This window comes from Rhizobium leguminosarum (assembly GCF_001679785.1).
Classification (GTDB): Bacteria; Pseudomonadota; Alphaproteobacteria; order Rhizobiales; family Rhizobiaceae; genus Rhizobium; species Rhizobium leguminosarum_R.
Genome location: NZ_CP016290.1, coordinates 57672 through 113003 on the forward strand (window position 1 = coordinate 57672; position 55332 = coordinate 113003).

Below are 55332 nucleotides of genomic sequence, written 5' to 3' on the forward strand. Positions count from 1 at the left end.
AGGCCCGGATACTTCTTTTCTGAGTTAGGTGTTTTAGCATTTCCGTCGGGATCTGGTCGAATCCTTCAACATCAAACACAACTGGTGCTCCCGCTTGGGCTGTAGGTGCCGCTTGCGACCGGATGACCGGGCATATCGGGAGGAATGGATACTGGCTGCTCGTCCGCTCGCCCGACATGCTTGGCGTAGTCGGAAATCGGGCGGGGGCGGCCCACCAGGTAGCCCTGCACTTGATCGCACAACTCACGGGTCAAGAACGCCAGTTGATCCGTTGTTTCCACGCCTTCGGCGATAATCGGCAGATCCAGTCCGCGCCCAAGTCCGATCACGGCTCGTATGATCGCCGAAGACTGGGAAAGCCCTATGTTGCGTACAAAAGACTGGTCAATCTTGATCTTATCGAACGGAAAGGACTGCAGATAGGATAGCGACGAATAACCGGTTCCGAAATCATCCATGGCGATGCGTACGCCCAGCGCCTTGAGGTGCCCCAACGTGGAAATGGCCCGTTCATGATCATCAATCAGCACGCCTTCGGTGATCTCAAGCTCCAACCGTTCGGGCTCAAGTCCGGTTTCAATCAGCACTGACTTTACAAGCCCGGTCAGATCGCCATGCTTAAATTGCACCGGAGAGAGGTTGACGGCGACCGAAAGCCTTCGCGGCCACGAGGCCGCCTCACGACAAGCCTCCCGCAACACCCACGCGCCAATCTCGATCATCAGACTGCTCTCTTCTGCAATCGGAATAAAGACGGACGGCGGGATATTGCCTTGGCTCGGATGATTCCACCGCAGCAAGGCTTCAAAACCAGTGACGTCCCCGCCGATGTTAGCCTGTGGTTGATAAAAGACCGACAATTGTCGCTGCGAAATTGCAGCCTGCAGGTCACGCTGCAATGCTCTCCGTTCTCGCAGCCACTTATCCATTTGCGGTTCGAAAAACCGGGCGACGCCTCGTGCGTCAGCTTTCGCGCGATAGAGAGCGGCGTCGGCGTTGCCCATGAGGTCGGCGGCACTGTCCCCATCGGCTGGATAGACTGCTACGCCAAGGCTCGTCCCCATTCGGATCCGGGTCCCGTCGATTTCGGCGTCCTCGCTCAGCGCGGAGATAATCAGGTCGGCGAGCTGCGCTATGGAATTGGCATCGGCTTCAACCAAGACCATGAACTCGTCACCGCCCAAGCGTGCGACGAAGGCACCCTGCGCGACCGCGCTCAGACGTTTGGCTGCCAGGCATAAAACCAGGTCTCCGACATTGTGGCCGAAGACGTCGTTGACCTCCTTGAAACGATCCAGGTCGAGGCACAGCACCGCAAACGGCGATCCTTGCGTCCGGTGCTGTTCGAGCATCGCGTCGAGTTTCTGCTTCAGTGCGGCACGGTTGGGCAGATCGGTTAGCGGATCATGCAGCGCCAGATGCGCTATTTTGCGTTCGGCGGTTCGGTGCTCGGTGATATCCTCGTGGGTAGAAACCCATCCACCATCGGATGTTCTTTCGTGGTGAACGCGAATGACCTTGCCCGACTTCAGCTCCATCGACCAGTCCTGGGACGATGAACTGGAATTGATCGAGTCGCACCAGGCCAGATACTCGTCGGACGCCACGGCGGGACAAGCGCCGACGGAATAGCGCAGCTCGGTTATATCGCTTAAAGTCATTCCAGGCCGGATTATCTCCGGAGCAAGGCCATACACCTTGGCATAACGGCGATTGGACAGTACCAACCGCTGGTCAGCGTCGAACAAGCAGGCACCCTGACCTATACTTTCCAGTATGGTGGTGAATTGCATATTGCACTGGTCAAGCTGTTTCTGGGTCCGCAGCAACTCGATACGGACCTTTATACGCGCGACTAGTTCTTCCAAGAGGATAGGTTTGACGACACAGTCCACCGCGCCGGCGGCGAATGCCGGTGCCCTGTCGGCGGCTGCCGAGACGAGATGAATCGCTGGAATGCCTTCAATCGCCTTGCGACGCTTTCCATCTCCCAGGAATGCGTCGGAGACGCCGCTATCTAGCAATAGGAGGTCCGGCTTGAGCAATCGCGCCTGTTGCTCGAAGGTCCGGTAATCTGGCGAGCAAACGCATGACCATCCTAATTCTCGAAGTCTGACGGCGACGGGCGCCGCCTCCTCAAAGTTGCCGGCGAGAATAATCAGGGGTTGCGAGGAACGAATAGGGCTGGCGGACTTAATCAAGGCGATGCTCCTCTTGCACTTATCGAATGACGCCGAGTCGCCGGACCATCTGCCCATTCCACGATACAACGCACGATCTGGTTGCGAAACAGTATACACTAAAAAATTGTCGCGCTTCGACCCTTAGTCGAGTTTTGATAAAATTTTCGACTGATGCGATAGTAAAAATGGTGCCGCTCGGGCTCACCGAGTCGTCCGAACCCTCAGCATCTCTGCTTGCGGGCAATGATTTGGCCACCTTCTTGCCGAACCCAGCTATGCGGGCACAATTGGGCCAGGTGTCCTTTCTGGATGTCGGTTGCGCCTTCGAGGAGCTCCTCTGGCATCATTAGCTATAGGCAAATCCCTGCTGAACGGTGGGCCTTGTTACGCGCAGGCGTGCGGGGGCACATGCCGTCGGGCTCGTTGGGGACCGGAGACAAGCCGGAGGCGTCCTATGACGTCTATGCGATCCCCTCGGGGACCGGCGCGCCATACGTGTTCATGGTCCTGACCTTCGGTGCCACAGAGAGCAGCCGCGCCGCCCGGCGATCGATCTCGGCCGCAGAGCGCAACGCGGCGTCGACGGCATCGACCAGCGCCAAGCAGATTGCTTTAGGATACGCCGGCTCGCCCGATCGTGCCGTCCAGCGGTCCAGGTACATGACCCTTTGAGACCATGGCGCAAATGAGCGATGATCCGCAAATCAGTCTACCCGCTGTGGCACGCTGATATCCCTTCGGCTCCAAGTCGGAAAAGCACGGCCATCAGCCGAGACCTACACCACTTCCATGGACACGATCCATGACGGACCAGTCCATTTTCATAACAATCCATCGAGGGGTCTGCCGCAATAATGCGGAAGGACACGGCCTATGCCGATGCAACAACGGTTGGCTGGCTGCCGGATGAAATACCGGAACGCCTTGCTTCCGTCCGCAACCTGCGGGAATGGAGCTTCGCTATCAATGCCGCGATAAAATGGCCGGCTGGTCACATTGTTCTGGTCTGCGCTCCAGGAAACGAGACACTGGTCGCATTTGTTTTGCCAAATCAGATCACGAATGTTTCCAGCCGCACTCGACGCGGCGCAGAGAAAAGACTTGTCTCTTACCGTTTCGCAGTTCTGCCATATATTTCAAAATATGAGAGTCCGGCGGACGATTGTGTGGCGTTTGGAGCTTTGGCGGTGGATGCCGTCAATCCTTGCTTTGCTGCTGACGTTGTTCTCGGCTTTGGGCCTGGCGACGCCCGCATCCGAAGCTGAGCGTGTCGCTATAGTCCTGAAGATGAACGGGGCGATTGGCCCGGCGACGGCCGACTATGTAAGACGCGGCCTTCAACGGGCCAACGAACGTGGCGCCAGCCTGGTTGTCCTGCAGATCGACACGCCCGGCGGTCTCGACACGTCGATGCGCGACATCATTCGTGCGATCCTTGCCTCCTCGATACCGGTCGCGAGTTTCGTTGCACCCAGCGGAGCACGAGCCGCCAGCGCCGGCACCTATATTCTTTACGCAAGCCATATCGCGGCAATGGCACCGGGCACCAATCTGGGTGCGGCGACGCCGATCGCACTTGGCGGCCGACCATCCGATGGTGACCGGAACGACAGCCCTGATACGACCGGCAAGCAGCGGCAAGTACCGCGCGATGCCGGCGAGGCGAAGGCGATCAACGATGCGGTGGCCTATATCCGCGGACTTGCGGAACTGCGCAATCGCAACGCCGACTGGGCGGAGCGCGCCGTGCGCGAGGCCGCGAGCCTTTCCTCCGCCGCAGCTCTGCGTGAGAAGGTCATAGATTTCGTGGCGACCGATATAAACGATCTGCTGGCACAGGCGCAGGGCCGGGTCGTGCGGGTCGGTCAAACGGATGTCCGGCTCGAAACATCGGGCCTCATCGTCCAGGAACTTGAACCGGACTGGCGAACCCGCCTGCTTTCGGTGATCACCGATCCGAACATCGCGCTGATCTTGATGATGGTCGGTATCTACGGCCTGATCTTTGAATTTCTGACGCCCGGGACGCTGGTGCCGGGAACGATCGGCGGCATCTGCCTGCTGCTTGGTCTCTATGCTCTGGCCTTGCTGCCGGTGAGTTTTGCGGGCCTCGGGCTGATCATTCTCGGCGTGGGTCTGACGGTGGCCGAGGCGCATTCGCCGTCCTTCGGCGCACTCGGCGTCGGCGGCGGCATCGCACTGGTGCTCGGCGCTACCATCTTGTTCGACACGGACATACCCGGGCTTAAGGTTTCCTGGTCGGTGCTTGGCGCAATCGCCGTCGCCTGCCTTGCTCTTAGCCTTGTCATTGCCCGTCTCGCCTTCATCTCGCGCTGGCACGATGTCGTCACCGGCGGCGAGCAGATGATCGGAATTTCAGGCAAGGTCGACAGCTGGACGGGCATCTCGGGCTACGTCATCGCCCATGGCGAGCGCTGGAAGGCCGTTTCAACTGAGCCGCTTGCCGCTGGCGACCGCGTGAAAGTGACCGGCCGGGATGGGTTGACGCTCGAAGTGGTCCGCAGTTCGCAGGAGGCCTAACGGCCTTCAGAATGCAGGAGGAAAAGTCATGGGCATGTTTGCAGATCTCGCCTTCTATCTTGTGATCATCTTTATTCTGCTCGTCGTCGTAGCATCTGCGATCAAGATCCTGCGGGAATACGAACGCGGCGTGGTTTTCACGCTTGGCCGTTTCACCGGTGTCAAGGGGCCCGGCTTGATCCTGCTCATCCCCTATGTCCAGCAGATGATGCGGGTCGACCTGCGCACGCGGCTACTCGACGTGCCCGGCCAGGATGTCATTTCGCATGACAATGTTTCGGTCCGCGTCAGCGCGGTGATCTATTTCAGGGTCGTCGATCCCGAGAGGTCGACGATCCAGGTCGAGGACTTCATGATGGCGACGAGCCAGCTCGCCCAGACGACACTGCGCTCGGTGCTCGGCAAGCATGACCTCGACGAGATGCTGGCGGAACGCGACAGGCTCAACATCGACATTCAGGAAATCCTCGACGCCCAAACCGATGCCTGGGGGATCAAGGTCGCCAATGTGGAGATCAAACATGTCGATATCAACGAATCGATGATCCGCGCAATTGCCCGTCAGGCGGAAGCCGAGCGCGAGCGGCGCGCCAAGATCATCAATGCCGAAGGCGAGCAGCAGGCTGCAGCCAAACTGCTTGAAGCAGCCGAAATCCTCGCCAGGCAACCCGAGGCCATGCAACTTCGTTATTTGAGTACATTGAACGTCATCGCCGGCGAAAAGACCTCGACGATCATATTTCCTTTTCCGATGGAGTTCGGCAATTTGATGCCGCTCAAACCGGACCGATGACGACGCCTTGAATGCGTTGTTTTTGCCGATGTAGCGATGGTCCTGCGGTCAGGGTGTCAGCTAGGAAGTGCGTTTGAGATCTTCATCGGCAACGCCATAACCTGCGAAGCGGTGGGCGATCATCGAGCCGTGCAAAATGCCCGCCTTGAACGATGTGAGAGGCCTACACCTGATAACTAAGTAACGAGATCCCGCGCTCCGAGCATCACTTGAACGCAATACCAAGCGCGCTTAAAAACTCGAGCATGACGTCATTGACGGCACGCTGGCGCAAAATCCGGGCTTCTCTGATTTCCGTGTCGTCTGCAGCACCTTCAATTTCGAACTGCGCCACGGCAACGTTGCCTTCGCGCAGGTAGCCTTCGTCTGGCTCCGGATCACAAAAACGGGTGAGCAATAGCGTCAGGGCACGTTCGATGACCTCCCGATCGTTGCCTTTCAGAGCCTCTTGGAATTTGGCGATTGCACCGGCGAGCCCGCCTTCTCCGTGTTCGAGGCAGTAGACGAGATCGTGCGCATCTTTGCGCTCACGCCGGTGATCAAAGGCAAACGCCTTGAGGCATGTGAATGCCACGATATCGGCGTAGGGGATGGATTCTGTCGAGCGGCCTTTTTCACCCAACAGATCAGCGGTGACTTCCATCCGATCGTGGTGCCCGAACACCAGCGACGCGTGAGGGATATTCACCGCAGAAACATTTCCTTCCGTCGGCAGTTCCTGCAATGCGCCACCCCGGAGCTTCGGATCGTCTGCCAAGAACTCCAGAATGACGAGAATGCCGTGCTCGGTCATGGACTGCCAACGCCAGTTGACCTTATTGCCCTTGTCATTTTGCGCACGCTCGAAACCCATTTTTTTGAGGTTCTGCTCGAGCGTCCGGTATGCCTCTGTGTCGGCGAGGATCGACAGATCGACGACGACATCGATATCGCCGGTTCCTGCATGAGGCGGGACGTCAGGCGGCCTCTTGGTGACGATGTAGCGCGGTGCAAGCCCACCGACCAGAAAGACGGAATCACGCCAGGGGCCGAGGCCGCTGAAGAGCGTAACCAGGACGCGCTCGCAGTCGCGGGTAACATCGGCACTGTATTCAGTCAGTATCTGGGGCTTTGTCATTCGGGTACCGCGAGTTTTGTCAGCCGAAGATGGTCGGCCAGTTCCTTCGAGCGACCGCTGTCAAGCTGCAGGAGGTCGAGGTAAGTTTGAAGTGGATCTGTGACCCAGACATGACCGACCCGTTGGCGAAACAGAAAGTCATGCCGTGGATTAGAGTCTATAACTCCCAGATTCCAGCCCTCTTTGACGGCCTTTGCTCCCAGTTTTCGAAGAAGGCTTTCGCCGCCGTGATCGATGCGGCAATGGATTTGAGATATTTTCGAGAGGTGCGGTGCATGGATCTGCCCGGCCATCAGCCCGGAGATTTCGTAGCGAACTCCCGTCTCATCGCAGATGCGGTCAATCTCATGGATCGCCTCATCGATATTGGTCATCCGCATATAGTAAGAGCGGAGCGGCTTCGGCTTGATCGAAGCGACATAGGAAGACCACGCGTCAAGCAGCGCGCGGGGGTTGGAGAGTATCCTTTCCTTCGATGGACCGGCACCCTTGGAGTTCATCCATTCGCGGCGCTCTAGTTCGATAAGAACCTGGGATGCTGTTGTCGGAGATACGGAGGCCCGCTCGGCCAGTTCATGCACACCGAACCATTGGTCCTTAAATGTCCAGACGGCATGGAGGGCCTGTGCGCGACTCCCAACGAACAGATTGTTGAGCGATCGAGCCTGCTGCTTCGAGGCTGGCTTTTCGACGAGAACAAAGAGATTGTCGGCCGAAAGATAGAGACTGCCGCTACGATCGAAATAACCGATCTTCTCCTCGCGCAGGAGTGCACGTGCACCTGGGGAAATGGTATCGGCCATCAATAGGGGGAGAACTCTGGAATTGCCCAGCGGCATCGCTGCAATGTATCTTTTTAGCTGCCAGATTGCTTCCCTGACGTCTCTTGGAAAAGCCGATCTCTTGGCTTCGATAACAAGCCTGAAGGGTGCGTCGGAAAATCGCGCATCTATAAGGAAATCTGCGCGAGAGTTTCCCATCTGCGGCTCAAACATGGGCTCGGACGTGATTTCCCCGCCTGCCTCCGTAAGGCTGGTCGTCAACTCACTCAACATATCGACAGCTATAAGCTCTTCCATAGATATTCTCTGCGCAGCAAATATGCCCGTTATGCCGCATATGCGCGAATTTGTCTATATGTACAGGACAGCAAACAAGCGAAAACGGCTGTGCAAAAATCCGGCCGGCGGGGCACAAGAGTTCCCGGTATGCCGACCTGTCCTTGAACCTGTCGTCTTGGTCGCGACGCACATAAGGCTTGCCAGCGCCGATATCCATCAGTTCACGCTTGTTCATGGCAGCTTCGAGAAGTCAAAATCTCGGTGTTAGCTATATACACGCTTGCGATGAGATATGGCGAACGACATCCATCAGTACGTTGGCACCTGCGATCAAGTCGGCCTTTGATGTATATTCGGCAGGGTTGTGACTGATGCCGCCGCAGCTGGGAACAAAAATCATCGCGGTTGGCGCGATTGGCGCGATCATCTGCGCGTCATGCCCAGCGCCGGAGGTCATGCGGCGGCAGGTAAGACCGCGCTTTTCCGCAGCACCTTCGATCATTTGCACGATCTCCTGGTTAAAGGCGACAGGACTGGACTGAGCCAGCTCCTCAGCTGATATCAGCAACTGTTCCTCCCGTGCCAGCATTTCCAAAAATGCCCCCAATGCTTTGCTCTCCTCTCTGAGCCTATGCTCGAATGGGTCGCGGAGATCGACGGTCAACGTAGCGCGAGACGGAATGACGTTGATCGCATTGGGTTCGAGATCGAGGCAGCCGACCGTCGCAACCGTGGGGGTAGCTGAAGAACGGGCACGTTCGCGAAGATAGGCAATGATACGGGCGGCTCCGTAGCCCGCATCCGACCGCATGTTAATTGGGGTTGTCCCTGCGTGGTTGGCGGTGCCCTCAACCGTAATCCTTTGCCAGGAGATGCCTTGCAGGTTCTCCACCGCTCCCAGGGCGATACCCTCCCTTTCCAGGACAGGGCCCTGTTCAATGTGAAGCTCCACGTAGGCAAAGGGCTTCAGGAACCCGGGCGCTTCCGCTCCAGCGTAACCGATGCGTTTGAGTTCCTCGCCGAGGATCGCTCCATCGGTGCCGACCGTCGAGAGCGCAGCATCCACGTCCAAGCCCCGGGCATAGACCAGCGACCCCATCATGTCAGGTGCGAACCGCACACCCTCCTCATTGGTGAAGGCTGCAACCGCTATTGGACGTATCGGCCGAAAATTTGCCGCTTTGAGTGCCTGTATTACTTCAAGCCCGGCGACAACGCCGTAGCATCCATCGTAAATACCGGCATTGATGACGGTGTCGATATGTGAACCAAGCATGAGGGGCAGGCAGTCTTCAGTTCCGGCCGGGCGCCATATACCAAAGATATTGCCGATACGGTCGACTGCAACGTCGAGACCTGCTTGGCTGAGCCAGCAAACGAAGAGGTCTCTCCCAAGTTTGTCGCCGTCAGATCCGGCAAGCCGGACAAGTCGCCCACCAGCGTCACGTCCGATATTTCCAAGCTCCTTGAGACGCCCTAGGAGACGGTCCCCATCAACCGAGATATCGCTCATATTTGACCTTTGGTATCGGCGTGAAGCGTTGTTGCCTCAGCCAGCTTTTGTTCATCTGAAATCGCCCGCGCTGCCATCATTACTCCCTTAGATGCGGACAAATTCCGCCAGTCGACCGTCCTCTCTCCTTCGCTCGGCCAGTAGCGCCGGAGATCCGTCAAACACGATCCGTCCTTTCTCCATAAAGACGACCCGGTCGGAGACCTCCATTGCAAACTTCATCTCGTGTGTGACGATCACCATAGTTCGACCCGATCGCGCCAGCGCGGCCATGATCCGGAGCACTTCGCCGACGGTTTCAGGATCAAGCGCGGATGTGGGTTCGTCGAACAAGAGAATCGACGGGTGCATTGCGAGCGCGCGCGCTATGGCGACGCGCTGCTGCTGGCCTCCGGAAAGTTGATGCGGATACTTGTTCTCGTGGACAAGCATTCCGACATCGTTGAGCATGGTCCGCGCTTCCTGCCGAAGCTCCGAAGCACTTGCGCGCTTGTGATACAGGGGGCCGATCATGACGTTCTCAAGCGCTGTGCGGTGCGGGAAGAGATTGAAGTTCTGGAAAACCATTCCGATCCGGAGTGCGTCGCTGCTGACATGACGGAGTGATTTGGCGAGCTTCTCTTTCGACCCCGCAAGGAAGGGTTTCTCTTCGAGATAGACCACGCCGTGCTCAAGCGTTTCGAGTCCGTTCAGTGAGCGAATGAGTGTGGTTTTCCCAGATCCGGACGGTCCGATAATGGAGACAACTTCACCGGGTTTCACGGCAAGGTTCAGATCCTGGAAGACCGGATAAATACCGAATGACTTGCCACCGCGCTCTAGCCGGATGGCAGGCTGCCTGGACGCTGGCGGACTGTCGGTGCCGATTTCTTCTGCAATCTCGCCGTTCGATGCCACATCCTCCGTGGTTAGCTCGGCCAAGCGTCTGGAAAAGTCCAGCCGCCGTTCGAGCGCCTTCAGTCCGGTATCAAAAACGGTGACGATCAGGATATAGTAGAAGGCGACGGCCACCATCGTTTCGATGACCTTGAAGTTTTGGGTGTAGTAGCGTTGGCCGACCAGGAGGATTTCAGCGAGCGAAATGACCGACACGAGTGATGTCAGCTTTACGATCGATACGAACTCGTTACCAAGCGAGGGGAGAGCAATACGCAGTGCCTGTGGGATCACAATCAGGCGCTGGATTCCAGCCCGTGAGAGGCCAAGGACGCGACCCGCCTCGTACTGGCCCTTTCCCACCGAAACAAGAGCGCCGCGGTGAATTTCCGCGATGTACGCCGTCTCACTCAGCACCATGGCCAAGAGTCCCGCAACGAAAGGAATTGAGAGGAGAGCCGATGTCGAAGGGAAGGCCTGGGGGAGGTTGTAGACAAAGATTAGCAGCACGAGAAGCGGAAGGCTCCTAAAGAACCAGACGTATAGTGCAGCAGCGCGCCTCACAACCATGAGGCCGGAGCGGTCGGCAAGGGCGACGAAAAAGCCAAGGACTACGGCTAGCACCCATGTCGCAACGCTGAGCTCGACGACCAGCAAGGTCGCATTCCAAAAGTCGCGGCTCCACAGGAGCCCGACTGTGTAAGACCAATCGAAAGCCATATCTTCAGTTTCCAACAGAGGATGCCCGAGCCGCCAAGGCGACCCGGGACGGAGTGAGGTTACTTGGCCTCGGTCAACGCAGAGGCGATTTCGGCATCGGTCGGGAGATCAAGGTTGTATTTGGCGAGAATCGCCTTGTATTCCTCACTCGATTTCAGCGGCTCGAATGCCTCTTTGAGTCCGGCAAGCAACTGATCATTGCCTTTCTTCACCGCCAGTCCCATGATGACCGGAAAGAGAATTTCAGAGGACGTGATCTTCAGTCGGTTACCCGATGCAACCAATGCCGCTTTTGATACACCGGCATCGTCGAACACGACATCGGCGCCGCGCGACAGGAGTGCTTGCGCTGCTTCGGCCGACGTTACGAACTCCTTGACGTCGATTGGGTTGGAACCGCATCTCTCTTGCGAAACCTTCTGCAGTTCGGGCACCCAGGCCGCGCCCTTGAGGTTAGCCACCCGCTTGCCGCAAAGGTCTTCCGGTGTCTTTGGTTCGAAGGTGTCGTCGGCGCGCACCATCAACGAGCCGCCCGTTTTGGCATAAGCGATGTAATCAACCACTTTGGCGCGCGCAGGCGTGACATAGAGCGCAGACGCGATCATATCAAAGCGGTTTGCCTGAAGACCCGGGATGAGACTGGCAAAGCGCGTATCCATAAACGTCACTTCCACACCTAGCTTCGGCGCTATGATAGCCATGACATCGGCGTCAAAGCCCTTCGTCACACCATCCTCAAGATAGTCGTAAGGCGGGTACACCTGGTCCGAGCCGACCAGCAAAGTCCCCTCGGTAATCGTCTTGAGGTTTCCCGCTGCCGCAGACGATCCACTTGCGGTCATTGTGGCCAATGCGGTGAATGCCACTACGACGGCCGAAATAATTTTCTTGTGCATTTTATTCCCCATTTTTGTGTTTCCCGTGCGGACCATCCGCGCGGTGTTGAAGCAGTCCTCCTCCGTTTTCCCTCCCGAAACTCTTAGCGGATTGTTGGCATCTCCCGCGGCGCCCGCTTGGTCAGGAGCCGCGATCCGTCCTTGGTGATGGCGATGTTCTCTTCGTGGACGATCATTTTCCCTGGCGCGTATTCCATTCCGGGTTCGATGGTCAGCACCATATTCTCGACGATCAAGGTGTCATCACCGAGCCTGTGGGAAGGCGGTTCGGTCAACTGCAATCCCAACCCGTGGCCAAGGCGGCCGACATTGTTGCCAATGGCACCGGCATCGTCGATGATCTTCGCCATGGCGCGGAACACGTCGTCGGTCTTCGCGCCAGGCACAGCCGCAGCGATTCCGACCTCCGTCGCCAGCCAAAGGGCGTCATGAACGCGTTTTGCTTCGTCGGAGATGCTGCCGATCGCGTAGTTCCGATCGAAGTCACAGAAGTACCCGTCAAATGTTGAACCTGTATCGATAAAAAGAACATCACCCGCCTGGATCAGACGGTCGTGAGGCCCACACACGATCTGCGACACGCCGCCCGGTCCGGAGATCGCCGGCATGAATGGGGTGGCGTCCGCCCCGCGGCGGGCAATGTCAATCCGTAGCTTTCGGGCGATCTCGCGTTCGCTCTCGCCGATTGAAATACTCGCGGGGAGCGCCTCGTAAGCATCGCTTGCAATTTGGCAAATGTAATGGATGTGGTCGATTTCCGCCGGGGTCTTGACCATGCGGATTTCCCAAATGCAGGGCGATCCATCGGCGATCTCAAGCGCGAGGGTATCGCGCAATCTAAGCAGATCCGACACAGGCATGCGTAACGCCATCTCGCGGCCAAGCTCCGCACCAATGCGACCATAGCGCCGTGGGAAGCTTTCGATCGTCGACTTGAGCAGCGAGATGCCGTCATCCTCGGGATTTGGAGCCTGCCAGGTGCGAATGTCCTTCATCCAGGTCAGCGCCATTTCCGGCGCTCCGATTTCGGGGATGACGGCTACCGGATCCCCTTCGAGCGGAACGACGACGAACCACGGCCTGGTCGGGCTTTCCCAGAATTGGGAGTCAAATCCCGTAAAATAGCGGACATTCGGCGGCGAAGAGACCAGCAGCGCATCGAACTTGTGCCTGTGCATGATCTGTCTTGCGCGCTCAACGCGGGTTTCGAATTCTTTTGGCGAAAAGCCGCGCTGGGGAATGTTGATGGCGCTCACTTTTTGTTCCCTTTCTATAGAGTTGGGTTGATTGCGATTTGGCATATCAACTTGAATGGTTGGCGACGTTCCGAAGCACGTCATCAGCGGTTGAACCGACGATGTTTTTGTAAGAAGCTGGATCGGTTGCACCTTCCGTGTTGATGAGGAGGACGCGGCTACTATCGTTAAGGCCAAGTCTCCTACGCACCGCTGGATCACCGGCAACGGTCAGCAGCCCCGCCAGCCCGGCGCAACCACTCTCACCCGCGACAATGGGATGTTCTCGGAAAGCCAGCTTGCGCATGGCGTCCTTCGCCTCCTCTTCCGAAACTGTGGCGAATGCGGTCGCGGTTGCGTTCAGGATCCGCCAGGCGACCAGAGACGGCGTGTAGCACTCAAGCATGGCCATAATGGTTGGTTCGGTGGGTGAAAACGAAGAGAGCCGTCCGGCCTTTGCAGACATGAACAGGCAGGCTGCACGGTCAGGCTCGACGACAATCGTCTTTATGTTCTCGTGTCCAAGCGCCTCATTGAGGTGGAGCGAAATGCTGCTTGCAAAGCCACCGACGCCTGCCTGTAGAAACACGTGGGTCGGCGGATCGATGTTAAGTTCTTCGATCTGATCCAAGGCCTCTTCAGCGAGAATTGTATACCCCTGTGCCACCAACGATGGGATTTCCTCGTAGCCCTCCCATGATGTATCTGAAACGAGCAGCCAACCGCGCTCCTTGCTGACCCGTTCGGCTTCATCGACAGACATGTCGTAGTTGCCCTTGACCCGCACGATTTCATCCGCGCCGATCGCCGCAGCGCGGGCGGTTGTCACCCCCTCATGGACAAAGATGACCGAACGGCAACCAAGAATGCGCGCGCCGGCGGCCACCGACTTCCCATGGTTTCCGTCGGTGGCGCAGCAGAACGTAATCGATGCCGCGAATCCACGAGCTGCTGGAGAGATGAGCTGCGCGATGGAGATGTTGTCTTCGAGGTGCGCCTCCAGCATGCGCTTAAAAAGGGTCATCACCGCATATGCCCCGCCAAGCGCCTTGAAGCTGCCGAGACCTAGCCGCTGTCCCTCGTCCTTCATTACGACCGTCGCCACTTCAGTTGCCTGCGCGATCTCTGGCAGCAAGATCAGCGGCGTTGAACGTTCGATTCGCCAGAGGCTGAGGTAGGGGCGTACAAGGTTCGGCGCCGCAGCGCCGAGAAGCACCTTGTCGGACTCGGTTAGAAGGTCGTGGTCGGGAGAATGGAAATGGATCATGGCCGCCTCGTTCGTTGATTGCGAGACAATATTGCGGAACGACCTTTATTTGGGCTCTGATTTCACATAGTCTTTGCAAGAAGTTTGCGCGAACGAGGGGAAATATGGTTCGATCTATCGCAGTTGAGCTCGATGACTTCGATGTGAAAATCCTGCGCATGGTGCAGCAGGACAACCATGCGTCTCAACGCGTCATCGCAGAGAAAATTGGGCTGTCGCCTCCCGCGGTCGCACGCCGACTTCAGCATCTGCGCGAAACAAAAGTCATCCGACAAGATATTGCGGTGCTGGACGAGACTGCCGTCGGGCGGCCGCTGACGATCATCGTCCATGTCACCACCGAGAATGAACGGTTGGACCTGCTGGATGCAATGAAGGATCGCTTCAACCGGTGTCCACAGGTTCAGCAGTGCTATTACGTCACTGGCGAGATGGACTTCATCCTGATCCTCAACGTGAAGGACATGGCAGAGTACAACGAGGTCACGCGGAGGTTGTTTTTTGACGCGGGCAACGTCAAAAGTTTCCGCACCTGCGTGTCCATGGAAAACGTCAAGACCTACGGCCCAATTCCGGTGTGAGACCCGTTTGAACCAAAGATTGAGCGTTGCGGGTCAACAGCGTTCGAATATCGTTCGTTTATGGTCAGGCACCAACTGCCTTACCGATCGCTATGGTGGTGCGACGATCAAGGAGCGGTCACGGTTCGCAAGCGAGGTCGTCGCTGCCATTCGGGGGGCGGTTGGCCCGGACTTTCCGATCATCCTGGGTCGGTTGGTGTGTGAAGAAATTCAATGCCACAGACGCAAACTCAAACCGCTCGCGCTCCTCGCCCGCTGACCGCGCCCGGATGGGAGGTAGCTAACGCTATCTCCATCGCGAGTGCCCTCCGCGGGTGCCCTTGAGCATCGCGAATAGGTGCTGCTTGCGATGGCTTCGACGATGTCTGAAAACGGCTCCTGTAGTCATTCGGACTTACGCCGATGGTTTTGGCGAAGACCCGGCGCATAGCATTCACGTCCGCGAAGCCGCAAGTGGTAGCGATCCTCAGAAGTGGCTGCGTGGTATCCTGCAGCAGTCGTCTCGCGGCGTCTGTGCGGGCGGCTGCAACGAATTCCGCCGGCGTGAAGCCGAGCTCCTTACGGAAGACCCGAGCGAAGTTCCGGGTGCTCATGCCGACCTCGTGGGCAAGACTCTCCACGTCGAGGTCGCGGTTCAAATTCGACAAGACGTACTCCTGGGCCTTCTGGATCAGGGTCGTTTCCGACATCTGGCCGACGAGATACGCACTGAACTGCGACTGTCCGCCAGGTCTCTTCATGAACATGACCATGTAGCGCGCAACGATCATTGCGGTGTCCTTGCCATGGTCTTCCTCGACGAGCGACAATGCGAGATCGATACCTGCCGTGACACCGGCAGCCGTTATCAGAGAACCGTCGCGCACGTAGATGGCGTCGGCATCCAGATCGATATCGGGATATTCGTCGCTGAACTTCGCGGCACATTCCCAATGCGTGGTGACCCTTTTTCCGTCGAGAAGACCGGCGGCGGCGAGCAGGAACACTCCAGTGCAGATCGATCCGAACCGTCTGGCCGTCGGTACTCGACGCTGGAGCCAGGCGATGACGGCTGGGTCGATTTCGAAGAAGGCCGGGTCGCCTGCTACGAGTAGGGTGTCGATATCCTCGTCCTCATCGAAGATTGTCCGATCGGCCATGAACCGCAACTGGCCCGTTCCCGCCACGGAAGGGGCGCCAGTCGACATGATTTGGATATCGTAAGCGTCCATGTCGCCCAATCGTCTTGCCGCCTCCCAGAAGACCTCGGCGGGACCAACGATGTCGAGTGACTGCACGCCGGGTGGCGCGAGGATGACGATTCGCATGGACTTTAGTCTCCTGGTTTGTCATTCGCCAAATTGGTCATGCAAGATCGCTGCCAGTCCCCGCGCGTCAGGATGTTTCGGATCTGCCTGCTGTTGAGGTGGAAGTTACATCCCTCATGCACATCTCCATTGTCGATCTTCGCCTTGGCTGCCGCCTCAAACGCGACGCTGTTCTTTTCGTAGAACTCGATGCAGTCGTGCCGCTTTGGGGGTTTGAGCAACATTGCGCGGAATGCTCGGCGATGCACGATGCAATTGCCACCATTTCCGGCGGCAAACTGCAGCGCATCGAGGTCGTCCCTCCAGATCATATCGTTTCGTCGCTCACGTCGTGCGTTCGAAGCGGTTGAAGAGTGTCCCGCTCAACGAGCCCAGGAGCGCCCAGAACAAGAGGCTGGTCATGACCGCCGCGGCAACGAATTGATGCTCGAGAGCTTCCGGTGCCAGCGCGTGCATTCCTTGCGGGGCCGCAGGCGCGCCGATCAGATGAGGCGCGGCGATCAGCGCGATGGCAACCAGGGCCGCCCATGGCTTACGCTTGAATGAAATCAGTCCGATACCTGCAGCAGTTGCAAGGGCGGTTCCGATCCACCAGAGTTGCCGGTCACCAAGCGGAGCGGAAGGTGTCCCTGGCAGCTCCGGCGGCAGACCCAGCATGGGAGCGATCATGACACATGCGAACCCAGCCAATCCCCAAAGCAGGCCTTCGCGCCACGTCACCGGTTTTCCGCGCATCGCGATAAGGCCACAAAGCGCCAGCGCATATCCAATCGCGGTCAGCATGTTGGCGGCCACCGTGAACGCCATTCGTTCAAACCCGTCTGCGGGTTCCCAGGCGCCTTCTTCGTGATCGTGACCAGCGTCATGGACGTGGGCATCCACCATGGGGGACGTGGTGATCGCCTGGGGCTCCACTTCGCCCGCTTTTTCGTAGACCTCCGCCTTGGCGATCAACTGGCTTGTGCCGGCAAACTGAACCGCGCTTACGGACACACCAACGATGACGCCGGTAAGGGCAGCGGTAAAAACGATGGAGCGAAACAAAGACATTTTAGAGGCCCTCAGTGGCAAGGAAACGCATTGGCATGACGGGTGTCATGCGCTGCGTTGTGAACGATCTCGATATGGGAAAACCCTACAAAGCCGACGATGATCGCGCCAAAGCACAAGGCCATAGCCGCCTGAAGAATTCTGGCTGCGGAGTTCGCTATGATGGGCGTCGAGATGGTTGATGTTGCGGATACTGACATTTTTCGTACCTTTCGAGACGGGCGGCGTGCCCTTTGCGACGTATCTGTTGATGTTTTTGATCAGGCCGCGAGCACGGCCCGGATCTCTTCGGGGTCGATGATGCCAGCCTTGACGACTGCCTTCTCAAGCGCCGCCAGGAACTGGTCGTAGTAGTTCCATGTCGAGCGATCGACAGGATGGGCATCCTCCCAGGCCTTGATCGTCGAGATGAGTTCGTCGCGAAAATCATCCCATTCAAAAATGCCGTTCTTGGCGAGCGCCAGGGCCATTCCGAACGAGGACCGCTCCCATTGCGAACCGAAGCAGAGAGACCCGTTGGCGCGAGGCGGATTGTCGGTCTTCCCCATCATCTCGGTGATTGCGAAGTGCTCGAACTGAGTCAGCATCGTCGACGGCCTCACGCGGCCTTTGCGATGGCGACGCCCATCATAGCCTCGGGAGTAACGAGCGCCTCAAGCTCCGCTTCCGTCATTCCTTCTGTGCCAACGGGACGTTCAGGAACGACGAACCAGCGGATCTGCGCACTGGAATCCCACACCTTGATTTCGATGGCCTCGGGGACCGGGAGTCCGAACTCGCCCAGAACAGCGCGTGGTTCGCGGGCGGCGCGGCTGCGAAAGGTGGGATCCTTGTACCAGTAGGGAGGCAGCCCCAGGACCGGCCAGGGATAGCAGGAGCAAAGTGTGCATATGATAAGGTTGTGCACATCCGGCGAGTTCGCGACGGCACGCATATGCTCACCCTCGGCGCCTGCCATGCCCTCGGGCAGATTGAGTTCGGCGATCGCCGCAGGTGTGTCTGTCACGAGCCGATCTTTGAAGGACGGGTCAACCCAGGCTCGGGCGACGATCTTTGCACCGTTGAAAGGTCCCATCTTCGTTTCGAAGAAGTCGAGGACCGTGTCGACGGTCTTGTCCGTTATAATACCCTTTTTGATCAGCAGGGCTTCGAGAGCCTTGACCCGCGCGGCGCTGTAGGCTTCGCGATCCTCGCGATATTGAAAGCGGTCGATCATGTGATGTGTGCTCCTATTGGATGGCGGGTCAAGCAGCCTGTTTGGCAGATGCTGCCGCAGGCGCTTCGACGTAGTGCGAATACAGATCGGCGTAGAGACTGAAGTTTTTCTCAGTGTTGCCGGGCCAGAGGTCTTCCGGTTCAAACCGAATGCAGTAGACGGGCATTGCAGCGCCGATTCCGTCTGTCCCCGTATCGCAAAGGTAGACGTAGGCTCCGTCATAAACCGTCTCGACGGTACCGCTCTTGTTGCGAAGAAAGCCTGGAAGCCTGGTGTGCTCGATGGAGGGAACGTTCTTGATTGAAACCAAGTCGCCGACCGCGAAATCAAAAGACACATTGGTGTCGCGCTTCGGGCTGTCGCCTTCGACGAGATATTGCACCACCCGGTTGTCGATGGCCGCGTCGCCGGCGGCCGGAACCGACTTCGACGGATCGCTATAATATTCTTCCGTCAACGCGTCGAGTTCGTCCGCGGTGATATATTCGTTGTCGATGAAGTAGCCGGAGATGCCGCCGAGCCATTTTTCGTAATAGCGGAATTTGAAATAATCGAACGGGTTCAGGGATTCGGCACCCTTTCGAAGGTCCGCCCATGTCCAAACAGTCGTGAATTTGGACGGTGTCGGGGGAAGTGGCAGTTGCGAGGAAAGCGCCATCATCGCCGTATGGATGCCGAAGATGCGGGTTTCCCAGGTCTCGACGAAAACGCGAGTCTCGGTGCTCACAGGGCCTAGACCCTCAAGCCCGCCCAGATAGTGTTGCAGTTTCATGACGTTGTCCTTTCTGCGTTACGGATTAGGCGGTGACCGGCTTCTTGGCCGCCAGGAGATTGGTGCCCGTTTCGGAGAGCAACCCGAACACGCCCCCAAGCAGCATGGCGGCCATCGCAACGAGTGTTGGATGATTGATGCCGGAGGTCACAACGGTGGTGTTGGTGGCGGCCGTCGTGCCAACAAAGGAGGCGAAGCCAAAGACGATTGCTGGTGTGAAGCTCAGTATCGGAATGGAGGAAGCCAGGACCATTGCCGACGTGCCGAGACCGACCAGGACGGCAGCGAAGATTGGATAGGCTGGTCCGAACTGGATGATCAGGAGCGTGATCGTGGCGATGATGATGCCCGTCCCGTTCGAAACAATGCTTTTGATCAGTCCGCGCTGGCCACCGCCGCAAGCGAAGAAGGAAGCCCAGGCGATGAAAGTCACCCAGACGGGAACGGGAAATACGGTTGCAGTAATGTAGGTATCGATCGCGCCCAGGACGCCAAGGCTGATCATTGAGGCAACGAGAGGGGGCATGGTTGGTCTCCTTGAGGGACAAGTGGCATTTCCGGAATGAAGGGGTCAGGAAGCGAGCGCATGAGGCTTGGCAAGGCAGCTTCTGAAGCCCTCGCGCAAGCCACCTTCGTCCAGATTGCGACCGATAAAGACCATGTCGCTAACGCGAGCCTCCGAGGGAGGCCAGATCTTGCCGGGGCGTCCTTCCAGGGTCATATGGACGCCATGGAAGACGTATCGCCGCGCCTCGCCTGCGAAGTTCAATACGCCCTTCATGCGGAAAAGATCGGTGCCGATCTCCTGGACAAGCCGCGTTAGCCAACCGTTGAGGGCGACCGGGTCGAGAGCCTCGTAGTCGCGGATGGCGACGCAGCCGATCGTCTGGTCGTGCTCGTGGACATGTTCGTCCAGAATGTTCGGATCGATCGCCAGAATGTTCTTGAGGTCGAAGGCGCCGATCCCCAGAACGTCGGCCAGTTCCACGTCGCACGAATTTGTGCGGATGATCCGGGCCAGCGGGTTGCGCCTCGTAAGGTCGCGTTCGATTTCGAGCAAACGATATTCGCCTTCAAGATCGATCTTGTTGAGCAAGAGGACGTCGGCGAAACTGATCTGCTCGACCGCCTCCTCCTGCGAGAGCTGGCGCGATATGTGACGCGCATCGACGACGGTGACGATCGCATCGAGCTCAAGCCTTGCCGATAGAACCTCGTCGAGAATGAACGACTGTATGACCGGGGCGGGGTCGGCGAGCCCCGACGTCTCGATTATGAAACGGTCGATTGGTCGTCCAGATGCGAGCAGGCTGCGGATGGCGGCGATAAGATCGTCACGGACCGTGCAGCAAATGCAACCATTGTTGAGTTCGACGATTTCATCCTTGGTCTGAACGACGAGCTGTCCATCTATCCCGACCTCCCCATACTCGTTGACGATGACGGCGACACGCTCGGCGCTTCCCAAGCTCAAGATCCGGTTCAGCAGGGTTGTCTTCCCCGCGCCCAGAAACCCCGTCAGGATTGTCGTTTTCAACTTCGACATTGCCGCTTGCTCCGTGTTTGCATAGCTTCGCCGTCTCGCTTAAAGCGGGTTCGATCTCAGCCAATTCTCAATTTTGAGGTACTATTACTTGCGAGCCGCTACGCTTGCTTGAGCCGCATTACAGGTAAAACCCGCCAATTGCGCAATAGGGCCAAGGCATGCATTTCCGGCCAAAATAGCAGCAGAAACCGCCAAAATTTCGCACTTTACCGCGGCTGCTGCTTAAATAAACCGCATGCTTAAAACGTAGGCAGTGCATGATTTTATTGTAGTCAATTTCAATGAGCTCCCGTTTTTATCCAGGAATGGTCCCCAGATTTCAAAATTCCATCTACCCGCTTTAGCAGACCGTTGGCGCAACAGGCGGGGTCCTGGTGTGGCGCGTGTGGCCAAGCCTACACGTGTCGCCCGATCATCGGCCCGTAGATCTCGGGCGCACTTGCGATGCACGGGGGCGATCTCAGCGGTTCAGCTTGTCCTGATGATGATAATCTGCAAGCTACGATTTCTTCGGGTTGTCATGCCCGTCCAGTGACAGAAAAGTCCGGACAAGTGCCCGGACTTTCGATGCGGTTTTCAAGGCAGTGGGGCGGAAGCCATATTCACCGAAGTCCCCTGCGCGGGGCGCCCCTCGTTGTAAAGATTATGTGTTCAGATCGCGCCCCCGCGTTTCCGGAAGGAGAAGTGCACCAATCACTGCCGTCAAACCGGCAAAGGCTACCGTGTACCAGAGACCGCCGAAGATGTTTCCTGTCGTGAGCACAACTGCCGTTGCCACGAAAGGCGCAAATCCACCAATCCATCCATTGCCGAGTTGCAGGGCAACCGAAACACCGCTGTACCGTATCCGAACGGGAAAGAGTTCGACCAGAAGCGCCCCGAGCGGTCCGTAGACCATTGTCGCCAGGAAGACCAAGGCAAAGAGCACGAGGACGACCATGGGACCATTCGGCTGGACCGGGGCATTTGCCGCCGGCATCCCCACTCCCGTCAGGGCGGCAACGAGTTCGCCCTCATTCAGGGTTTTAGCCTCGCCACCGTTGATCTGGATTCGGAGAGGTTCTGGGTCGACCTTCACGGTGTAAGGAACGGCACGCCCAGTCAGCAGCGCCTTCACCTTCTGGCATTCCGTCGTTGCCTGCGGCCGGAACAATTGTCCGATAAAGGATTGGTCGTGGTTGCAGTCATTGCCCACCAGTACCACTGACGTTTTGGCGCGGAACTCTGTCAGCACAGGATTGCCATAGGTCGCCAGTGCTTGGAAAAGCGGCATGATCAGCAGCGCCGACAAAGCGCATCCCGTCACGACGATCCACTTGCGTCCGATCCTGTCGGAAAGCCAACCGAAGAACAGGAAGAACGGGGTGCCGAGCGTAAGGGCAACGAGCATGTAGAAGTTTGCCTGATCCTGGGTCAGCTTTAGTATGGTCGTCATGAAATACAGGCTGTAGAAATGGCCCGTGTACCAGATGACCGCCTGCCCCGCGACGACGCCGAAGATCGCTACCAGCACAAGGCGCAGGTTCTTGCGGTCACCCAAGGTCTCGGCGATCGGGTTCTTCGAGCCTTTTCCCTGCGCCTTCATTTCCTGGAAGACCGGCGACTCGTGCAGCTTCAGGCGGATATAGAGCGACAGGATCAAAAGCAGGATTGAACCAATGAAGGGTATCCGCCATCCCCAACTCGCAAAATCCTCCGCCGACAACGAGGACCGGCAAAGAACGATCACGATCAGCGACAAGAATAAACCAAGCGTTGCGGTGATCTGAATCCAGCTTGTCGTGAGCCCCCGCCGATCGCGGTCGGAATGCTCCGCAACGTAGGTCACCGCGCCCCCAAACTCGCCGCCAACCGCCAACCCCTGCAGCAGGCGCAGCCCGACCAGCAAAGCCGGCGCCGCCCAGCCGATGGAATCGTATGTCGGCAGCAGACCGATGGCCGCCGTGGCAAGACCCATGACCAGCATGGTTACAAGGAAGGTTTTCTTCCGGCCAACAAGGTCACCGAGCCTTCCAAAGACGATTGCACCAAAAGGCCGAAGGACGAAGCCCGCGCCGAAGGTCGCCAGCGCTGCGAGCAAGGCGGCCGTCTCGTTGCCCTTCGGGAAGAACAGCGTACTGAAGAAGGCGGCAAGGGAGCAGTAGATAAAGAAGTCGTACCATTCGAAAACGGTTCCGAGCGCGGCCGCAAAAACGGTCCGTTTCGTGTTGCGGTCCAGATCGTGCGCTTTTGGCTTGATCTGTGAAGTCATCTCTTGAACAGACATGTGAGCCTCCCACTCAAACGGTTTGACGCGAGAGGCCGGTGCCGCTCGACCGAGAAAAACGACTATCGCAGTCCTTGAGAAAGCTCTCGAGGACATGGTTGAAGACCTGCGGCTGCTCGAGCATCGGGAAATGACCCGCGTCCGCTATAACCTCAAGCCGGCTTTCCGGAATACCCTCTGCGAGAACAACGGATTCTCCGGGTGGCGTGATGATGTCCTCAGTGCCGACCACGACCAGCGTGGGGACGCCGATATCGTGAAGATTGGCCCGGCTGTCCGACGCATTGAGTGAGGCGATCGCCTCCCGTGCAACAAAAGCCGGCGTTTGGGCAACCTCTTGTCTGGCAAATTCGACAAGGTCTCTGCCGGCTGTACGGCCGAACGAACGCTCGATGACATTCTGGCTCGCCTGGACAACGCCGAGGTCATCGATGGCCTTGAGAACATTGTCGACATTGACATCCGCGCCAAGTCCGTGGGGCGTTGCCCCGACAAGCACAAGCGCGAGGACACGCTCGGGGTGGGACAGGGTAAAGGTCTGCGCCACCGTTCCTCCCATTGAGAGGCCGACGAGAATGGCTTCGTCGATTTCGAGTGCACGATAGACCGCCAGGATATCATTTGCGAAGGCCGCGATTGTGTAGCTGCGTCCCTCCGGTCGTGGCGATACACCGTGTCCTGGAAGATCGATGCGGATGACCCTGTAACGGGACGAGAACGCCTCAATTTGCTCCCGCCAGAATTGGGCTGTGGTCGTGAACCCGTGCACGAACACAAGCGGCAAACCGGCGCCCGACACGTGCACAACCGTATCGCCGATTGTCATGGTTTCGATATGCATTATTTCTGCTCCCCTTTAGGTTTTTACACCGTAAGCATCGCAAGGGGCGGGCCAGTTGGCGGTTTTGGAGGGTCGCCGTTGCTCAACGAGCTGGAAACATGAGCAAATTTCGAAGGTTCCTCGCCGCTCGACAAACACTTGCCCGTCAGTCTCTCGCATATACCGTCACCTCATAGAGACACATATTGTCTCGCTTTAGAGACGATTAGTCGGTAGAGTGATCGTGACGTAATTTCATCGGGGTTCCAACCAGGTCAGGCTGAGATGACGCTTCCGGAGTGGTTCGCAGGTTCATCGGAAGAAGCCGGGTTTCTCCGTCTCGTGCTCGATCATGTCTCAGACTGCCTCGTCGCCGTCGATACAGCCGGGACAATCGTCCTGATCAATGAGCCCTACTGCAAGCTGCTCGGGGGTGAGGCCGATGACTTCCTCGGGCGCCACATAACCGATGTGGTTGGGCCACAGACCAAGCTTCATTTCGTTGCACGTGGGATCGGCACCCATGTCGGTTATCCGCTCGAGGTTCGTGGCCATAAACTGGTAACGAAGCAAGTTCCCGTGCACCGGGACGGCAAGATCATCGGCGCGGTCGGGCTTGCCCTCTTCTCTGACTATGATGCCTTGAAGAAGACCTACAGCCGCATATCGAAAGCAGAACTCGCCATTCCGCAACGTCCCAGAGCGTGGCAATCGAAGTTCAGGCTGAATGACATCATCGGCATGGGCGGGTTGATGGATTCCTATCGTGACACCATCAAGGTTGCCGCGGCGTATGATTTGCCTGTGATGATTTGTGGCGAGACCGGCGCGGGCAAGGAACTGGCCGCGCATGCCCTTCATGCACTGTCGGACAGGCGTAGTGGACCCTTTGTGTGGGTCAACTGCGCGTCCATTCCCAGCGAGCTGATTGAAGCCGAGCTCTTTGGATACGAAGGCGGTGCTTTCACGGGCGCTCGCAGCCAGGGCAAACCGGGCAAGTTTGAACTTGCCACAGGCGGCGTGCTTTTCCTGGACGAGATCGGCGACATGCCGCTTGCCCTTCAGGGCAGTTTGCTGCGCGTTCTGCAGATGAACGAAATCGTACGTGTCGGCGGTACCAATCCGGTCAGTATCAACTTGGGCATCATCTGTGCGACCAATAAAGCTCTTCTTGACCTGGTGAAGGTGGGCCGCTTTCGCGAGGACCTGTATCACCGGCTGAATGTTTTGCCGATCAACGTCCCTCCCCTGCGGCATAGGGGCGATATCCCACACCTTGCCGAGTGCTTGCTTGCGCGCATCGCAGGGCGGCTGGGTAAGTCCACACCAAACCTGACCGATCACGATCGCAATCTGTTGATCGGATACGCGTGGCCGGGAAACGTGCGCGAGCTCGAAAACGCGCTGACGCGAATGATCATTACCGGGACACTCGCCATTTCTGTCCAGGAGGTTTCCTCAACCCCGGCTGAGCCAGACGCGACGCAGCCACTCAAAGACAGGATACGATCCCAAACGGACGCGGAGATCCGTGCCGCTCTCAAACAAACGCGCGGTAACAGGAGCCGTGCGGCTGAATTGCTCGGTATCAGCCGCGCCCACCTCTATCGCCTTCTCAAGGAGCCGGACGTAAAATAGCTTGCCTTCAAGGAAGTCGCCCCGTTTTCAGCTGCAAACAATTCCCCCCGCTTTGGCTCGCGTGGTCGGGCAAGACAAACGCTCAGCCGAAATCCAGAGCCTCCAGGATGTCTTCGATAAGATCCTCGGCATCCTCCAGGCCGACGGAGCAGCGGATGACGTCATCTCCAAGCGCGTCGCAAAGGCCGCCTCCTGAAAGGGACAGGTGGCGGGTGCTGGTGAGGCGGGCCGAATGGCATATGAGGCTGCCGACCTCTGCCAGATTGACGCCCGACTGTATAAGCCGCAGTCTGCTGATCATCGCAGTGGCACCATCCCTGCCTGCACGAAGGCCGAAAGCCAACATTCCCGAGCCACCTGACATCTGCCTGCGAGCGATGGAATGGTTCGGATGAGATGGAAGAAAGGGATATCTCACCCACGCCACCGCCGGATGGGTTTCCAATGTCAGCGCGATCGCATGGGCGGCGGAACTGTGCCGGTCCATCCTGAGAGCAAGTGTTTTCACGCCACGAAGGATGAGGAACGAAGCCTGCGGTGAGATCACGGTCGCCTCAGGAAAACGAAGGTTGGTTTCCCGCAGTTTGTGAATGATTGCGGTGTCTCCCAGCAGGGCACCGCCGAGTGTGTCGCCATGACCGTTGATGTATTTGGTAAGCGATTGCAGGACAATATCGGCGCCGTGCTCAATCGGGCGCTGCAAGGCTGGCGAAGCGAATGTGCTGTCAACGACGATCTTGAGGCCGCAGGAACGACCGCATTCTGCGATTGCAGCAATGTCGAGAATGTCGCCAAGAGGATTTGTCGGCGTATCAAAATAAATGAGACGCGTTCGAGGCGTCACCGCATGGCAGATGTTTGCGGGAAGCGACAGGTCAACCGGGACCATTGTGATGCCGGCCCGCGTTAGCGTCTTCTCCATCAGAGCGGCCGTATCGGTACAAACTTGCCTGTGGACGATCATCTCGTCGCCTTCGGAGAGAAGCGCCAGTGCGAGCATATTGAAGGCGGCCAACCCTGATGAAAGCACCAAGCCGGCCTCGGCTCCTTCGAGGCGAGCCAACGTCTTCTCGAGCATGTCCGTCGCTGAGTGGGCGTTGTTGTCCGCACCGCTGATTTTTCTGACCGATTGAGCGGGATGGTTCAATGACAGGTCGACTGGTTGGTGGATAGCACGCGTCGAGAATCCGAGTTCGTCGAACTCCGGATCGGCCGCATCTAACTCATCGCGATCTCGCATGAACTTGTACCTCATCGGTGGACTAGACCAATCGATCTCTGTTCCAAACAGTATTCGAATATCAGCTGCTGCGGCCATCGAGTCGGCGCTCATTGAGGTGCGCCAGTGGAGATGAGCGTGACCATCCATGTGGTGTTAGGCTCACGGTGTTCGACTTCAGGAGACGGCCGGTGCATGCGGCAACGTTTTTGCTCCGCCAACCCAAAAGTGCTTCGGTCCGACCTCAAGCAGCAGCAGTTGTCTTTACAGGCCCGTTCTCACGCGCGGACGCTGCAGCTCCGCGACAGTCATTACAAAGCGGAGCTCCTCCTTGCCACAATTCATGTAAGCATGTTTGTCCTCCGTCCGTGCCAAAACCGAAGAGCCCGCTTTAACGAGGTGCTCGCTATCAGCCAGTTTCAAGGTAAGCGCGCCGGTTTCCACATTCAGCAGTTCGAGTGTTCCGGCCGAATGGCCGGGCGATTCGAAAACCTCACCGGGAAACAGCGTCCAGCGCCAAAGCTCGATTTCATCCGGCCCGTGGGTTCCAACCAGAAGAGTGGCACTCCCGCCCTTCGGACCACGCCAGAGGATCGAGGCATCCTCGGGTGGAACGATGCGCACAGGCACGTTAACTGCGACCCCGACGAAATCGGCGACAGAAACGCCCAATGCGGTCGCTGCCCGGCAGAGCGTCGCAATGCTCGGGTTTGCGCTGCCCTTTTCGATTTCGACCAGCATGCCTTTGCTGACACCGGATTTGCGCGACAATTCATCGAGTGTCAGGCCATTCTGTTTCCTGAACAATTTGAGGTTCTGGGACACGGTTGCACTGACACGCTCGACGTCGGTGACCGCTTCGGTCGATATATTGACTTTCTTTTCCATGGTCGGTATTATAGACTAAATTGGTCAATGGGAGCTAGAGGGCATGTTGGAATTTCCGGTCATCGACAAAGAAATCGCAAACATCGCACCAGACTTTCGCGCGATCAGCGTCTTCGTTGATATCAAGGATGACACGCGTGGCACCATAGCCAGAAATGTGCTGGAAGAGGCTTGTGATTTTGTCCGAGCTGGAGGGCCAGCCTGGAGTGAAGCACATCTGGCAAGTTGGGCCGAGGCATATAGCCGGTTTGGAGCAAAACCAAATCGCACACCCTGTTCTGCACAGGCGCTGAAGAAGCGGGTGGAGAAAGACGGCCGTATCCCTTCGATCAACCAGATCGTCGATCTCTACAACGCAGTCAGCTTGCGTTTTGCAATACCGGTGGGTGGAGAAAACTTCGACGCCTATGTCGGCAAGCCACGGCTGTCTGTTGCAGACGGAACCGAAGTGTTCGACACGGTTATGAACGGAGAGGCGGTCATCGAAAACCCTACCAAGGGTGAAGTCATCTGGCGCGACGATATCGGTGTCACGTGCCGGCGCTGGAACTGGCGGCAAGGTACCCGGACCCGACTGGAGACGCTGGGTGGCCGGATGTGGTTCATTTTGGAAAGTTTGGCGACAATGCCTGAGGAGGCGCTAGAGGAGGCGGCCAACATGCTGGTGAACGGTTTAAGGCAGCTGGCACCGGGCTGTGAGGTCTACAGACACAAGATTATAGCCGGCTAACGCGCCGGCGGTAAATCCGAGACAATGGGCACGTGAGGAACGTGCGCCGTTTAGGCGGCGCGTGCGGACGTTCGCGTCCATTTTTTACACTCGCAACCACGAATGATGGCGCTGTCAGATACGGCGATGGCGAAGCTTTGCCCGCGGAGGAGTGGGCCAACGCTCGCAAGTCAATGGAGGTGAAATGTACATCGAAACAGTCAAGCCAGCTTTGCTAGTGAGCGACGTTCACAAGAGCTACGGCGCACACAAGGTGCTGAAGGGGATCTCCCTTTCAGCGGAGAAGGGCGACGTGGTCTCGATCATCGGATCTTCGGGCTCAGGAAAGAGCACGTTCCTGCGCTGCATCAACTTCCTCGAAATTCCGGACCAAGGAACCTTCCAGATCAACGGCGAAGACGTGATCTTCCGCAAGGGCCGTGACGGCAAATGCCACCCCGCCAACTGGCGGCAGATCGAGAGGCTGAGGAGTGGCCTCGGCATGGTCTTCCAGAGCTTCAATCTCTGGCCGCACATGACCATTCTCCAGAACGTCATCGAGGCCCCGATCCACATCCTGCGTATCGAGCGTAAAGCGGCGATCGAAAAGGCCGAGGCGCTACTGGCCAAAGTCGGTCTTTACGACAAGAAGGACACCTACCCCGCCTTCCTTTCCGGCGGCCAGCAGCAACGTGCGTCGATTGCCCGCGCGCTCTGCGTCGATCCGGCGGTGATGCTGTTTGATGAACCGACCTCGGCACTCGATCCGGAACTCGTCGGCGAAGTGCTCAAGGTCATCCGTGGGCTGGCCGAGGAAGGTCGCACCATGGTGATGGTCACCCACGAGATGAAGTTCGCACGCGACGTTTCCACCCGCGTCATGTTTTTGCACCAGGGCCAGGTCGAGGAACTCGGCCCTCCGGCCCAGGTCTTTGGTGCACCCACCAGCGCACGCTGCAAGGAGTTTGTTGCAGCCGGTTCGCACTAACCACCACCATCCCAACAGAAAAAGGGGAACCCTAAGATGAAGCATTTGGGAAAAGCTCTAGCTGTCGCAGCATTCATGCTGGCGACGAGCGCCCAAGCGGAAATCCGCTTCGGCGTCGTCAATGAGGCCTATGCGCCCTACACGACAAAGGACGCTTCGGGAAAAGCGATTGGCTGGGAGATCGATCTGATGGATGCGATCTGCAAAGAGCTTAAGGAGAAGTGCACGATCGTCGACGTTGCCTGGGACGGCCTCATTCCGGCTCTGGAGAGCAAGAAGATCGACGTAATCTGGTCTTCGATGTCGATCACCGACGAGCGCAAGAAGCGCATCGATTTCACGGACAAATATTACTCGGCTCTCGCTGGCATGATTGGCGCCAAGGATGGCGTCATGGGCGCGACCACCGAGCAGCTGAAAGGAAAGACCGTCGGCATCGCCGTGTCGACGACCCAGTCGGCTTACTTCAAGAAGCATTTCGCCGAAATTGCGACCGAGAAAAGTTATGCGACCGTCGATGAATCATTCCAGGACCTCGCGTCGGGCCGCGTCGACTACATCTTTGCCGACACGGGACCGCTGAAGGAACTCCTGAAAGCCGACCTCGGCAAGGAATGCTGCGAATACAAGGGCAGTGTCGAGGCAGACGACTCGGTTCTTGGGGCTGGCGTCGGCGGCGGTATCCGCAAGGGCGACGACGAGCTGCGCGAAAAGCTGAATGGCGCGATCAAAGCTGTCAGGGCGAACGGCACCTATGCCGAGTTCAGCAAGAAGTACTTCGACTACGACCCCTATTGAGTCCACGGGCGAGGCGGATTTGTCACCAGCCGTTGGTGGCAAATCTGCCGGTCCTGTTCTGGAAGGCTTCCCATGAGTTCCTCAAGTTCCATTCTGGACATGCTGTCGATTTCCCCTCCCGGCTGGGGCGGCGTATTGATCACCGGCGCGTTCGCGACCCTGTTTATCTCGTTTGGTGCCTATCTGTTTGGAATGGTGCTGGGCTTGTTCGGCGCACTCGGCAAGTTGAGTGGGTTTGCCCCACTGCAATATGCTCTCAATGTCTATACGACGATCGTCCGTGCCGTGCCGGAGCTCATCCTGATCGTCTCGCTCTACTATGTGGGAACGGATGGGCTGAACCGGATTCTTGCGATGGCGGACCTTGGCCCAGTCGAGGTCAATGGCCTGGTCGCGGCAATCGCGGTGCTGGGCTTTGTTCAGGGGGCCTACATGACCGAGGTTTTGCGGGGCGCGATCCTCGCCATTCCTGTTGGACGGCGATGTCACGTTGTTTGATCAAGGTCGGAACAGGGCGCTTGTCTGAGACGTCAGGCGGTTGCGCCGGTCACGGCTTTCCACTGCGCCATTGCGCGGATCCGATGGATGTGGATGGCGAGGGCTGAGTTTTTCGGGTGCGGGGGGACGAAGAGATTTCGGAGTGCCGAAAAGATCGATATGAACCGTTGCAAGCCGCCGACCGATCGAAATCCCTGCATCATCCGCTCCCGTTTTCGAAGCGGCACGTGAGAATTCTCGGCCCGATTGTTCAGGCCCTTGTGCGATCGATGTTCGACGGCGGGCATCACCTCCCGTCTTGCAGCACCATATGAGCGCAATTTGTCGGTGACGATCCGCTTCGGCGTCAGGCTTTGCTTCTTCAGCAGCCTGACCAGCAATCGCCTGGCGGCTTGGGTATCGCGGCGGGCTTGAACGATCTCGTCGAGAACGTAACCGTCCTGGTCAACGGCACGCCAGAGCCAATGTTTGCGGCCGCCGATGGAAATCACCACCTCGTCCAGATGCCAGATATCCTTTCGCGAAGGCCTCTTTCTGCACAACTGCCTGGCATAAGCCGTTCCGAATTTGCGACCCCATCTCCGGATCGTCTCATGGGAGACGACGATACCGCGCTCCAGCAGCATCTCCTCGACCATCCTTAGGCTCAAAGGGAACCGAAAATACAGCCAGACCGCACGGGCGATGATCTGCGGTGGAAAGCGGTGGTTCTTGTAGCTTACGGTCGGACTGTTCATCCCAACCCGTTATCCCACAATCGTTAAGCCGCAGACAACGTGACATCGCCCGGCATACACTTCCGATCCCGCATACCGCCCAGAAGCATTCAAGCGGGAGCAGCAGGCCAATTTGAGCCGCCTCGATCAGTATCAGGCGACCCCCGGCGGCGTTGTCAGTCGTGATGTCGAAGGTCTCGTGCATTCCGGCGATCCGCGCTGGACCATCCCTGATCGCGCTGAGTTGTCCGCCGCCAAGCCGGAAGATTTCGAGATGCTGTTCCGGCCTATGGTTTCCAACGGCCCGATCGATATCACCATCGTCGGCGACGTCACGGTGGATGACGCAATCCGGATGACAGCTGAAACCTTCGGCGCTTTACCGCCGCGGCCGGAGGCAGCGCCGAGCAATGATTGGGGTGACGTGCGTTTTCCGGCGGCGAACAAGGCGCCCGTTTTGCTGACCCATAGCGGCAGGGCGGATATTGCAGCCGCGGCCTTCGCAGTTCCGATCGGCGATTTGCTCTCCGATCTGCCGCGGTCGTTCACTGCCAAAATCGCCACCCAGATTTTCCAGAACAGGCTGATTGACCAGTTTCGTATTGCCGAAGGCGCAAGTTATGACCCGCGGGGCCACCTCGACCTGTCAGACGAAGTTCCCGGCTACGGCTACGTCTATTTCTCCGTCGAGACAGACCCGGCAAAGATCGCGCGCTTCTACGCACTTGTCGACGAGATCGCCAACGACCTGCGGTCACGTGATGTTTCCCCGGATGAGCTCGCCCGCGCCAGGGAACCCATCATCGAGACACTGAAGCATCAGCAGCAGGGTAACGAATATTGGATTGAATATCTGCGCGGCGTTCAGACAGATTCGCGCCGTCTAGACCGCATACGCGACAATCTCAGCGGTTACGGCAAGGTCACCGCCGGAGATATCCGCGTGTTTGCCGCGACCTATTTCAGTCCGGAAAAATTCTGGAAATTCGAAGTGCTGCCGGCGACGGTAAGATAGCGGGCGAGGCGGTTGCGATCAGGAGCGGCGTTTAACTGCGCGCATGTTCATTTCCGAGCGAACAGCCTCGCCGTCTCCAGCACGCAACTGAGCAGGCCAAAGGAGATTGGCAGCCCCTGATGTCCGATCATCTGCATCACCAGTTCAGCCGCCGGCAATTAGGATCTAGCCTGCTTGCCGAGCCGGGGGCCGAATCCTCCGAGCAGCCCGACGTTCACCGTTCGTTCGACCTTAGCGCATGATTTTGAACAGATCTTGTTCCGACCCCTAGGTGGCAGTGTCCATCTCGCCACATGAAAAGCTTGGCCGGATTGCCCATAGCTCGGTTCCAGACAGTGAGCGCGTAACCGGCCTCGCGCGGCTGAGCACCTGCATCGCAGACGCTGGAATCATCGCCGCACTTCAACAAGTGATCGCATCCCCTGCCCTGTTCGAACTCACTGATGCTGAGATTGCCTACAAGCTGCAAAACATCAAAAGAGCGATGTCGATCCCCGACGATGCCATTCAGACCTTGAACACCCCTGGAAATCGCATTGGGGAGATTAACGCCCGAAGAATGAGAAACGTCCCGGCGCTGACGCACCGGGGCATTGTCACTGACGGCCCTCCGGCTCTCTACCGCCCAACTGAAAGAGCGTTCACCTCCGGGCCGGACGCGACTATCGTCGCGCAATCAGGCGATCGCCTGTAATCCCTTGTTCCGTATAACAGTCAGCAAACGCAGAGCAGGACCGCTTGGCCTTTTAACGCCGCGTTCCCAATCTGACACCAGCCCCTTGCTAACATTGAGATATCGGGCAAACACCGGCTGAGAGATGCTCTCGCGCTCACGGATCGTGCGAATTTCCTCCGGTGTCAGCGGCTCCACGGTTGTCAGGCAACCTTCATCAAATTCACGCATCGTCTGTTTTTCGATTGCGCCGGACTCGTAGAATCCCTCCATCATTTCATGGACGGCTGCCAGTGCCTCACTCTTGTAAGTCTTTGTCATCGCATTTCACCTCTAGCATTCGACCCGCATCGACTTCCGCTTTCATTTGCGCGTCAGTAAATCCCACGACGAGTTTCGCGGCCTTTTTCATGTAAGCTTCATCCCCAGCATCGAGATTGGCCATATCACTCTTCGCAAACCCGAATGCAAAGACCGCTCTCGTTTGCGCTCGAAAGAAAACCAGTGTCCGGAATCCGCCAGACTTCCCAGCGCCGGGCCGAGCAACGCGCTGCTTGATAAGGCCAGCTCCTAGATCGGCATCAATCTGGCCGCGTTCGGCGCGCGCAACAGCCTCACAAAGCATCGCGTCAGAGATTTTCTGAAACTTGGCTTGACCAATATGCCAATGCGTTTCGTTTCCTGGTCGTCCATCCCCTGCCCTCTACTTGCAAACTGTATACCCAGAAAAACTGCGGAGCGCTACGCGCTTACCCCTGGGGGAGTCCCCCAGACCCCCCGTGCCCCAACCCTAATTTACGCGGGTTAACCAGGGGGCTGTCTGCCCCCCTGGACCCCCGAGGATATTTGAAAAAGGGTTAGGATGAAGGTCCAGAGACGATGTCGAGGATCAGGGCCGCGAGCGGCGCCTCGGAGCCTGCAAAGCTTTCGATCATGGCATCGAGAACGCGCTCGCGGTCAAGGACATCCTCGTCGAACGGCAGGCCGACGTGGTCTGCCAGGACCGCGAGAAACGTCAGCTGCGTGCGGCCGTTGCCTTCGCGGAACGGATGAACGGCGTTTATTTCGGCGAGGAGATGGGCGGCCTGCGTTGCAAACTCCGCCGGCGCCAAGCCCTCGAAATAGTTGGCGTTCGCAAGGAACTGGAACGCCTGGTGGAGCTGGGCGGGGATGTGCTCGGGATAGCAAAACCAGTTACCCCCTTTCCCGATCCGGATGCTCCGGATCTCGCCAGCCCATTCATACACGTCTTGGAACAGATGGTGATGCAGGGCCAGGTAGTGGGTCACGTCGAGGCTGCCGGCCGGCCAGGGTTCGTCAGAGCGTACGACAAACATGGCGGTCTCGAATTCGTCCAGTTCATCCTGGTCAGTCAGGTCCAGCTTGTTGCGGAGCACGGTTGTGCCCGGATAACAGAGGGGATCGGATTCGGCAGTATAGACCAATCTTTAGGCGGACTTGCGAGCGAACTGCGCGCGGATCGCCTGGCGGCGCTCCTCGGCTGGCTGGTCCTTGGTCTGGGCGAGGATTTTGCGCATGCGCGGGCTGAGCACCATACCTTCGACAGCACTGATCTTTTCGGCACGCACCTGGGTAAGGCGGCCGGTCTTTGCGTCGCGGGTCAGCTGGGGTGTTTTGCTCGTGCTCATGAATCATGAACCTATCACGACCTTATGGCGGCCGGCAAAAGGATTCCGCTTGGCAATACCTGACTGGCGTGATTGAACGAAGCCGCTATCGCGGCATTTGGAGTGCGGGATTGTATGATGCGCTTCTGATTTGAAGGATTTGGCTGGCTTAGCCCAACCTTTGAACAGGAGATGACGATGACAGAGATAAGCCCGCTACGCCGGGGCATGATCGATGACATGACGATCCGCAATCTTTCGCCAGCGACGCAACGATCGTATTTGCATGCGGTGACGAAGTTCTCGCGCTATTTCGGGTGTTCGCCAGACCGTCTTGGACTGGAAGACGTGCGCGCGTTTCAGGTGCATCTGGTCTCCTCGGGCCTATCGTGGCCGGCCTTGAACCAGACAGTTTGTGCCCTGCGGTTCTTCTTTGGCGTCACGCTCGGTCATGCCGAGATACCGGAACGGGCGATGTCACGTTGTTTGATCAACGGCCGAAAAGTCGCTTGTCGGTAAACTCAGGCAATTGCAGCGGTCACGGCTTTCCACTGCGCCATGGCGCGGATCCGATGAATATGGGTGGCTAGGGCTGAGTGTCTCTGGTGCGGCGCGACGAAAAGATTTCGGACTGCTGAAAAGAGCGAGATGAAACGTTGCAAACCTCCGACGGATCGAAAGCCCTGCATCATCCGCTCTCGTTTTCGAAGCGGCACGTGAGAATTCTCTGCGCGATTGTTAAGGCCCTTGTGCGATCGATGTTCGACGCCGGGCATTACATCCCGTTTTGCCGCGCCGTATGAGCGCAGTTTGTCGGTGACGATGCGCTTCGGCGACAGACCTTGCTTCTTCAGCAGCCTGACCAGCAATCGCTTGGCAGCCTTGGTATCGCGGCGGGTCTGGACGATCTCGTCGAGAACGTAGCCGTCTTGGTCGACAGCACGCCACAGCCAATGTTTTCGGCCGCCTATGGAAATCACGACCTCGTCCAGATGCCAGATATCTTTCCGCGACGGCTTCTTTCTAGGCAGCTGCTTGACGTAGGCTGCCCCGAATTTGCGGCCCCATCGCCGTATCGTTTCGTAAGAGACGACGATACCGCGCTCCAGCAACCTCGACCAGCCGCAGGCTCAACGGGAACCGGAAATACAGCCAGACCGCACGGGCGATAATCTGCGGTGGAAATCGGTGGTTCTTGTAGCTGATGGTCGATGAGGTCATCTCAACCGTATTATCCGCCACCCGTTAAGTTGCCGACAACGTGACATCGCCGATCACCTATCTTCGTGCAAATGCGCCATAAACACCTCGGTCGGCGTCTTGTATCCGAGGCGCCGCGGAGATTGGCTTGCGGCGTGGCCGCCAGTTGATCTGCATCAACGCCGCAACGGCAAATCAGACATAAGATCTCGCCGTCGCAACGGAGGAAGAGTCTATGCCCGCAAACACCGTCATTCCTATCAGCGACGACGCCCTTTCCACAGCAGTTAGAATGCGCTTGGAACTGGAACTCGGACTGACGTACGATGTCGTGAAGGTGACGGTTCTCAATGGCGAGGTGACCTTGCGCGGAAGGATGGCGTGTCCGTCGAAAAGGGAAGCAGCGAAGGTCACTGCGGAGAGCGTGCGCGGCGTGCGCAGAGTACTCAGCGACATTTCGACGGCATATTACATGGCCGGAAGCCCAGCCGATCGTTCGAAGGAAGGCTGCGCATGGGCCTGTCGCAAATTTTGGCGCTTAACGGTATGTTGACCATGGGAAGAGAGATGCCGCTCCGAAAGTTGTGGAGCGAGCCTATGATTCTGAAGGCGTTGTCACGTTGTTTGAATGTGGCCAGGTGAGGCCGAGCCTGCGCTCCTCAGGCAGGCCGTGCACTCACGGCTTCCCACGCGGCCATTGCCTGGCGTCGATGGGTTCGAATTTGTGCTGCGGAGCGGCATTGGTCATGGACCGTTTAGCGTTCTGAGTTAGGCAGGAGGGAACCGCAACAGCTCTTGTCGTTTAGTCATGCCTTTCAAACACAATGCCAGCCGTCGTCATCACATTGAGAAGACGAAGTTCAGGGTGACGAACTGGCCGGAGTATGAAGCAGGACTTCGTCGGCGTGGCCGCCTGACCTTGTGGCTGACACCGGAAGCCTGTCCAAATGGTATGCTCTAAGACGCAAGACCCGCGGCGGTCAGCACCGGCCTGCAGGTTTACGGCGCGGGCCAGTGGCTGGAGGAGAAGCATGGCGCCAGATCCCGCCGAGGTTGGCGAAAGCTGCATCTGGCACTGGATGCCGATAGCGGCGAGATCGTTGCCCATACCCTGACGGATCAGGATGCTGGCGATGGGCGATGTCACGTTGTCGGCAACTTAACGGGTGGCGGATAATACGGTTGAGATGACCTCATCGACCATCAGCTACAAGAACCACCGATTTCCACCGCAGATTATCGCCCGTGCGGTCTGGCTGTATTTCCGGTTCCCGTTGAGCCTGCGGCTGGTCGAGGAAATGTTGCTGGAGCGCGGTATCGTCGTCTCTTACGAAACGATACGGCGATGGGGCCGCAAATTCGGGGCAGCCTACGTCAAGCAGCTGCCTAGAAAGAAGCCGTCGCGGAAAGATATCTGGCATCTGGACGAGGTCGTGATTTCCATAGGCGGCCGAAAACATTGGCTGTGGCGTGCTGTCGACCAAGACGGCTACGTTCTCGACGAGATCGTCCAGACCCGCCGCGATACCAAGGCTGCCAAGCGATTGCTGGTCAGGCTGCTGAAGAAGCAAGGTCTGTCGCCGAAGCGCATCGTCACCGACAAACTGCGCTCATACGGCGCGGCAAAACGGGATGTAATGCCCGGCGTCGAACATCGATCGCACAAGGGCCTTAACAATCGCGCAGAGAATTCTCACGTGCCGCTTCGAAAACGAGAGCGGATGATGCAGGGCTTTCGATCCGTCGGAGGTTTGCAACGTTTCATCTCGCTCTTTTCAGCAGTCCGAAATCTTTTCGTCGCGCCGCACCAGAGACACTCAGCCCTAGCCACCCATATTCATCGGATCCGCGCCATGGCGCAGTGGAAAGCCGTGACCGCTGCAATTGCCTGAGTTTACCGACAAGCGACTTTTCGGCCGTTGATCAAACAACGTGACATCGCCGGCGATGTCTCTCAAGTTGCGCCACTCCTCGACCAGATTGGCGGTCTGATCGGACAGTTCACAGCCGAGGTTGCCTATGATGGAAAACCTACATACGACGCAGTCATCGATCATAGCGCGGCGGCGGCTATCGTCATTCCGCCTCGCGCCAACGCGGTCGAGCCAAGCGACGATAGACCTCCCGGCCAACGGAACCGGCATATCGCCGCAATCAACAGTGACGGCCCGATGAAATGGCAGGTCTCTAACGGCTACGGCAAACGCTCACTGGTTGAGACGGCAATCGGGCGATACAAGTCCATCATCGGGCGGCGTCTGCGGGCCAGGTCGCTGCCTGGTCAGCAGACCGAGTCCGCCATCGGCTGCGCCGTCCTCAACCGCATGCTTGCTTGCGCACGCCCGAAAGCCGTCCGCCGCAAGGCAGCCACGCCATAGTCAGCCGTTTCAAAGATCCCCATCCGTTCAGTTCCACATCCGTGCACCAACGCCGCGGCGCACCGGTTCGAAGATAGCTGAATATGCATTCGAGGAATTCAATCCCAGAACGTGCCCACAGCCTAACGGTGGTCCTTGACGTACGAAGCCGTCAAGAGCTGACGAGACGCGATCGACATTTGGCCTCGCCGACCGTCTCAAATGCAGGCGATGGGCGTGCCGTCAGCTCACTGTAATCTGCGGATCCCATTGGAAATAGCCATAAAGCTTTTGCGTTTGGCCATCCTCGGCCAACTTATAAAGGGCGAACCTGACGTAGAGTTTCGCCGTCCCGGAGCATCTCACCCCAGCGTCATAGGTCGAAAAAGTCAGACGCTTGTGAAGTGCCGGAAGGCCGTTTCCGGAATTGGGGTCAGGGAACGCCGCCCTGTCTCGGGCGGCGTAATTCGCGTGGAACCGGTTAAATACCTGGTCACCACTTGCATGCGTAATGCCGCAGAGAATAACAGCGTCCTCCGAATTGCTATAAACGGACGTGCCAGCGAAGGATACGCTGTCACCAACATTCGCGTGAAAAGAGAGATCCGAGCTGCACTGACCGGTGACTTGACCGCGCGATCCCGTGCAGATCATAAATTGGCTTTCGTGATTGATCGGTTGTGGGTGTTCAAAATGACTGTTGGGCTTGTAGTGTGCCTTGACGCTTGCGGTATCGATCACGACAAGTAAGCCGATCTGCTGCGCGCTGGCCGGGAGAGCGTCGATTGCCATGGGTTCCTCCGCCCGGCAAAACCGCGATGCGGCATCACCGAATGGTTTGAGCTTCATAGATCGAGGCGGCGGCTTTTCCCCGCCGCCGCCTGTAACCATTAGGCCTCAGGGGACTATGATCTGTGGATCCCAGTAGTAATAGCCATACAAATTCTGAGACTGACCGTCGTCAGAGAGCTTGTAGAGGGCAAAATAGACGTAGAAATTTTCCTTACCAGAACGTGCAATCTTCGCGTCGTAGGTTGCGAAAGTTAATTGTTCTTGCAGCGGAGGAATCCCATTTGACGTCTCTGGATTGGGAAAGACCGCCTTCTTACGCGTTACGACGTTGGGTACGAACTGATTGAAGACCTTGTCACCGTTCCAGTACTTGATACCGTAGACAATCACGGCGTCATCTGAATTGTCGTAGATCGAAACCCCGGTGAACGACACGTTATCGCCGACATTCGCTTTGAACGAAAGATCCGCGCTGCCTTGGCCGGTAACGTCGCCGCGCGAGCCGGTGCAGATCATAAATTGGCTGTTGTGATCGATTCCTGGTGGGCTGTCCGAGCTACTGTTGGGCGGATAGTGGGCCTTCACGTATTCAGTGTCGATAACCACCAATATATTGACCTGCTGAGGGCTGGCGGCCAGTGCGTCGTCTGCTGCGGAATTTCCTGGGACAGTTGCCATGATGTTTCCTCCGTATCGTTATTGCGACGTCAGCACAGCCTAAAGGCGAGTGCGAGCGCACATTACATCTATCTTATAGATTGTGGAATGTAAAGGAAAATATCTCTGATTGTATATTCTGCGCCGCTTTAAGGCCCGCTCGAAGCTCAGGCGGTGGCGCTGTCACGTTGTTTGAATGGCAGGCGAGTCAAGGCCCGCGCAGACAGTTTCAGACGAGCTGGCCGCTGGCGGCTTTCCACTGGGCCATGGCTTGCAGTCGGTGATTGCGAATTTGGTTGGCAGAAGGTTTTGTGTGATCTGGAACGAAGAGATTGCGAACGGCGGAGAACAGCGAAACAAAATGTTGCAGGCTCCCGATTGATCGGAATCCCTGGCGCATTCGCTCCCGTTTTCGAAACGGCAGATGCGAGTTCTCCGCCCGGTTGTTCAAGCTCTTGTGTGAGCGATGCTCAACACCCGGCATGACCTGACGCTTTGCCGCTCCATAGGAGCGGAGCTTGTCAGTGATCATGCGCCTCGGCACCATGCCCTGCTTTTTTAGCAGACGCATCAACAAACGTCTGGCAGCCTTGGTATTGCGGCGAACCTGCACGATTTCGTCGAGCACATATCCGTCTTGGTCAACAGCCCGCCACAACCAGCATCGCCTGCCATTGATCCGAACCGCAACCTCGTCGAGATACCAGACATCACTGCCGGAAGGTGGCTTTCTGCGAATGCATCGGGCATAGCGGGGCCATGTATTCTGCCCCATCGGCGAATGGTCTCATAGGAGACAGCGATCCCGCGCTCAAGCAGCATTTCCTCAACGTGGCGCAGACTGAGCGGAAAGCGATAATAGAGCCAGACAGCGCGGGCTATAATCTCTGGCGGGAAACGATGGTTCTTGTAATTGGCGATGGGCTGTTCCATGCCGAACCGTCTATCGACAATCTCTTAAGCCAAAAACAATGTGACAGCGCCTCCTGGATACATTGTTCACCGGCAGGCGGAAAAGCGTATCAAGAATGATGGGTTTCCACCGCATTGAATTGCGTCGAAGTCTGCTCTCAACGCAGGGTCCTATCCCATCGTTTTGATCTTCAATCACGAGGATCCTAAATCATATCGGGCATGCAGCTCATAATTGCTCCGATGGAAGAAAGCTTCCGGTTAGGTCAGCAAAAAGCCAACAGCATCTCCAGCCACGCCAACATGGGACAGCTTCAACTTTAATCTCGCAAGACAAAATATCGTTGCGACGATGGCATAGATAGGACGGCGAATGTTTCCTGCAAAGGTGAGTAAATTTGCTCATTTACTGCGATGAGCCAGCGCTATAAATGAGTAATACAAGAAGATGATTCAAATACATCCAAAGCACTCAACGCATACAATCCTTAGGGCAGACATATGTCTTGAGTGTTGCGGAATTTCCCTCTGAATACTTCGTTCCCCGGCGAGACCAACCTGAGCCCAAAGCCGGTAGAGAATGCAATTTGCCGCGCGTTGATAGCCACATTTGAATCTCAACCGGCACGAAGCAGCGTCCTGGTGTCCCAGGGAGGATTTGGGACATGTCGTCCATCGCAAGATATGACGGTGAATATGATCCCGCCGTGGTCGTCAGCGGTGCGATCGGTCCCTATGCTGCCGTTTGTGGAGGGACAGTCGGAAACGGCGCGTCCGGAAACGGCTACGTGACGGGGTTGAAACTCGCTGTGGGAATTACGTCTGCGGCTGGGCTGGATGAGGGCACATGTAGGATCGTGTCGGGGGACAGATGCCGCGTTGCCGGCACCTATATCGGTCAAACAAATTTTTTGATCGCGACCTCCTACACTGGACTCGATGGCGTTATCTGGGGCCTCGATGTCGTCGCCGAACCCGCCATAAACAATACTGTTCCACAGCCATTATTTTTGCAAAATCAGCCGGACGGCCCGCCAATTCCAGTCCTACCGATTGAACCGTTGCTGCAAGCCAGCCGTCAACTCCTCGGTACGCGTGAATCCCGAGATGGCCATGTGCAGGAACAGCGCTTTCCACCACGTCCAGGATTGCAGCTGGTCGCAGCCTACAAATCCGGGGCGGGTTATGGGCCGGGTTGGATCTGGTCGGCATTAGCATTGGCGGTCCTGGTCGACCGGAGCACTGGCTCGAGTCTCTTCAACGAAGATGGGGGCATGTTTGGAGATGCACAAACCAAGGAAACCGACGTGCGGTCTTTCCTGCAGCAAACCTTGCATTGCGTCGGCAACAGCATCGTTGCGTGCGGCCAGAACCACAACGTGCGCTATGGCCTGATCTTCGCCGGGGCAAAGGCACTCTATGTCCCCGAGGGCTACTATGGCTGCGCGATCGCCTGTGGCCCGTACCTGACGTTGGCGCAGCGAACAGTCCCCCCTGGATGGTCAGCGGCGCGTCTTGCCAAGGCAGATAGGCCGAAATGGGAGACGGCGCTTGGACTTGTTCCGTTGGCTCGCTCACCGGCGGTTTATCTGCCACCAGGAGAGGTCATTCCTGGCGGAATAAGGATTACGTCGCTGGGGTGCGCGCCAGACGCCTGAGCATTTGCTGCAAAGCATTGTTTTGCGGCTAGCTCTGTCGGTCATGCAAACGGCCCATTCAATTGGCTTTCGCAGTGCAGTGAACCACCAACCTGGGAGTAAGTCATGACAGTCAAAATCCAACGCAAGGCAAAATTCGCAGTGATTTCAACAGCTCAGCTGCGCGCGATCAGCCCTCTTTCCGATGAGGATGTTGTCAGCGCACAGAGCCATGTCTCGAAGGAGATGATCGCAGCGCTCGAAGAAATGGTGAACGCCGCAAAGGCGGGCCGAATCAAGGGCGACGAAGTATTGGCCCTGGGCGCCGTCGCTTGGGCAGGCGCCTCGGTCTAGCGACTGGAATCGGGAAAGAAATCCATCAGGCACATTGCATCGGCAGCGCCGTCTATCCCACAAACGATCTGAAGCACTGTGAAAGAGTGGGCAGGTTCGGCGTCAGGCAGGAAAATGTGTCTGATTTTACTCTACGAGTGTGCGATGAAACGTTCCGAACTTCTTTTGCCACCTACGACGAAGCAGGATTCCCGTATTTGGCTGAACCAGCCTCAGGGTACGAACGACGATGCCGCGTTGCATGCTTTAGTCAGCCAATTGGGACTACATCAAAATTTGTCACCGAAAGTGCTTGTTTGTCGTAGCCCCGATGGGGATCTTTCCACTTATGCCGAAGCCATTCCTTTTCTGGAGGGTCTCTCCAAGGACCCAGCCATCGGTGTGTTTTCCGGCCAGTTGGGTCACCTGATCGATGCGATGCGCAAGGCGCGCGTTGAAGAAGCACGTCTCGATTCTGCTTCAGGTTTGGAAGGTGCAATAGAAAACAATGGTGATGCGCTTGCGGCATTGCGGCGCATCAGCCGCGAAAGCATGGTCAGCAGCAATCTCATCGATCAGGCTGCGCGCTGCTTTCTCGCAGCACTTCGCACGGCACGTTACACACATGTGGTGATATCGAGCGCTGAAACCATTGATCGACCAAGCTTGAAGCTGCTTGCAAGAGCCTGCCTGCTCACCCCCGAAGATAGCGAACTGGCCTGGGTCTGGTTGGTATCCCCATCAGATTGCCGGAAAATTCACGCTGGTTCGGAATTCGGGATGCTGCCCGTCTGCGCCCGTGAGACCTTCATGGAGGCCATAAAATCCGTCCTGCAGCCTTTGGAACTGGATGCTCCGCAAGGTCCCCACGAGGCTAACATTACTCCCAAAATCCACATTGCCCGACGCGGGGTTGGCGGGGCGACGGGCTGGCTTGCTAATCTCAACTACGATGCCTGTGCACATTGGGCTGCTGCCCGGGCTGATCCCGGCGTTGACGACTGCCGCCTCATTGCTCTGCTTATGGTCAATCTTGGTCTCTACGACGATGCCGTCGATATCCTACAGCGCGCTATTGCCATCTGCGATCAAGCGACGCTTCGTTGCCATCTCTGGTATGTGAGCGGACTCATCTGGTCAAAGCGCCTATATAATGTGGCGCGCTCGAATGCTTGTTTTGACATGGCCGATGCGGCGTTAGAGAGCGTTGCTGCGGAAGATGGTGGCGACCCTCATATGGAACGTGCATGGGTTCAGAACGGCCGTGCGATGAACGCAATCCTGGCCGCGCGACTGGCGCACAAGCCCATTTCGACTGCCTTCCCGATTGCCTTCAGCCATCTGACGCGGGCGTTTGATCTTGTCCGTGAAGGAGGCACTCGGGACCGAGTCTATTTGCGCTTCAATCTACTTGGCAACATGAGCAACCTGATGGAGATCGGTGGAAACTACGCAGTCGCACTGGACCTGCTGAACAGAACCTTTGACGAATCTTTAGCGCGTGGAGCCGAGAACGAACGGGAGTGGATCGCACAGCAGAGATGCATGCGTGCAGCGCTGATGGCGCGAGCAGGCGACGGCGCTGCGGCCATTCCAATCTTCGCAGAGGCGCGGGAACTGATGCAGCAGCTCGACCGGCCGATCAGCGCCGAAGCGCTCGGCCGGTCGCAGGCAAAAGCGCTCTATCAGAGCGGCGCCTGCGGCGAAGCGCGAGAGCTGTTTTCGGTCTGCCTGGGCGAAGCGCGCGCACTGCGCAGCCGGCTTGGAGTGCAGACACATGCCGTTGGACTTGCGGCTTGCGAGATTTCGCTCGGCCGGGAGAAAGCAGCTCTGTCGCTGCTCCATACGATCGGAGAAATGGAAGATGTCTGGGTCTTGCCCCCCACCACCCTTGAATCCGGAGATCTGAGTGGCCTACGGATCCAGGATGCATATTACGGGCTTTCGTTGAATATACCCGAAGTCGACCTCGAAGACATGGCACCGGCCAGTATCGCCGGAGCGTTGCGCGGACGGCAATCGGAAGTGGAAGCAGTCAGGGCGTTGAAGAAATGAGTGATCACTCCAAAGGGCCACAATCGCGGTGCGTTGTCATTGGCACCGGACAGATCGGCACCTTCGCGGTACGCAGTTTTACGCACGCAGGCTGGTCCGTCACCGCCGCTGATCTCGCCCCCAACACCAGCTATGTACGAAGGTTCGGGCGCACGGATTGCCCCATCCAAAGTGTGGACGTCACCGATGCGGCGATGGTTCGGGCTCTTTTCGATCATGTCGGCGCGTGTGATACCGTGGTCTTCGCCGCCGGCTTGACGGGACAGCGAACCCAGGCAGATCCCTCTCTGGCGACCGATATCCTCTTGAAAGGAACCGAATCCATAGCGACAGCAATGCGCGCAAAGGGTATTCCCAGGCTCGTCGGCGTTAGCAGTCTTGCCGTTTATGCTGCCGGTCAGACCTCTTTCGAGTCGCTGCGCGAAGTCGAAAAGCCGACCGGCCATGTCGGCGTCTATGGCTCCGTCATTCGACGCATGGAGGCCGCGATGATCGCGTTGGAGGGACTGTCGGTCGGTATCGCGAGGGCAGCCGGAGTTTACGGCCCCAACCGTTATGGACATGGCAGCCAGTCGTCTCAGTTGGTCGAACGGCTCCTTTACGGCGCCGCCTTGAAACAACCGATAAGCCTTCGGGGTCACTGGCAGGACCGTGACGATTTCATCTATGCGCGCGACCTGGGGGACGCCCTCGAAAAGCTTGCAAGACCCGGTTATCCCGAGGGTTGCGAAATCATCAATGTCGGGACCGGCATGACGACCTGCTTGAGAGAACTGATAGAAGCGGTTGAGCAGTCCATCGGACGGGTCAATGTCAATCTTATCGCTCCTGATCCGTCACGTGCCCCCTTGGCTCGGCCGCCTTTGGACACTGAGTGGATGCTCAAGCGCATCGGCCCCCCGAAATTTACGCTCAACGAAGCCCTGCGCGACTTCGCACGTGAGGTTGATCTCTTAACCGCACAGGAGGTGCGACCATATGCAAAGCAATCCTAACCTATTGGCGATTTGCGCATCGTTGAAACCGGCGCCGGGCCGAACGGAACCATCGGCTTGCCGGGAAATATTGAGAGCCGCGACCATCTATCTCTCCCGTGTCGTCCCCAATATCGAGAGCTTGGATTTACGCGATGCGACATTGCCCCGTTTCGAGGGCTTGGCCCCCGCACATCACTATGATCCGGCGGTCATGCAGGTTCACCAACGCATCCGCGCGGCGTCTGGATTGATCTTCTCCATTCCCGCTTATTGGGGCGGCGTCGGCGGTGCTTTCAAGACATTTGTCGAGCTCGTCTGCGGACCAAGCTACGAAAATGCATCATCCTCTCCCTTTCAAGGCAAACCGGCGGTTGCTCTGCTTGTCGGGTCCGACGCCTTCTCAACGCAAAGCGCAATCTCGCAGCTGGATAGTATCTTCGAGGCGATCGGCGCGCATCTGACCTCCGAGCTTGTCGTTGTGCCCAATCCGGCAGCGACGGGTGCGTCGGATGCGGCGATTCGTGCGCTAATCGGCGCATCCGCCCAGCTCGCGCAGCACATCATCAAAGTGAAAGAGGGTGCATGAACGCTCTAACGCAACGGGATGTCGGAGCCATCGTGGACGCGTCCTTTGCCATCCTCACATCATGCGGTATCTTGAAAAGGCCGGTCCCATCTTTTGAACCCAGCCTGTACGAGGCCGCGCAAGGACGGATCGAACCGCATTTCGAAGTGCCGCAAACAACGATAAGCCCCTTGATGCGGCGGTTCCTGTTTCACTTCGCCCGCGCGACACAACCACAATTCATATATGGCGCCGGCACCTACGTCGGCTTTGCGTTTGCGTGGCTCATCAGTGGTAGGCAGGTCGGCGACGGCGACTTCAATGCAAGGGGTGTCGACTGCGATAGTGCGGCAACCATCATTGCTCGGCGCAATATGACCTGGCTGGAGACGATTGGCGCCCTCGATCTTCGTGTCGCGGATGCACTGATCGATCTGGAAAGCAGCAGCGATTCGATTGACTTGCTATTCATCGATGTCGACGCAGTAGACACGCGCAAATCTCTGTATACGGATATACTCGAATGCGCGAAGCCTCATCTGAGGTCGGGAGCGCTGATCCTGGCTCATGATCCGCTCGTAGCGGCGTTCAGGAATGATTTTGAACGCTTCTTCGCCTACATTGAGAATCAGGATTGCTTTGGCCCCAACTGCATCCTGCCGCTCGACGACTGCGGCATCAGCGTGACGGTGGTGCGATGAAGGCGCTGCGCGACCTATCGCTTGGCACGCTGGATCCGTCTTACTGCCAAGCGGAAGAAGGCAGCAACAACGCTTATGCGCCGCGTCAAGGCGTGCCTGCTCTTGTGCAACTACTGGGCGCTCGTTTCGCAGTAGACGCCTCCGAAGTTCTCGTCACGGCCGGAGCATCGATGGGGCTGACCTGTGCTTTCCTAACCTGCCCTCCCGCACGGCCGATACTGCTCCCATCACCAGGCTTTCCGGCCTACGAAGCAACGCTGCGCCTTCTTGGAAGGTCCGTCATCACCTATAAACTCGACCACAACTGGGACGCGAATGTCTTGCGGATGATCGAACAGGAAATACCGGCGGCGATCCTCCTGAATTCTCCGGGCAATCCGTTAGGGAACGTCATCACGGACCAACAACGCCAGACGGTGTGTGACGTGGCGCAAGCTTGCTGTGTTACTCTCATCCTGGACGAAACCTATGCAGGTCTCGAATTTTCTGGGTCGGCATCGACAGGCCCCCTTCTGGGAGAGGCCACAGGCGTCATCCGCATCGGCAGCTTCTCGAAGCGCTTCGCACAACCGGGTCTGCGCATCGGGTATGTGATCGCGGGCGCGAAAACCTGCCGTCAGATGGCCGATATCAATTGGGTTCTCGCCATGTCGCCATGCGTTTCCTCGCAGCTGGCGGCGGCCGACCTGCTCATGGCTGAAGTCAAGAATCCGGGTCGGATCAAAAACACGGCCGGCCAGCTTGAAGCCTCCGCCGACCTGGCGATGGCAACCCTTGCCACCCATGGGATTGCCGCTTTGCGACCGAATGGTGGCCCTCTGCTCTGGATTGAATTTCCGGGCGCCCAAAGTACCGGCGCGCAATTGGTCGCCTATTGCATGGAGCATGCAAGCGTGATTGCTAGCCCCGGAGAGGCTTTCCGGCGCCAGGGGCCACCCGCCATTCGCTGCAGCTATGCGATCGCAAGATACGATATCCCTGCCGTCTTTGGTCGACTTGGTGCTGCACTTGCAAGATGGAAGAGCGAGAATAGCAATTGAACATATTTGCCGATCGTTGGTAGGGGGTGAACCATGACACATTCCCAAACCGTGCTCTTGTTGACGGGCAGCCTGCGACGGCCCTCCCACAGCTGCGGACTTTGTCATTCCGTGGCCGATGCTCTTGGGAATTTCGGCATGGCCGTCACAATATTCGACCAGCGTGAGGTGACATTGCCATTACATGATTCTGTTTGGCATAAGACGCCGGAGCAAAATCCCGATACTGGCGTACGAAAGCTCGTGCAACTGGCAGAGCAGGCAGATGCCTTCGTTCTTGCGAGCCCAATCTATCACAACGGCCCCAGCGGTGTTCTAAAGAACGCGCTCGATCATCTGGCGATCAAGCATTTTGCCTATAAGCCGGTTGGCTTAATCAGCCACGGCGGAAACAGAACGAGCCAGGCTGTCGATCAGATGCGCATATGGGTCCGAGGCTTGCTCGGACATGCGATTACGACGCAGATCTGCACGCAGAACGGCGATTTTGAAGCCGGTGGTACCGACGATCCCCGTATCTCAAATCGTAAGCGCACAATTCCCCGCACCTGTTCACTGAACGGCGAATGAGGGAGTCTGTGTCCACAAGGGAGACTGTGGACACAATGACATTGGATAACTTGAAGGGCTCAGGGGGTCTTCGGGCAGTGAAGGTTCTTCCCAACGGGAAGCGGCGTTTCGATCCGGTCGAGAAAGACCGGCTGATCGACGCCGCAATGAAGCCCGGCGTATCGGTTGCCCGTCTGGCACTGGCGCACGGCGTCAACGCCAATCAGTTACGCAACTGGGTGAAGCTTCGCCGAGATCGGCAGGCCCAGGGTAGTTTGACGGCTGCTGCAGGGCAGGAAACGTCGGCCTTTGTTCCTGTGGTTGCAGCGTCGCCGATTGCGCGGCAGCCCGACATGCCGGCCCGGCCATCATCGGCAGGAATGCGGCTGATGGCGTCTTTGCCAAATGGTGTGCGGCTTGAGCTTGAGGATGTGGATGAGCGGGCTCTTTCGGCGATGATCGAAATTCTGGGGCGGTGCAATGTTCCGGCTGGCTGACGATCTTCGCGTCTATCTTCACCGGGACCCGATCGACTTTCGTGCGGGGATCAACAGCCTGGCGATCCTGGTCGAGCAGTCGATGGGCCTGAGCCCGTTCGAGCGTGCTGTCTTTGTCTTTTGCAACCGCCGGCGCACCCGGATGAAGCTCCTGTTCTTCGAGCGGTCAGGGTTCGTGCTTGTATTGAAAGCCTTGTCCGAAGACCGGTTTCGCTGGCCCCGCCGCGAGGCGCCGGTCGTGACGCTCGATACCGAACAGTTGCGCTGGCTGCTTGACGGCATCGATCTCGACGCGATGGTGCGCCATCCTGTTCGGCAATATGAGTTTGTCGGCTGAAGGCTGTTGACGGAGCGGGGCGGCTCAGATTCAAAGCTACGATGACACGAGCCGGCACCCCGACCGTTGCGGAACTGATGGCGCTTCTGGCGGCGAATGCTGCCGAGAACGTCGCGCTGCGGGCTGAGAGAGACGCCCTTGAGCAGCGTGTCTTCAAGCTCGAGGAAGAACTGGCGCTTGCACAACTGCATCGTTTTGCGCCGCGCAGCGAAAAGCATATGGATCGCGTCTTCAATGAAGCCGAGAACGCCGCTCTCGAGGCCGATGCTGATGAGGGCTTGGCCGACTGTGACGAGACCGACGCCACTGAGCTTCCCGACACGGGATTGCCAGAGGTGGAAAAGCCCGAAGGCCGCAAGCGCGGGCGTAAACCTCTTCCGGCAAATTTGCCCCGCCAACGCGTTGAATATGACCTTGCCGACGATCAGAAGACCTGTCCGTGCTGCCGCCATCCGTTGCATCGCATGGGCGAACTCGTCACCGAGCAGCTGCATATCGAGGTGAAGGCCACGGTGCTGCAGAATGCCCGGGCCAAGTATGCTTGCCGCAACTGCGAGCGCACCGATATCAGCACTCCCGTTATCATCGCGCCGATGCCCGCACAGCCCTTGCCGGGGAGCATTGCCACGGCCTCGACGCTGGCCTTTGCTCTTGTTCATAAATATGTCGACGGCACACCGCTCTATCGCCTGGCACAGGCCTTCGAGCGCGCTGGCGTCCCTGTCAGCCGTGGCGCTCTTGGCCATTGGGTGATCGGGTCCAGCGAAAAGCACCTCGTTCGCATCTACGATGCACTGAAGCAGCGGCTCTTGTCGCAGAACGTCATTCACGGTGACGAGACCACGGTGCAGGTGCTGAAGGAAAAGGACAGGAAAGCAACTGACGAGTCCTACATCTGGGCCTATCGCAGCGGGCAGGATAGTGTCGAACCGGTTGTGCTGCTCGAATATCAGCCCGGTCGTGGGCAGGTGCATCCGCAGACTTTCCTTGGTGACTATCGCGGCATCCTGATGAGCGACGGCTATCAGGGCTGGCGCACCCTGAAGGGCGCAACGCATGTCGGGTGTATGGCTCACGCCAGGCGACGCTTCGTCAACGCCTTCAAGGCCGGGAAGAAACAAAGCGGGCCGCCCGCGCAGGCATTGAAGTTCTTCGACCAGCTCTATCGGATTGAAAGGCAGGTGCGGGACGAAAAGCCGGATGACGGCGAAACGCAGGCCGATTGCATCCGGCGCTTGCGCCAGAAGCATAGCGTTCCAGTCCTTGATGCCCTGAAGGAGTGGCTCGACAGGATGGCCCCCAAGGTCGTGCCCGACACCAAGCTCGGCGATGCGATCTCCTATACGCGAAACCAGTGGCAATATCTGACCCGCTACACCGAAGACGGCAGGATGCCGATCGACAACAATTTATTGGAACGCGATATCAGAGTTTTTGCCACTGGAAGGAAGAGCTGGCTATTTTGCGACACTGTCGACGGGGCCAAGGCAAGCGCTGTCATCTACAGCCTTATGCTGACCTGTCGCGCCTGTGGCGTCGAGCCATTCACCTGGTTGCGACACGTCTTTACCGAATCGCCGCAGCGTCCGGACGGCGCCAATATCGACGATCTGCTCCCATTTAACTTCGCCAAATCCACTGCCGCATAAGCCGCTGCGGGCGTCACAATCCACTGCGTCAACGCGCAGCGAAATGAGCGCTTACCTCAAATCCGGATATTTCCGCAAGGACTGAGAAATTCTGCCGCGAACTGAGTGTGATGGCCAAGACGCTTGCGATCGCGCGGTCAGCCTTGATCGTATGAGGAGATCAGGGAGACAGCGACCCTATCACCTGGCTTTCGCGGGCGTTGATCGCCGTGACGACCCCCGCAGAGATTTCGTCCCAGGTCAGCCAGCGCTTCCGTCCAGCCTCCCATTTCGCGCCGAGGGTAACGGTTATCAGACGCGCCCGCCCTCGCATTTCGAATGGTGGGTCCTGTCTCGTACCAATATCGTGCAAGGCTTGGCTGCCGCGCACCTGGACGATCAGGCGGGGTCGCTGAGACAGCGCAGGGAGGAGCCCGTGGGCGGCTTCCACGCCACTGCCGTGGATCCAGATGACTGCAAGCTGCACACTTTCAAACATGGAAGCTTCAACAATGGCGCTAACGAAGGGCAACGGATCACGCCAGTCGAGGTCAAGAGATTTAACATTGTTGCGGCTGCAGAGCGGCGAAGAAGACGCGTTACGTGCGACGAGGATGACGCTGACGGATCTCTCCGCCACCCATTCTGCAGCAGCCGTCAACATTCCGGTCGCCCCAATGAGCAAGCTGGCATCGAATTCGATCTTCTTCATGATTGGCCCCGCTCGTGGCTCATCCTAGTGAGCACGCCATCCAATATATGTGAGGTTGGGCAACAGGGTGAGTATCCAAGGTGCTGGGTCGACTGATTTTTTGGGGTCGCATGCTGAAGAAGGCCACACTGACATTATTAGCAAATGCTAGCATTCATCACTGAAAGTCAGGCCATTCAGATCTTCGCGTTGTTGACCGCCTCGATAGGACGAACCTCAGACTCGTCATTCCATCGAACCAACTAGCTTCCGGCAACCGCCGCAATTGGTGCTCTTGAACGAATTCGAACCCGCGACCCGCAAATGCCTAAGACTCAACATACTGATCATCTGTGATATGTCCTTTATCATAGATATGGAGTGGGCATGGTTCCGATCGGTCGCAACAATTTTGAACTGAACGCTTCGATCGCGCTGAAAGATGTCTACCGGCTGTTTTTGGTGTTCGCCGGCGACGAGCGGCTTTTCGACTTGTCTGGGGATGACCAGGAGGATCCTCTCCGCCTGATGCGGAATGATCTGTTCGTGGATGAAATCACCCATCTGCTGATCGGCACGGCGATCGCGAACCGGATACAGCTGGAGTGGTGTTGTCACGTTAAGTTTCTCTGGCTGGAAAGGTCAGCGGCTCGTGGATATTCAGGCGACACAGGCCGCAATTTTCCATGCATCGAAAGCTTCGAGCCGATGGTAGCGAATTGTTTGCGCGGCGCGGCGACGGGACGGGACTGAAAAGCAATTGCGGGTCGCTGAGTGCATGGAGACGAACCGTTGCAACGTGCCTGGTGATCGGTGGCCTTGCATGGTTCGTTCCCGTTTTCGAAACGGCAGATGGCTGTTCTCGGCCCGATTATTGAGGCCCTTGTGCGACCAATGGTCAAGGCCGGGTGCCACTTCCGCCTTTGCTGCACCGTAGGAGCGGAGCTTATCGGTGATGATCCGTTTGGGAGCAAAGCCATAGCGCTTCATTAACGCCACCAGCACGCGCTTCGCTGCCCTTTTATCACGCCGCTTCTGCAATATCTCTTCGAGAGCGGTGCCATGTTGATCGACCGCACGCCAGAGCCAGAATTTCTCTCCAGCGCATTTCACAACGACTTCGTCCAGATACCAAATATCGCCGGGGCGCGCCTGCCGCCGCCGCAAGTTGCGTGCGATCTGGAGTCCGAACTTGGCGATCCAGCGGCGGACTGTCTCGTATGACACGTCGATTCCACGCTCGAGCAGCATTTCCTCAACGTCACGCAGACTAAGGTTGAACCGCAAATAAAGCCAGACCGCGTGAGAAACGATCCGTGGCGGAAAACGGTGACGCTTGAAGCTGATGTCTCGTCTGCATCGCCGAAATCTACGCCCAACCCGTCAGGCAGGCAACCGCAGCCCAGTTAACGTGACAATACCGTTCGAGCGCATTGCATGAAAAATGCAGTGGATAGGGTTATCCTCGTCCAAAGTCTGATCCATGCAACAGTGCTCCAATTTGTTAACAAAAATTAGACATTGACCAATGACTAATATTCGATATTTGCCCGCCAAGAAAAGGCAATGGAGTTTGCATGGCCCCGATCTTCCTCGTCGACCTCGACGACACGCTGTTCCGTTCGCGTCGCAAGCTTCCCGGCTTCACCGACGGACAACTTACGCTGGGCGCGCGCGTCCTCGACCCCGACGCTCCTGCTAGCAAGTACTCGTATATGACGCCGACGCAAAAGGCGCTGGTGGACTGGTTGCTACGCACGACACAAGTCATCCCGGTGACTGCACGCGGGACGGACTCCTACGCCAATGTGCAGATACCCTTCTCCAGCTATGCTATCGTCGCTAACGGTGCGGTCATCCTCGATCCCGACGGCAAGCCCGACGCCGAATGGCGCGACATGGTCGAGGCGCAGCTTCTTCCCTTTGCGGACTATTTTTCGGAGCTTCTCGACGCGGCCAGAGCCAAAAGCGCCGACCTCGGAGTTTCCATGCGCTGCTGGCCCGTGCTCGAGGATGGCGTGGCGACCTACCTTGTTTTCAAGGAGAACGACAGCGGCGACGGATCGCGTCTCCAGGAAATCGTGCCTGTCGTCGACAGGGAAGGCTGGATCCGCCACCACAACGGCAACAACCTGGCGCTCATTCCACCAGTCATCTCAAAGCGTCTCGCGACAAACTTCCTGCTTGACAGACTTCGTGCTGACGAACCCAACCGCCCGGTCTTCGGCCTCGGCGACAGCACCAGCGACATGTCATACATGTCTGTATGCGACTGGTGGGGGGCTCCGCGCGAATCGCAGCTGACAGATCTCGTCACAGCGGCACTATCGGCCCGTTGAGCAGTAGAAATCGTCGCCTCGAAAGGTCCCGCGATCCACGGGAACACAGGGCTTTCCACGGTTGGACCGTTTACGGAATTTCAGATGCGCGTTTTTTTGAAGATAGCGGCTATGAGCTTCTTCAATCTTTGGCACCATCTTCCCGCGCGAAGGTAACCGGCGTTGTTGCGTGGATCACCCGTCGACGGTATTGTCACGTTAACTGGGCTGCGGTTGCCTGCCTGACGGGTTGGGCGTAGATTTCGGCGATGCAGACACGAGATATCAGCTTCAAGCGTCACCGTTTTCCGCCACGGATCGTTTCTCACGCGGTCTGGCTTTATTTGCGGTTCAACCTTAGTCTGCGTGACGTTGAGGAAATGCTGCTCGAGCGTGGAATCGACGTGTCATACGAGACAGTCCGCCGCTGGATCGCCAAGTTCGGACTCCAGATCGCACGCAACTTGCGGCGGCGGCAGGCGCGCCCCAGCGATATTTGGTATCTGGACGAAGTCGTTGTGAAATGCGCTGGAGAGAAATTCTGGCTCTGGCGTGCGGTCGATCAACATGGCACCGCTCTCGAAGAGATATTGCAGAAGCGGCGTGATAAAAGGGCAGCGAAGCGCGTGCTGGTGGCGTTAATGAAGCGCTATGGCTTTGCTCCCAAACGGATCATCACCGATAAGCTCCGCTCCTACGGTGCAGCAAAGGCGGAAGTGGCACCCGGCCTTGACCATTGGTCGCACAAGGGCCTCGATAATCGGGCCGAGAACAGCCATCTGCCGTTTCGAAAACGGGAACGAACCATGCAAGGCCACTGATCACCAGGCACGTTGCAACGGTTCGTCTCCATGCACTCAGCGACCCGCAATTGCTTTTCAGTTCAGTTCAGTTCCGTCGCCGCGCAAACAATTCGCCGCCATCGGCTCGAAGCTTTCGATGCATGGAAAATTGCGGCCTGTGTCGCCTGAATATCCACGAGCCGCTGACCTTTCCAGCCAGAGAAACTTAACGTGACAACACCACTCTTCCGGCAATGTCCCGGGCAGATCGCCGCATCCGGGCCGATATTGGCGCTCGGCGCCATGCCGACGCCGCCGACAAGGGCCGGCGCTCTGGTCGTTCCTTCACGAGTTCGAAGCAATGCGGTTATCCCGCACCGCGGATGCGGCGGCCGTTCCGCTGCCTCGCAATAGCTCTCAAGATTCGTGCCAAGCCGGCCGATTTTGCTGACGAACAATTATTCGATCGGCCAGTCGGGCGGTTAGCTTCGTTTTAGCGGCACCGAATCTCGTGACCGGAAGAAAGAAAGCCGCGAGTCGCCCAAATCTCTGCCACCCTCAATCCGTATCCACCACAGCGGGCTCAGTTGTCGCGTCAAGCGAGATGAAGCGGACGCTGAAGATTGGGCAATGGGATGTAACGATGCCGCGCGACTTGAAACAACAAGCAATCACCGCTTGTCGCCTCACGAACGATCCGGCGCGAATCTCGAACGACAAGCTATGCCGCGTCGCATTTCGTCGGCGAACACTCTTAATCGCATGAATGTTTGT

At 57.6% G+C, this 55332-nt stretch carries 54 protein-coding genes and 12 pseudogenes; 31 read left to right on the plus strand and 35 right to left on the minus strand.

Annotated features, from left to right (window positions below; all coding sequences use genetic code 11):
* Window positions 1-71: 71 nt before the first annotated feature.
* Window positions 72-1793: a putative bifunctional diguanylate cyclase/phosphodiesterase gene (locus tag BA011_RS34735; RefSeq protein ID WP_237352857.1), complete on the minus strand. Its 1722-nt coding sequence runs from the start codon at window positions 1791-1793 to the stop codon at window positions 72-74.
* 798 nt (window positions 1794-2591) lie between these two features.
* Between BA011_RS34735 and BA011_RS43180 the strand changes: the two are divergent.
* Window positions 2592-2687: pseudogene (locus tag BA011_RS43180) on the plus strand (DUF411 domain-containing protein); the annotation flags it as partial.
* Here BA011_RS43180 and BA011_RS34740 read toward each other — a convergent pair.
* Window positions 2687-2833 (minus strand): annotated as a pseudogene (locus BA011_RS34740) (DUF1403 family protein); the annotation flags it as partial. The pseudogenes BA011_RS43180 and BA011_RS34740 overlap by 1 nt on opposite strands.
* A 204-nt stretch (window positions 2834-3037) precedes the next feature.
* Between BA011_RS34740 and BA011_RS43185 the strand changes: the two are divergent.
* Genes BA011_RS43185 through BA011_RS34750 form a run of 3 tightly spaced genes read left to right on the plus strand, consistent with a single transcriptional unit; the run spans window position 3038 to window position 5517 of the window.
* Window positions 3038-3448: a hypothetical protein gene (locus BA011_RS43185; RefSeq protein WP_151343734.1), complete on the plus strand. Its 411-nt coding sequence runs from the start codon at window positions 3038-3040 to the stop codon at window positions 3446-3448.
* Window positions 3375-4724: an NfeD family protein gene (locus BA011_RS34745; RefSeq protein ID WP_065284213.1), complete on the plus strand. Its 1350-nt coding sequence runs from the start codon at window positions 3375-3377 to the stop codon at window positions 4722-4724. The genes BA011_RS43185 and BA011_RS34745 overlap by 74 nt, the downstream gene beginning before the upstream one ends.
* 28 nt (window positions 4725-4752) lie before the next feature.
* Window positions 4753-5517: a slipin family protein gene (locus tag BA011_RS34750; RefSeq protein WP_065284214.1), complete on the plus strand. Its 765-nt coding sequence runs from the start codon at window positions 4753-4755 to the stop codon at window positions 5515-5517.
* Between the two features lie 205 nt (window positions 5518-5722).
* Here BA011_RS34750 and BA011_RS34755 read toward each other — a convergent pair whose 3' ends face one another.
* From BA011_RS34755 to BA011_RS34785, 7 genes are all read right to left on the minus strand, one after another.
* A complete protein-coding gene (locus BA011_RS34755; RefSeq protein ID WP_062945472.1) occupies window positions 5723-6634 on the minus strand; it encodes a GSU2403 family nucleotidyltransferase fold protein in 912 nt (303 codons plus the stop codon).
* Window positions 6631-7713, minus strand: a complete 1083-nt coding sequence (locus tag BA011_RS34760; protein ID WP_065284215.1) for a hypothetical protein — start codon at window positions 7711-7713, stop codon at window positions 6631-6633. Before BA011_RS34760 ends, BA011_RS34755 begins: the two co-directional genes overlap by 4 nt.
* Window positions 7714-7963: 250 nt before the next feature.
* Window positions 7964-9208, minus strand: coding sequence for a Zn-dependent hydrolase (locus BA011_RS34765; RefSeq protein ID WP_064245248.1), 1245 nt, complete (start codon window positions 9206-9208; stop codon window positions 7964-7966).
* 87 nt (window positions 9209-9295) lie between these two features.
* Window positions 9296-10804 (minus strand): amino acid ABC transporter permease/ATP-binding protein, encoded by a 1509-nt coding sequence (locus tag BA011_RS34770; protein ID WP_027668197.1) that lies wholly within the window; start codon window positions 10802-10804, stop codon window positions 9296-9298.
* A gap of 59 nt (window positions 10805-10863) precedes the next feature.
* Window positions 10864-11700: a transporter substrate-binding domain-containing protein gene (locus BA011_RS34775; RefSeq protein ID WP_237352839.1), complete on the minus strand. Its 837-nt coding sequence runs from the start codon at window positions 11698-11700 to the stop codon at window positions 10864-10866.
* 83 nt (window positions 11701-11783) lie between these two features.
* Window positions 11784-13001, minus strand: coding sequence for a M24 family metallopeptidase (locus BA011_RS34780; RefSeq protein WP_237352840.1), 1218 nt, complete (start codon window positions 12999-13001; stop codon window positions 11784-11786).
* A 1-nt stretch (window position 13002) separates the two neighbouring features.
* Window positions 13003-14202, minus strand: coding sequence for a diaminopropionate ammonia-lyase (locus BA011_RS34785; RefSeq protein WP_065284216.1), 1200 nt, complete (start codon window positions 14200-14202; stop codon window positions 13003-13005).
* A 104-nt stretch (window positions 14203-14306) separates the two neighbouring features.
* Between BA011_RS34785 and BA011_RS34790 the strand changes: the two genes are divergently transcribed.
* Entirely contained in the window at window positions 14307-14783 is a 477-nt protein-coding gene (locus BA011_RS34790) for an Lrp/AsnC family transcriptional regulator (protein WP_027668200.1), read from the plus strand.
* Window positions 14784-15013: 230 nt separating this feature from the next.
* On the opposite strand, the gene BA011_RS34795 is transcribed toward BA011_RS34790, so the two are convergent.
* The 11 genes from BA011_RS34795 to BA011_RS34840 form a co-directional block, all read right to left on the minus strand.
* Window positions 15014-16090 (minus strand): GlxA family transcriptional regulator, encoded by a 1077-nt coding sequence (locus BA011_RS34795; protein WP_065284217.1) that lies wholly within the window; start codon window positions 16088-16090, stop codon window positions 15014-15016.
* Between the two features lie 5 nt (window positions 16091-16095).
* Window positions 16096-16401 (minus strand): hypothetical protein, encoded by a 306-nt coding sequence (locus tag BA011_RS34800; protein ID WP_063909731.1) that lies wholly within the window; start codon window positions 16399-16401, stop codon window positions 16096-16098.
* A 13-nt stretch (window positions 16402-16414) separates the two neighbouring features.
* On the minus strand, window positions 16415-17140 hold the full coding sequence (locus tag BA011_RS34805; protein WP_064249224.1) for a CbtA family protein: 726 nt from the start codon (window positions 17138-17140) through the stop codon (window positions 16415-16417).
* A gap of 11 nt (window positions 17141-17151) precedes the next feature.
* Window positions 17152-17340, minus strand: a complete 189-nt coding sequence (locus BA011_RS43195) for a CbtB domain-containing protein (RefSeq protein WP_018484460.1) — start codon at window positions 17338-17340, stop codon at window positions 17152-17154.
* A gap of 60 nt (window positions 17341-17400) precedes the next feature.
* Window positions 17401-17727: a nitrile hydratase accessory protein gene (locus tag BA011_RS34810; RefSeq protein ID WP_018484461.1), complete on the minus strand. Its 327-nt coding sequence runs from the start codon at window positions 17725-17727 to the stop codon at window positions 17401-17403.
* Window positions 17728-17738: 11 nt separating this feature from the next.
* Window positions 17739-18356 (minus strand): nitrile hydratase subunit alpha, encoded by a 618-nt coding sequence (gene nthA / locus BA011_RS34815; RefSeq protein ID WP_018484462.1) that lies wholly within the window; start codon window positions 18354-18356, stop codon window positions 17739-17741.
* Window positions 18357-18384: 28 nt separating this feature from the next.
* Window positions 18385-19128 carry a nitrile hydratase subunit beta gene (gene nthB / locus BA011_RS34820; RefSeq protein WP_018484463.1) on the minus strand — a complete coding sequence of 248 codons (744 nt, stop codon included), beginning with the start codon at window positions 19126-19128 and terminating at the stop codon, window positions 18385-18387.
* Between the two features lie 25 nt (window positions 19129-19153).
* Window positions 19154-19654 (minus strand): DUF1097 domain-containing protein, encoded by a 501-nt coding sequence (locus tag BA011_RS34825; RefSeq protein ID WP_062942551.1) that lies wholly within the window; start codon window positions 19652-19654, stop codon window positions 19154-19156.
* Between the two features lie 45 nt (window positions 19655-19699).
* Complete coding sequence (locus BA011_RS34830; protein ID WP_065284218.1) at window positions 19700-20674, minus strand: CobW family GTP-binding protein; 975 nt, start codon at window positions 20672-20674, stop codon at window positions 19700-19702.
* 643 nt (window positions 20675-21317) lie between these two features.
* Complete coding sequence (locus BA011_RS34835; protein WP_065284219.1) at window positions 21318-22940, minus strand: MFS transporter; 1623 nt, start codon at window positions 22938-22940, stop codon at window positions 21318-21320.
* Window positions 22941-22953: 13 nt separating this feature from the next.
* Window positions 22954-23781, minus strand: a complete 828-nt coding sequence (locus BA011_RS34840) for an alpha/beta fold hydrolase (protein ID WP_018484467.1) — start codon at window positions 23779-23781, stop codon at window positions 22954-22956.
* A gap of 264 nt (window positions 23782-24045) precedes the next feature.
* Here BA011_RS34840 and BA011_RS34845 point away from each other — a divergent pair, with 264 nt between their 5' ends.
* Window positions 24046-25398 carry a sigma-54 interaction domain-containing protein gene (locus tag BA011_RS34845; protein ID WP_065284220.1) on the plus strand — a complete coding sequence of 451 codons (1353 nt, stop codon included), beginning with the start codon at window positions 24046-24048 and terminating at the stop codon, window positions 25396-25398.
* Between the two features lie 82 nt (window positions 25399-25480).
* Here BA011_RS34845 and BA011_RS34850 read toward each other — a convergent pair whose 3' ends face one another.
* Window positions 25481-26731: a trans-sulfuration enzyme family protein gene (locus BA011_RS34850; protein ID WP_237352841.1), complete on the minus strand. Its 1251-nt coding sequence runs from the start codon at window positions 26729-26731 to the stop codon at window positions 25481-25483.
* A 150-nt stretch (window positions 26732-26881) separates the two neighbouring features.
* On the minus strand, window positions 26882-27505 hold the full coding sequence (locus BA011_RS34855; protein ID WP_018484470.1) for a helix-turn-helix domain-containing protein: 624 nt from the start codon (window positions 27503-27505) through the stop codon (window positions 26882-26884).
* Between the two features lie 43 nt (window positions 27506-27548).
* On the opposite strand from BA011_RS34855, the gene BA011_RS34860 reads away from it, so the two are divergent.
* The 4 genes and pseudogenes from BA011_RS34860 to BA011_RS34875 form a co-directional block, all read left to right on the plus strand.
* The gene (locus BA011_RS34860) at window positions 27549-28235 is read left to right on the plus strand and encodes a B3/4 domain-containing protein (RefSeq protein WP_186806632.1); all 687 of its coding nucleotides are present in this window, start codon (window positions 27549-27551) and stop codon (window positions 28233-28235) included.
* Between the two features lie 184 nt (window positions 28236-28419).
* Complete coding sequence (locus tag BA011_RS34865; RefSeq protein ID WP_018484472.1) at window positions 28420-29202, plus strand: ABC transporter ATP-binding protein; 783 nt, start codon at window positions 28420-28422, stop codon at window positions 29200-29202.
* A 36-nt stretch (window positions 29203-29238) separates the two neighbouring features.
* Window positions 29239-30000 (plus strand): transporter substrate-binding domain-containing protein, encoded by a 762-nt coding sequence (locus BA011_RS34870; RefSeq protein WP_065284222.1) that lies wholly within the window; start codon window positions 29239-29241, stop codon window positions 29998-30000.
* 72 nt (window positions 30001-30072) lie between these two features.
* A pseudogene (locus BA011_RS34875) lies at window positions 30073-30480 on the plus strand (ABC transporter permease subunit); the annotation flags it as partial.
* A 50-nt stretch (window positions 30481-30530) separates the two neighbouring features.
* Here the strand turns inward: BA011_RS34875 and BA011_RS34880 are convergent.
* Window positions 30531-31281 (minus strand): annotated as a pseudogene (locus tag BA011_RS34880) (IS6 family transposase).
* A gap of 6 nt (window positions 31282-31287) precedes the next feature.
* On the opposite strand from BA011_RS34880, the pseudogene BA011_RS34885 reads away from it, so the two are divergent.
* The 3 genes and pseudogenes from BA011_RS34885 to BA011_RS34890 all read left to right on the plus strand — a co-directional run.
* A pseudogene (locus BA011_RS34885) lies at window positions 31288-32229 on the plus strand (M16 family metallopeptidase); the annotation flags it as partial.
* A 119-nt stretch (window positions 32230-32348) separates the two neighbouring features.
* Window positions 32349-32471, plus strand: a complete 123-nt coding sequence (locus BA011_RS46190) for a hypothetical protein (RefSeq protein WP_257785333.1) — start codon at window positions 32349-32351, stop codon at window positions 32469-32471.
* 29 nt (window positions 32472-32500) lie between these two features.
* On the plus strand, window positions 32501-32923 hold the full coding sequence (locus tag BA011_RS34890) for a hypothetical protein (protein ID WP_151343735.1): 423 nt from the start codon (window positions 32501-32503) through the stop codon (window positions 32921-32923).
* On the opposite strand, the gene BA011_RS34895 is transcribed toward BA011_RS34890, so the two are convergent.
* From BA011_RS34895 to BA011_RS34910, 4 genes are all read right to left on the minus strand, one after another.
* A complete protein-coding gene (locus BA011_RS34895; RefSeq protein ID WP_065284226.1) occupies window positions 32906-33223 on the minus strand; it encodes a helix-turn-helix domain-containing protein in 318 nt (105 codons plus the stop codon). The two genes, BA011_RS34890 and BA011_RS34895, sit on opposite strands and share 18 nt — an antisense overlap.
* The gene (locus tag BA011_RS34900) at window positions 33201-33563 is read right to left on the minus strand and encodes a type II toxin-antitoxin system RelE/ParE family toxin (RefSeq protein ID WP_065284227.1); all 363 of its coding nucleotides are present in this window, start codon (window positions 33561-33563) and stop codon (window positions 33201-33203) included. Before BA011_RS34900 ends, BA011_RS34895 begins: the two co-directional genes overlap by 23 nt.
* A 196-nt stretch (window positions 33564-33759) precedes the next feature.
* Window positions 33760-34299 (minus strand): Fic/DOC family protein, encoded by a 540-nt coding sequence (locus BA011_RS34905; protein ID WP_237352842.1) that lies wholly within the window; start codon window positions 34297-34299, stop codon window positions 33760-33762.
* Between the two features lie 51 nt (window positions 34300-34350).
* The gene (locus BA011_RS34910; RefSeq protein WP_065284229.1) at window positions 34351-34551 is read right to left on the minus strand and encodes a hypothetical protein; all 201 of its coding nucleotides are present in this window, start codon (window positions 34549-34551) and stop codon (window positions 34351-34353) included.
* 177 nt (window positions 34552-34728) lie between these two features.
* On the opposite strand from BA011_RS34910, the pseudogene BA011_RS34915 reads away from it, so the two are divergent.
* A pseudogene (locus tag BA011_RS34915) lies at window positions 34729-35001 on the plus strand (site-specific integrase); the annotation flags it as partial.
* Window positions 35002-35051: 50 nt separating this feature from the next.
* On the opposite strand, the pseudogene BA011_RS34920 reads toward BA011_RS34915, so the two are convergent.
* Window positions 35052-35798 (minus strand): annotated as a pseudogene (locus tag BA011_RS34920) (IS6 family transposase).
* Between the two features lie 167 nt (window positions 35799-35965).
* Here BA011_RS34920 and BA011_RS34925 point away from each other — a divergent pair.
* The 4 genes and pseudogenes from BA011_RS34925 to BA011_RS34940 form a co-directional block, all read left to right on the plus strand.
* Complete coding sequence (locus BA011_RS34925) at window positions 35966-36283, plus strand: BON domain-containing protein (protein ID WP_065284230.1); 318 nt, start codon at window positions 35966-35968, stop codon at window positions 36281-36283.
* 255 nt (window positions 36284-36538) lie between these two features.
* Window positions 36539-36865 (plus strand): annotated as a pseudogene (locus BA011_RS43200) (IS5/IS1182 family transposase); the annotation flags it as partial.
* A 5-nt stretch (window positions 36866-36870) separates the two neighbouring features.
* Window positions 36871-37622: pseudogene (locus BA011_RS34935) on the plus strand (IS6 family transposase).
* A 48-nt stretch (window positions 37623-37670) separates the two neighbouring features.
* Window positions 37671-38108 (plus strand): annotated as a pseudogene (locus BA011_RS34940) (transposase); the annotation flags it as partial.
* A 222-nt stretch (window positions 38109-38330) separates the two neighbouring features.
* On the opposite strand, the gene BA011_RS34945 reads toward BA011_RS34940, so the two are convergent.
* The 3 genes and pseudogenes from BA011_RS34945 to BA011_RS34955 form a co-directional block, all read right to left on the minus strand.
* Window positions 38331-38879, minus strand: a complete 549-nt coding sequence (locus tag BA011_RS34945) for an inclusion body family protein (protein ID WP_065284454.1) — start codon at window positions 38877-38879, stop codon at window positions 38331-38333.
* A 105-nt stretch (window positions 38880-38984) separates the two neighbouring features.
* Window positions 38985-39557 (minus strand): inclusion body family protein, encoded by a 573-nt coding sequence (locus tag BA011_RS34950; protein WP_065284234.1) that lies wholly within the window; start codon window positions 39555-39557, stop codon window positions 38985-38987.
* Window positions 39558-39765: 208 nt separating this feature from the next.
* Window positions 39766-40469 (minus strand): annotated as a pseudogene (locus tag BA011_RS34955) (IS6 family transposase).
* A gap of 644 nt (window positions 40470-41113) precedes the next feature.
* Here BA011_RS34955 and BA011_RS34960 point away from each other — a divergent pair.
* The 11 genes from BA011_RS34960 (at window position 41114) to tnpC (ending at window position 50788) form a co-directional block, all read left to right on the plus strand.
* Window positions 41114-42106 carry a histidine decarboxylase, pyruvoyl type gene (locus BA011_RS34960; protein WP_065284235.1) on the plus strand — a complete coding sequence of 331 codons (993 nt, stop codon included), beginning with the start codon at window positions 41114-41116 and terminating at the stop codon, window positions 42104-42106.
* 105 nt (window positions 42107-42211) lie between these two features.
* A complete protein-coding gene (locus BA011_RS34965; protein WP_065283446.1) occupies window positions 42212-42439 on the plus strand; it encodes a hypothetical protein in 228 nt (75 codons plus the stop codon).
* 144 nt (window positions 42440-42583) lie between these two features.
* Window positions 42584-44473 (plus strand): hypothetical protein, encoded by a 1890-nt coding sequence (locus tag BA011_RS34970; protein WP_151343737.1) that lies wholly within the window; start codon window positions 42584-42586, stop codon window positions 44471-44473.
* Window positions 44470-45468, plus strand: a complete 999-nt coding sequence (locus BA011_RS34975; RefSeq protein ID WP_072640927.1) for an NAD-dependent epimerase/dehydratase family protein — start codon at window positions 44470-44472, stop codon at window positions 45466-45468. The genes BA011_RS34970 and BA011_RS34975 overlap by 4 nt, the downstream gene beginning before the upstream one ends.
* On the plus strand, window positions 45452-46036 hold the full coding sequence (locus BA011_RS34980) for an NAD(P)H-dependent oxidoreductase (protein WP_072640928.1): 585 nt from the start codon (window positions 45452-45454) through the stop codon (window positions 46034-46036). Before BA011_RS34975 ends, BA011_RS34980 begins: the two co-directional genes overlap by 17 nt.
* The gene (locus BA011_RS34985; protein ID WP_065283451.1) at window positions 46033-46716 is read left to right on the plus strand and encodes a class I SAM-dependent methyltransferase; all 684 of its coding nucleotides are present in this window, start codon (window positions 46033-46035) and stop codon (window positions 46714-46716) included. The genes BA011_RS34980 and BA011_RS34985 overlap by 4 nt, the downstream gene beginning before the upstream one ends.
* Entirely contained in the window at window positions 46713-47756 is a 1044-nt protein-coding gene (locus BA011_RS34990; protein WP_065283452.1) for a pyridoxal phosphate-dependent aminotransferase, read from the plus strand. Before BA011_RS34985 ends, BA011_RS34990 begins: the two co-directional genes overlap by 4 nt.
* A gap of 33 nt (window positions 47757-47789) precedes the next feature.
* The gene (locus BA011_RS34995; protein ID WP_151343738.1) at window positions 47790-48326 is read left to right on the plus strand and encodes an NADPH-dependent FMN reductase; all 537 of its coding nucleotides are present in this window, start codon (window positions 47790-47792) and stop codon (window positions 48324-48326) included.
* A 35-nt stretch (window positions 48327-48361) separates the two neighbouring features.
* The gene (gene tnpA / locus BA011_RS35000; RefSeq protein ID WP_065282368.1) at window positions 48362-48802 is read left to right on the plus strand and encodes an IS66-like element accessory protein TnpA; all 441 of its coding nucleotides are present in this window, start codon (window positions 48362-48364) and stop codon (window positions 48800-48802) included.
* A complete protein-coding gene (gene tnpB / locus BA011_RS35005) occupies window positions 48786-49139 on the plus strand; it encodes an IS66 family insertion sequence element accessory protein TnpB (protein ID WP_018240906.1) in 354 nt (117 codons plus the stop codon). Before tnpA ends, tnpB begins: the two co-directional genes overlap by 17 nt.
* 41 nt (window positions 49140-49180) lie before the next feature.
* Window positions 49181-50788 (plus strand): IS66 family transposase, encoded by a 1608-nt coding sequence (tnpC, locus tag BA011_RS35010; protein ID WP_065279183.1) that lies wholly within the window; start codon window positions 49181-49183, stop codon window positions 50786-50788.
* A gap of 160 nt (window positions 50789-50948) precedes the next feature.
* On the opposite strand, the gene BA011_RS35015 is transcribed toward tnpC, so the two are convergent.
* From BA011_RS35015 to BA011_RS35025, 3 genes are all read right to left on the minus strand, one after another.
* Entirely contained in the window at window positions 50949-51479 is a 531-nt protein-coding gene (locus tag BA011_RS35015) for a hypothetical protein (protein ID WP_065283454.1), read from the minus strand.
* 225 nt (window positions 51480-51704) lie between these two features.
* Entirely contained in the window at window positions 51705-52076 is a 372-nt protein-coding gene (locus BA011_RS35020) for a hypothetical protein (protein ID WP_151343739.1), read from the minus strand.
* A gap of 42 nt (window positions 52077-52118) precedes the next feature.
* Window positions 52119-52805, minus strand: a complete 687-nt coding sequence (locus BA011_RS35025; RefSeq protein WP_065284239.1) for an IS6 family transposase — start codon at window positions 52803-52805, stop codon at window positions 52119-52121.
* Window positions 52806-53035: 230 nt separating this feature from the next.
* On the opposite strand from BA011_RS35025, the gene BA011_RS35030 reads away from it, so the two are divergent.
* Both BA011_RS35030 and BA011_RS35035 read left to right on the plus strand, forming a co-directional pair.
* Window positions 53036-53797 (plus strand): hypothetical protein, encoded by a 762-nt coding sequence (locus tag BA011_RS35030; RefSeq protein WP_064247060.1) that lies wholly within the window; start codon window positions 53036-53038, stop codon window positions 53795-53797.
* A gap of 248 nt (window positions 53798-54045) precedes the next feature.
* Window positions 54046-54747 (plus strand): annotated as a pseudogene (locus tag BA011_RS35035) (IS6 family transposase).
* Here BA011_RS35035 and BA011_RS44870 read toward each other — a convergent pair.
* Entirely contained in the window at window positions 54660-54863 is a 204-nt protein-coding gene (locus tag BA011_RS44870) for a hypothetical protein (protein WP_210191786.1), read from the minus strand. The pseudogene BA011_RS35035 and the gene BA011_RS44870 overlap by 88 nt on opposite strands.
* Between the last annotated feature and the right edge of the window lie 469 nt (window positions 54864-55332).

What these genes read in the sequence shown, in the direction of transcription:
- BA011_RS34745 (WP_065284213.1), top strand. Translation starts at nt 3,375, where the DNA reads ATGCCGTCAATCCTTGCTTTGCTGCTGACGTTGTTCTCGGCTTTGGGC.
- BA011_RS34840 (WP_018484467.1), bottom strand. Translation starts at nt 23,781, where the DNA reads ATGCATATCGAAACCATGACAATCGGCGATACGGTTGTGCACGTGTCG.
- BA011_RS34845 (WP_065284220.1), top strand. Translation starts at nt 24,046, where the DNA reads ATGACGCTTCCGGAGTGGTTCGCAGGTTCATCGGAAGAAGCCGGGTTT.
- BA011_RS34855 (WP_018484470.1), bottom strand. Translation starts at nt 27,505, where the DNA reads ATGGAAAAGAAAGTCAATATATCGACCGAAGCGGTCACCGACGTCGAG.
- BA011_RS34825 (WP_062942551.1), bottom strand. Translation starts at nt 19,654, where the DNA reads ATGCCCCCTCTCGTTGCCTCAATGATCAGCCTTGGCGTCCTGGGCGCG.
- BA011_RS34975 (WP_072640927.1), top strand. Translation starts at nt 44,470, where the DNA reads ATGAGTGATCACTCCAAAGGGCCACAATCGCGGTGCGTTGTCATTGGC.
- BA011_RS35015 (WP_065283454.1), bottom strand. Translation starts at nt 51,479, where the DNA reads ATGAAGAAGATCGAATTCGATGCCAGCTTGCTCATTGGGGCGACCGGA.
- BA011_RS44870 (WP_210191786.1), bottom strand. Translation starts at nt 54,863, where the DNA reads ATGGCGCCGAGCGCCAATATCGGCCCGGATGCGGCGATCTGCCCGGGA.
- BA011_RS34770 (WP_027668197.1), bottom strand. Translation starts at nt 10,804, where the DNA reads ATGGCTTTCGATTGGTCTTACACAGTCGGGCTCCTGTGGAGCCGCGAC.
- BA011_RS34800 (WP_063909731.1), bottom strand. Translation starts at nt 16,401, where the DNA reads ATGATCTGGAGGGACGACCTCGATGCGCTGCAGTTTGCCGCCGGAAAT.
- BA011_RS34910 (WP_065284229.1), bottom strand. Translation starts at nt 34,551, where the DNA reads ATGAGCACGAGCAAAACACCCCAGCTGACCCGCGACGCAAAGACCGGC.
- BA011_RS34850 (WP_237352841.1), bottom strand. Translation starts at nt 26,731, where the DNA reads ATGAGCGCCGACTCGATGGCCGCAGCAGCTGATATTCGAATACTGTTT.
- BA011_RS34990 (WP_065283452.1), top strand. Translation starts at nt 46,713, where the DNA reads ATGAAGGCGCTGCGCGACCTATCGCTTGGCACGCTGGATCCGTCTTAC.
- BA011_RS34805 (WP_064249224.1), bottom strand. Translation starts at nt 17,140, where the DNA reads ATGTCTTTGTTTCGCTCCATCGTTTTTACCGCTGCCCTTACCGGCGTC.
- BA011_RS34775 (WP_237352839.1), bottom strand. Translation starts at nt 11,700, where the DNA reads ATGCACAAGAAAATTATTTCGGCCGTCGTAGTGGCATTCACCGCATTG.
- BA011_RS34860 (WP_186806632.1), top strand. Translation starts at nt 27,549, where the DNA reads ATGTTGGAATTTCCGGTCATCGACAAAGAAATCGCAAACATCGCACCA.
- BA011_RS34865 (WP_018484472.1), top strand. Translation starts at nt 28,420, where the DNA reads ATGTACATCGAAACAGTCAAGCCAGCTTTGCTAGTGAGCGACGTTCAC.
- tnpB (WP_018240906.1), top strand. Translation starts at nt 48,786, where the DNA reads ATGTTCCGGCTGGCTGACGATCTTCGCGTCTATCTTCACCGGGACCCG.
- BA011_RS34735 (WP_237352857.1), bottom strand. Translation starts at nt 1,793, where the DNA reads ATGCAATTCACCACCATACTGGAAAGTATAGGTCAGGGTGCCTGCTTG.
- BA011_RS34790 (WP_027668200.1), top strand. Translation starts at nt 14,307, where the DNA reads ATGGTTCGATCTATCGCAGTTGAGCTCGATGACTTCGATGTGAAAATC.
- BA011_RS34755 (WP_062945472.1), bottom strand. Translation starts at nt 6,634, where the DNA reads ATGACAAAGCCCCAGATACTGACTGAATACAGTGCCGATGTTACCCGC.
- nthA (WP_018484462.1), bottom strand. Translation starts at nt 18,356, where the DNA reads ATGATCGACCGCTTTCAATATCGCGAGGATCGCGAAGCCTACAGCGCC.
- BA011_RS34970 (WP_151343737.1), top strand. Translation starts at nt 42,584, where the DNA reads ATGAAACGTTCCGAACTTCTTTTGCCACCTACGACGAAGCAGGATTCC.
- BA011_RS34835 (WP_065284219.1), bottom strand. Translation starts at nt 22,940, where the DNA reads ATGTCTGTTCAAGAGATGACTTCACAGATCAAGCCAAAAGCGCACGAT.
- BA011_RS34960 (WP_065284235.1), top strand. Translation starts at nt 41,114, where the DNA reads ATGTCGTCCATCGCAAGATATGACGGTGAATATGATCCCGCCGTGGTC.
- BA011_RS34950 (WP_065284234.1), bottom strand. Translation starts at nt 39,557, where the DNA reads ATGGCAACTGTCCCAGGAAATTCCGCAGCAGACGACGCACTGGCCGCC.
- BA011_RS34980 (WP_072640928.1), top strand. Translation starts at nt 45,452, where the DNA reads ATGCAAAGCAATCCTAACCTATTGGCGATTTGCGCATCGTTGAAACCG.
- BA011_RS34945 (WP_065284454.1), bottom strand. Translation starts at nt 38,879, where the DNA reads ATGGCAATCGACGCTCTCCCGGCCAGCGCGCAGCAGATCGGCTTACTT.
- nthB (WP_018484463.1), bottom strand. Translation starts at nt 19,128, where the DNA reads ATGAAACTGCAACACTATCTGGGCGGGCTTGAGGGTCTAGGCCCTGTG.
- BA011_RS46190 (WP_257785333.1), top strand. Translation starts at nt 32,349, where the DNA reads ATGTCCGATCATCTGCATCACCAGTTCAGCCGCCGGCAATTAGGATCT.
- BA011_RS34995 (WP_151343738.1), top strand. Translation starts at nt 47,790, where the DNA reads ATGACACATTCCCAAACCGTGCTCTTGTTGACGGGCAGCCTGCGACGG.
- BA011_RS34830 (WP_065284218.1), bottom strand. Translation starts at nt 20,674, where the DNA reads ATGTCGAAGTTGAAAACGACAATCCTGACGGGGTTTCTGGGCGCGGGG.
- BA011_RS34760 (WP_065284215.1), bottom strand. Translation starts at nt 7,713, where the DNA reads ATGGAAGAGCTTATAGCTGTCGATATGTTGAGTGAGTTGACGACCAGC.
- BA011_RS34895 (WP_065284226.1), bottom strand. Translation starts at nt 33,223, where the DNA reads ATGACAAAGACTTACAAGAGTGAGGCACTGGCAGCCGTCCATGAAATG.
- BA011_RS34985 (WP_065283451.1), top strand. Translation starts at nt 46,033, where the DNA reads ATGAACGCTCTAACGCAACGGGATGTCGGAGCCATCGTGGACGCGTCC.
- BA011_RS34965 (WP_065283446.1), top strand. Translation starts at nt 42,212, where the DNA reads ATGACAGTCAAAATCCAACGCAAGGCAAAATTCGCAGTGATTTCAACA.
- BA011_RS43185 (WP_151343734.1), top strand. Translation starts at nt 3,038, where the DNA reads ATGCGGAAGGACACGGCCTATGCCGATGCAACAACGGTTGGCTGGCTG.
- BA011_RS35030 (WP_064247060.1), top strand. Translation starts at nt 53,036, where the DNA reads ATGGCCCCGATCTTCCTCGTCGACCTCGACGACACGCTGTTCCGTTCG.
- tnpC (WP_065279183.1), top strand. Translation starts at nt 49,181, where the DNA reads ATGACACGAGCCGGCACCCCGACCGTTGCGGAACTGATGGCGCTTCTG.
- BA011_RS34780 (WP_237352840.1), bottom strand. Translation starts at nt 13,001, where the DNA reads ATGCCAAATCGCAATCAACCCAACTCTATAGAAAGGGAACAAAAAGTG.
- BA011_RS34925 (WP_065284230.1), top strand. Translation starts at nt 35,966, where the DNA reads ATGCCCGCAAACACCGTCATTCCTATCAGCGACGACGCCCTTTCCACA.
- tnpA (WP_065282368.1), top strand. Translation starts at nt 48,362, where the DNA reads ATGACATTGGATAACTTGAAGGGCTCAGGGGGTCTTCGGGCAGTGAAG.
- BA011_RS34870 (WP_065284222.1), top strand. Translation starts at nt 29,239, where the DNA reads ATGAAGCATTTGGGAAAAGCTCTAGCTGTCGCAGCATTCATGCTGGCG.
- BA011_RS43195 (WP_018484460.1), bottom strand. Translation starts at nt 17,340, where the DNA reads ATGTCAGTATCCGCAACATCAACCATCTCGACGCCCATCATAGCGAAC.
- BA011_RS34810 (WP_018484461.1), bottom strand. Translation starts at nt 17,727, where the DNA reads ATGCTGACTCAGTTCGAGCACTTCGCAATCACCGAGATGATGGGGAAG.
- BA011_RS34765 (WP_064245248.1), bottom strand. Translation starts at nt 9,208, where the DNA reads ATGAGCGATATCTCGGTTGATGGGGACCGTCTCCTAGGGCGTCTCAAG.
- BA011_RS34785 (WP_065284216.1), bottom strand. Translation starts at nt 14,202, where the DNA reads ATGATCCATTTCCATTCTCCCGACCACGACCTTCTAACCGAGTCCGAC.
- BA011_RS34795 (WP_065284217.1), bottom strand. Translation starts at nt 16,090, where the DNA reads ATGCGAATCGTCATCCTCGCGCCACCCGGCGTGCAGTCACTCGACATC.
- BA011_RS34750 (WP_065284214.1), top strand. Translation starts at nt 4,753, where the DNA reads ATGGGCATGTTTGCAGATCTCGCCTTCTATCTTGTGATCATCTTTATT.